The organism is Coxiella-like endosymbiont (assembly GCF_030643785.1).
Taxonomy (GTDB): Bacteria; Pseudomonadota; Gammaproteobacteria; order Coxiellales; family Coxiellaceae; genus Coxiella.
This window is the reverse complement of the sequence record NZ_CP094378.1, coordinates 1,326,442-1,384,112: the sequence shown is the minus strand read 5'-3', so window position 1 is coordinate 1,384,112 and position 57,671 is coordinate 1,326,442. Positions and strand designations below refer to the sequence as shown.

Here is a 57,671-nt window from a genome sequence, read left to right as displayed (position 1 = left end):
GTTCTCCAATACACCATCGGAAAAATAACGAAGAGCGCTTCCATTCTCATGCCAGGCCCTTAGTACAACGCGTTTAGCGGGCTTTTTATTTATTAAAAAATCGTGGATAGCTGGGCGATGAGTGTGTCCGTGAATTAGTAATTCCACGTTCTTTTGATGCATAACACGCAGGACTTCCTCTAATGTCACGTCGGTAATTTCATTAGATAAATAGCGATTACGATTGCGACTTTTTTTACGTAATTTTTCGGCTAGTTTACGACGAAATGTTAGAGGAAGTGATAGCATTAATTTTTGTATCCATCGATTAGTGATTTTTCGTCGGTAAGCTTGGTGTTTGTGATCTAAAGTGCAAAGACTATCACCGTGCATTAGTAAAACGGATTTACCGTATAAGGAAATAACCGCAGGGTCCTCTAGGAGAATCACTCCTGCATTTTTCGCGAATTTTTCTCCTATCAAAAAATCGCGATTTCCCCGCATAAAATAAATTGGCGTTCCATTTTTAACAAGAGAACGAAGTGTCAAAATAATTTTCTGGTTAAAATCGGTTTCGTCATCATCTCCTATCCAAGCTTCAAAGAAATCACCGAGAATGTAAAGTGCATCAGCCTTTGGTGCTTGTTTTTCGATGAATTGAAGAAAAAGTGCCGCGATGTCGGAAGCTGCTTCTTTTAAATGAAGATCAGAAATAAATAAAGTGTGTGATTTCATGGCCGTATTCTTCAGTGATTACTATTCCGCCCTAGGCCTTGCAGCTTGTTCTTATAGTCGCAGCCTATCATAGGATCTACTCATTAAAAATCTTATTCGGATTGGGTAGAAAATCGACATTATCAACGAAATTTTCGTGTAAGCCTGTTTGTCTCGCACCAACATTGGAAAGCCAACTAAAAATTGTCATAATAGTGTGTTTTTGAGGAAGAGTCTTAATGATTAAAAGCCGTTTTTGCCCTAGCCCTACCGGCCTTATGCACCTTGGGAATGCTCGTACGGCGCTCTTCAATTTTTTATTTGCAGAAAATAGAAAAGGAGTGTTTTTGCTCCGGATTGAAGATACCGATGTTGAGCGCTCAAAGAAGCTTTTTGAACAAAGTCTTCAAGAAGACTTGTTGTGGATGGGGTTGGAATGGCAAGAAGGCCCGGCCAAAGATAAAGGGAAGGGTCCGTACCATCAGTCTAAACGGCAAGCTATTTATGACGATTATTATCAACGTCTAGAAGAAGCAGGGTATGTTTATTCCTGTTTTTGTAGTGAAGAACAATTGAAGCTCTCCCGTAAAATCCAAAAATCGGCCGGAAAACCACCTCGTTATGCTGGAATATGCCGTTCTCTGTCTTCAGAAGAAATAGAAAAGAAATTGACTGAAGGATTGCAGCCTACCTTGCGCTTCCGGGTACCCGATGATAAAGTTGTTACTTTTACTGACCTCGTACGAGGCGAACAGCACTTTCAAACTAGCGACATCAGAGATTTCATTATTCGCCGAGCCAATGGCACCTCGCCTTTCATGTTTTGCAACGCCATTGATGATGCCTTAATGGAAGTCACTCATGTCTTGCGCGGCGAAGATCATTTAACAAATACACCCAGACAACTGTTAATTTTGCAGGCTTTAGGATTGGCTATTCCCACTTACGGCCATATTGCTTTAATAACAGGGCCTGACGGCAGCCCTTTATCTAAACGCCACGGCAGTCGCGGTATTAAAGAATTGCGTGAAATGGGTTATCTAGCAGAAGCAATAACAAATTATTTAGCACGTTTGTGCCATTATTATCAAAGCGATGAACTCTTATCTTTAATCGATTTAGCTAAAGGATTTAATATTAAATCGCTTAGTAAATCGCCTGCTAAGTTTAATGCTCAACAATTAGATTATTGGCAAAAAAAAGCCATAGAAGATTTGGCAGGGGATCGCTTTTCGCAATGGATAGGCGAAGAATTAAAATCAAAAATTCCCCATGATAAACTCAATTTATTCTTAGCAACGGTAAAGCCTAATGTAATGTTTCCTCGGGATATCCATTATTGGGTGGACGTTTGTTTTGAAGATAATTTCTCCCTATCATTTACTTCGAAAGAATTACGACAGCAAATAGAAGGTAATTATTTCGAGGTAGCTTTAGAAGGATTTAAAAAATTTGATAATGATTTGAAATCTATTATGAATTATATAAAAGAACGTTTAACTCTCGAAGGAAAAGCGTTATACCGTCCTTTGCGTATGGCTTTAACAGGGGTAGAACACGGTCCTGAGCTTGCTAATTTAATTTTATTGATGGATAAAAAAATTATATATAAGCGATTACAGGAGGCTGATAGTGAAAATTTTTAATAGTCTGACCAAAAAAAAGAACCACTTAAGCTGATTGAAGCAGGGAAAGTAAAGCTTTATGTATGCGGAATTACCGTTTACGACTATAGCCATATAGGTCATGCTCGCTCATTAATTACTTTCGACATGGTCGTTCGCTATTTACGCATGCGTGGTTACGAAGTTACTTTCGTTCGCAATATCACTGATGTCGATGACAAAATAATTAAACGAGCCCAAGAAAATAAAGAAAATCCAGAAGCTTTAGCAGAACGGTTTATCCAAATTTTGCATGAAGATAAAAAGGCCTTGGACGTTTTGCAGCCTGATATTGAACCCCGAGCGACACTATATATTCGAGAAATTATCAAACTTATAGAAAAATTAATTGATAAACAACATGCCTATATTGGAGAAAATGGAGATGTTTACTTTGATGTTCGCAGCTTTAACGAATACGGTAAATTATCGCACCGTAATCTTGATGAACTCCACGCTGGAACGCGAGTAGAAATCAGTGAGAGTAAGCGCAATCCATTGGATTTTGTTCTGTGGAAACGGGCTAAGCCTAGAGAGACCCAATGGAAATCGCCCTGGGGAGAAGGTCGACCTGGCTGGCACATCGAATGTTCTGCAATGTCGAGTAGTCTTTTAGGGCAACCTTTTGATATTCACGGGGGAGGATTAGATCTTAAATTTCCTCATCATGAAAATGAAATCGCGCAGTCGGAAGCGGCTGAAGAGAAGAAGTTTGTAAATTTGTGGATGCACGTGGGACTTTTGGAAATTAACAAAGAAAAAATGTCAAAATCGCTAGGAAATATTATTTCAATTCGAGAAGCGCTAGAAACAAACGACCCAGAAGTATTGCGGTACTTCCTATTGTCAGGCCATTACAGAAGTCCCTTAAGTTATTCTAAAGAAAATGTAGACAATAGTCATACGGCTTTAGAGCGATTTTATTTGGCAATGCGAGGCTTGCCCATTACAGAGGATACAGAAACTTCTGAATATGCCGAACGGTTTTGCGAAGCTATGGATGATGATTTTAATACACCAATTGCTTTTGCCATTTTATTTGAAATGATTCGAGAAATTAATCGGCTTCGGGATGCTGACCAAATAGAAAAAGCTAGAAAATTGGCAACCGAATTAAAATATTTAGGCAACATCTTTGGTTTGTTGAATCATTCTCCTGAGCAATTTTTACAAGGCACTAAGACGACCCCATCTGAAGTTGAAAAAATTGAGGCACTTATCGCGATCCGCAACGAGGCGCGTCGAAATAAGGATTGGAAAGCTGCTGATGATATTCGTGACCAATTGGATAATCTTGGTATTACGATTGAAGATTCGCTTGAAGGTACTTTATGGCGCAAAGAGAACTAGCAGAAATTCCTACAAATAACAGTCTTTCTTGACAAGAGAAGCTTTTAGGTACTAATTACGTACTAATAAAGTCATGAGCCCCCTTCCCCCAGCCGATTCAACTAGTCCTTCCGGGAGGGGAGATCTTATTAGGCGGTGGTTTATAGTTCCCACACCACATATCCAATAGAAATCAAACTATTTGAGAAATATTTCGAATTTCTATGCCAAAAAACTCAGCTCCGAGAGAACTCATCTCGGCTCATATTTCTTAAAAATGAACGTATTGATTCCATCGAAATTTATTTAACCCAATTAACTTCTACTTATATTAACCGATATCTTCGAAAAAGAGAAAAAGAGTTAAAAGGAGAGTAGAAAAATTGTCTTGAGAAGCAGCAAGTTTTCAATCCTATCATAGAAATTTTTTGGTTTATTTTCAAAATAGCTGTTGTTTTTACTCAAAAATTTCTAAAAGATACCGTTCTAACTAATTCTACTTTTGCCCGTCTCGTTAATGTTAAAACTTTTCATTTAAATAAATTGGAAAAAAATTTCTTAAACGTCTTTAATTTTAATTTTTGGATTAACTCCGTAGGAGTATCAAGATATTGCCTATAAATTGAAATCTTATTCTTCTTATTTGCCAGGGAAGTGTGTCCGTCTTACAAACGAACAAGTAGACGGTTTTGCTGACTTTCTTGTTTTCCATCGTGAGAAAGATAGCCTTCCCTAGCCTTATTTAAGGGGGGTGGTAGGTGTCCCGTCATTCATTGGTTACTTTGCTGCCTGTAATGAACGAGGACTTATGTCCTTGCGTGAGTGAGTATCTAAACCAACTTGCCCGATGGCTTGAGCTTACGGATCCCCAAATTGATTCCCAAATTATTTATTCTTTAAATTTATATTCGTTAGTTAATTAAAATACGCCTCAAAAAGATTCTATTTATATTCATTCTTTAATCATCCATCGATTATTTATTACTGCTCCATTTCTGGTCGATCGATTTTTTGAAAAGCAACCGAGAGATAGAGAATTTTTTGCACGGGCCGCAGAGACTTTCCCTTCCAGTTGATGAATTAGAGTTCCTGACGGGTAAGTTTTTTTAAATATAAGAACCCCCATTTAAATGAGCTTTTTCTCATCTCACTTAAGAATATGAAAAGATTCAGGAAGAAATCTATTTATATCAACAAATATATCATCAGTTTAATAGATCAACATTGCTCTAATCTTCTTCTTGTCAGTCGGATTTTTTGGAATCCTCTTAAATCTAGAAAAACTACGACCTAATCTCCACCTAGTGGAGGAAAACGCAAGACTTCCGTTCCTTCAGGTTGAAGATTAATCCTAATATTGTTTTGTACAATACGTTTCTTTAATTACAAAACCACCAATTATAAAAGCTAACAAAAATAAAATGGGAATCATTGTTAGAGCAATTTGATAAGCCTGGATACTATAGACAGGCGCCGCATTTATCATCTGCCCATCCCACAATTTATCCAATAATAATCCTACAAAGGGCTGTAACACCACGCCAGCAAAAATGATTCCCATATTGGTTAAACCTGAAGCTGTTCCTACAGCTTGTGATCGATTATTATCAATTACTAACCCGAATGCGATCGCCTGGCTGGAAGAAGCCGCACCAAATAACAAAAAACAAATACTCAGTGCTAGTTCGGGCAATGTGGGGACGTATAAAATTAAACAAGCGCTAATAAAACCGAGAAATGCGGCCGTAATGATCGGCAGACGGCGGCGCTTGATAAAATTGGTCCACCAACCAAAAATAGGACCGCCGATAGCAATGCCAATCCAAATCAGAGAGAGCAGGCCGGTAGCACGGACATTAGAAAAATGATGCGATCTGGTGAGAAATAAAGCACCCCATGACGTAGCAAACAGCGCTACCGGACCCCAGATAGCAAAACCGAATAAAGCAATCCACCAGGATTGAGAGCGCTTGAAGACATCGCGTAGATAGAATTTATTTTCTTTAGGGATAAATTTCGCATCTTGAATCAATTCAAGCTCTTTAGATTTATCGCGGATAACAAACCAATTTAGAATTGTCAGGAGGAAACCCAGTGAAGCGATCAAATAAGAAGTGTTTTGCCATCCATAAGTTGCAGTTAAATGAGCGACAGGAGACGACCCAATAATAGCTCCCGCACACCCCAAAACTTGAACGAGACTTGCGTAGAGAGTAAAACGTTGAGAACTTAACCAATAAGCGCCTACCCACAGTGCGCCTAGATAAGCTACAGAAGCAGTGAGACCCATAATGATTCTTGCAACGACTGCAATAGGAAAATACGTTGTGAATCCAAAGACGGCGGTTGCCACGGCACAGATAAGAAGACCAAAAGAAAGTAAGCTTCGGGCGCCGAATTTGTCGCACATCATGCCCACAGGAATTTGCATCACAGCATAACCATAAAAAAAACCACTGAATAAAATACTCAGTTTACTCGCTTGAATTTTAAATGATCTTAGTAAATCGTGCGCCATCGCCATTGGCATTACGCGAACTAAGAAGTCATAAGCGTAAAAGGAAGAAGCTACAATTCCGATGATAAAGGGAATCAACCAAAGATAGAGTTTGGAATGCTTTGCGTTTATTGCCATAATTACTCTCTGTCTAGTATTTATACATTTGTATTTATTCACGATGCTCCTCCCCACTCCAAAATTACTACGTCCAGCGTATTAGCAAACGCTACAGGGCCAGTTTTATTTTTGTGCTTCTTATCGGGCAATAATGCCATATATCAGATATGATGAATAGAGAGAAGATTCATAGTGCACCGTTATAAATGATGGTTCATTCGTTGGTTTTCGATATTAATACTGATTTTTGGATTTAGTAGAAATATTATTGTGCAAAACGAGCCAACTAAGCTAGCAATTTTAATTGAAATCAAAGGAGTCATCGGGGAACCCACCCACCCCTCTACACACCCAAGATTTTTTTCGCACGTGGTTTAAAAAAAATCACAACAAAAATAAGCACAAGTTGTTATTCTCCAATCGGATACTGCGGGAGGATTAGAATTAGCAACAGTCATGCGCGGGTATCATCAAAGATATTCTTGCATATCTTCCCCATACTGATTATTGGATATGTACCGCTTAGTGGCTCATACTGTTGTCTAGGTACGTACTACCCATTTTATATGCTACGGCGCCCCCGGAACTAATTTAGGCGCGGAAACACCCGTGGCTGTGGGCACCCATTGGCGGCGTTAAACCTCCAAAAGAAGAGCAAAAAGATAAAAAAACCGAATCAAAGAAATCGCCCTCTGAATTAAAAGCCGTTAGTGATGTCAGAGTTTATATTCGCAGCCTTAGCGCAATTCCGCGATCGCAACGTGGAATGGACAAAAAAAGCAGTGATCGAGGCCGAAAGTCTTTCTGCTGAAGAAGCACTCAAAATTGTAGAAAAAATAGAGGTTAACTAGCGCGCTCGGTTTTGGCAGTCATTACGGATCCGAGTGTGGCCTATATTTTGCTCATAATTGGTTTTTACTCATGATTGGTTTTTATGGAATATTTTTTGAATTTGCTAATCTAGGATTTGTAGTTAGTGGCGTTGTGTAAGAGATTTCATTATTGCTGGCTCTTTATACTTTTTAATTACTGCAGATTAATTACGCCGGTTTGGCGTTGATGTTATTAGGTTTGGCCTTCATCGTTGGAGAAGCATTTATCCCTAGTTTTGGAATGTTAGGAATAGGTGGGGGAGTTGTATTTGTTATTGGTTCTATTATGCTACTAAAAACAAATGGCATAGGGTTTGGGATTCCTGTGTACTTAATTATCACAATAGCCATTATCACACTTGGATTTTTCCTTTTGGTTTTAAATCTCGCGTTTCGTTTCCGACGAAGGCTAATCATTACTGGCCTCGGAGGCGTTAATAGGGAAACACAGCGTGGTAAATAAGAATGATAACTGTATGTGGGTACGCATATGGTCACATAGATGGGGAACGATGGCAATGTAAAAGTAATATCCTTTTTCAAAGAGGGCGACGAAGTCATCGTGGAGCGTTTGGAAGGATTAATTTGTGTGGTCATCAAGCCTCTGGAGAAAAATCAATAATAATAGTTTCAATTGTAATCACGACTTTAGTCTTGTTGTTGTTGTTGTTGTTATTTTCAGCCATCAATATTCTTAAAAGAATATGAATGGGGAGTCATTTTTACCTTAGGAGGTTTTTGGAAAGTTAAAGGCCTTGGTTTAATTATCGTAGTGCCTATTGTTCAGCAAATTGTGCGTACCCATTTGCGAACAGTGGTAATGGATGTGCCGAGTCAAGATGTGATTTCTCATGACAATGTGTCCCGTCCGAGTTAACGCGGTTGTGTTTATTTTCGAGTGATTGATCCTGAGCGAGCAATCATTCAGGTCGAAAATTATTATGAAGCCACCAGTCAATTAGCACAAACCACGTTACGTTCGATATTGGGACAACACAAATTGGAGATGAAATGTTGGCGAAACGAGAAAAATTAAACAAAGATATTCAGGAAATTCTGGACGCAAAAACCGATGTATGGGGGATTAAGGTTTCGAATTAGAAGAAAGTATGGTGCGCGCCATTGCGTGACAAGCTGAGGTTGAGCGAGAAAGGCGAGCAAAAGTAATTAGCGCCAAAGGAGAATTCCAAACTGCACAACGTTTAAAAGAAGCAGCTGAGATTTTAGCCTAACAATCTCAATCTTTACAATTTCGTTACATGCAAACCCTGATGAATTTGGATAGCGATAGGGCTTCGATTATTGTATTTTCAATGCCGATTGATTTTTTGAAAACAACTCAGAAATAATAGGCAAATTAAATAGGCAAATTAAACCTCAGCACATGACAATTTTTTGTGATCAGAAATAGTAATTTTTTAATACTTAATATCTCTATAAGTAGTCTTTTTCCCTCTTTCTTCGGAAAGACGCCCTTAATTAAATTAATCATAAAAAATAATCATAAAAAAATAAAATGTTCAAAAAACAGAATTTTAATTCAATTCTTTTTAAATCATTCGTTTATTAAAAAACGTCGTGTGTTAAGATGTTAAATCTCAATTGATAGCGATTTAACCAATTTATAACGATAACCAAACGATAACCATGTTATACTTCCCGATTGTACGGTATTTACTGTCCTAAGTATATACTATCCTATCCATATATTTCTAATCTTTTTCCATAATTAAAACATTTGGTTTCACGCTCCTGAAAGTGCTGATTGCGTGAGTTATTTTAAGTAGCATTATATTTGGATTTTTATTTTTTAAAATCAAGAAAGCTCAATATCTTTGCCATACTTACTACTACACTAGAGCTAGTCTTCAATTGAAATCGATTTTATAGCACTTACGTTCCAATTATTCATTGGAACTTTGGAATAGCGAAAATCATCAGATTCTGCTGAAAGGTAATGGAAATTATTATTGATAGCATCGTCTGTGCAAGATCCAAATATATTGGCGAGAAAATAAAATTTAATTTTTATCATTGATGGTAGATTTATAAAAAGAATAAAAAATTTTAGCTTAATGGAGTTATTAATTACGAGTTTTATAGGTGAATTGCTTCTATTTTGTTTAGTTAAATTATATTCCAGATTCTGTAGTTGTATGCGTTGTAAGCAGATTTAGTAGAATTACAAGAAGAAGGTCAATGTGCTAGTTATTTATTAACTCAGCGTATTCAGAAGCAAGGAATATTGGTGTGAGCAGGAAGGATTTTCTCCGAAGAAAGATGCAATTCGAGGTTATGATGCCCAACATTTACCTGCCGAAAAGATAAAGGAAAATCTGTTTATGCATTATACCGAAAATTCTTATCGTGTAAGTAGCAGGAGTTAATTAGTAATATTGACCAATTAAAAATTGAGTATGGTATTTTTTGTTAGAAATTCTAACACTACCTTCATAATCTTTAGAGCAATCCATTTTCCTGGACAACGATGATTACGGTAATGATCACCATGCCATTTCGGAATAAAATTAAACGGACTTTTATTCCATTGATGAAATCGTTCAGGTCAAAAAATATCGGAATCCTTCCATATGTGAGGATCGTGATTGGTATCATATAAATTTAAAATCACTCTAGTACTTTTAAGGATAGTACTTTTAAGGAAATAATAAGCTTTTCATTCGAAATCTTCTTAAACACAAGCGATGATTTTAAGAAAAAAGAATATAATCTTCTCACTTCCTAAATAAAAAGATCAGAATAATTTTCGTTATCACTGTTTAATCTTGGTAAACTATTAGGATATTGTTGAAGAGCGTAGGCTACAAAAAAATATACATAGAAATAGCGATGGTAGGCTTTAGCAAGTTAATTAATTCGACAACAGTAATTCTTGGATTGAGTAGATTATTATTGAGATCGCAGTGATGCGCAATAATATGAGCAGGGTTTTCAGATAGAAAATGTAAAAGACCGATTCGTATTTTTTTAATGACTTTCTTAATTTTTTTATCGATTTTTTTAGTTCGAATCTCGAATACCAATGTTTAGAACCTATAGATCCTTTGTAATCGAAAAGCATCATTAACTCTCGCATTCGTTTAGATACTTCTCCTTTCGATAAAGGTAAGCCGACTAATAAATAGAAAACTTTAGTTAACAGATTTTTTATTTCTTTATATAATACGATTTTATTTTTTGACTTCCATTTTGATATCTGATTTTTCCATTCAGAAATAAAAATAATCTCTAGTTCTTTGATTTTCTCATCAGTCATAATCGATATGAACATCTGTTTTCGATGCACATGCGCTTTCCCATCAAGGGCGTTATACACCTCATTCTCCAAATAAGGATTTTTCAATCCAGCGTGGGGCGCTATTTGGAAAAAATTTTTTCTTCTTGAGTCGTATGATGTTCTACTGCTTTATTAAGCTTTAAAAATTTATCTTGCCGTTCTTTAAAATTTTCAGTCTTCTTCAGATTTTTAATTATCTTTTCTGCCTCTTTTTCTTCTGAAATAAGTTGTTTAAAAATTTAATTAATCTTTTTATTCTTTTAAGTTATGGATAAAATACCTTTTGTTCTATGATTTAATGAAAAATAAGAAATTGAGAGAGATCTTGAAACATCTTTCTCTTGATTTCTTCTCGATGGGACTCATATTTAATATTTTCGAAAAAATTGCTAAATTTTTAATTTTCTTTGGTAAGAAATCCAATAATATTCGTGATATAACCTTTCCTGAGCAGTTTTAAAACACTTTATACATTAATATAATTATAAGTATTATAATCATAGATTATAATTGAAATATTATTTTAAATATAAACCTTGGTATGCTTTTAAAGCTTAAGATTTTGCTTGGCTATGGCAAATTATTAGGAGTGGGGATAGTCAACTCCAAAATGAATTTTGAATGATTGAATAATATTGAGGTACATATTAGCAGGATAATGGATGTATTTAGTTAGCACATTAACGAGCTCTGGAAGCCATTTTTTGATATAAATCCCTTTCGGATCAAATTTCTTGCTTTGTAAGATCCGATTAAAAATTTAAAAATAAGGTGTAGCATCGGGGATTGAGCCATCTATCCATTGTCATCCGAGAGCATTGTTAGCAACATCTGCGTCCAATAATGTATTCCAAAATCGTTTCTCTCCCTCTCGTTATTAATTAATAAATCTTTTACTAGAAAAGACGCTACGATTATTCTCACACGATTGTGCATGTGACCTGTGTGCCACAATTCGCGCATTCCAGTATCGACTATGGGATAAAACGGTCAAAACTTTTGATAACCTATAGCAGCTTTTATTTTTTTTCTATTTAAAATTTTCAAATTCGGTTTTAAAATTTTTTTATTGATTTTAGGAAGATTCCATAATAAATGGTAAGAAAATTTACGCTATATTAATTGATACAGAAAAACGTTGGCAGACTACCTCAAAGTTTTGTCATTTATCACATCCTTATTTATCACAGCCAAAATTTGAGAGACGCTGATTTTTCAAAAATGGAGATAGGGAGAAAGCTGTGAAATAGAGCGAATGTAAGGACGATTGCGTTGATTGGGGTAATTTTTGAGATTTTTTTAATAAATCTTTTAAGAAAAATTTGGGTGTTCTTTTCTCCAGGTTTCCACTAGGATCTGTTTGGTTTTTTTGGTAAAAGTTGCCAGTCTTCTAGTTTGTCAGTTTCGAAAGGTCCCTTTTTAGATAAATTTGGAGGAACTTTTAATGGTTATCTTGGAATTATTAAAGCGCTAATTAGATTATAACAAGGAGTAAATACTTTATAGTAATTCAATGATGTATTTTTAATTTTTTGTCGTTCTATAAGAAGATTAGGATCAAAATTTTAAACTTCCATGGAAATAGTACTGAATAAATTTTTTAAATGACTATCTAATTTTCTATAATAAGATTTATAACAAGAATTCCATTAAATTTTATTTATTTTATATTTTTTCATAAGTTTTATTAGTATTTTTTTTACTATTATCTCTTTTTAATATTAATGTTATTTATTTATTGACGAAATATTATATGATGTAACCACTAATGTTGCACTTTGCATATGGATTTAAGTTCATCGTCAAAAATTTATATTGGAATTAAATTACGACTCGATTTCATTGCTTCTTTTAGAGTTACACTGTCTGACAGACGCAGATCTTATCTAAACCAAAAAATTGTTGTCACTGCTACTTCCTTTCAGGGAATTTAATAGTATGAAATAATTAAGCTATTTAAAAATTATTGATTTATAAAATAAATTTTAATTTCCTAGAATATTTAATTAAAAATTAAAATGAATTAATTTGTTCTTAAATTTCAAATAAAGTAGATTCCATATATATTGATCCAAAAAATTTAATAGAAGATTCCAATGTTAGTGAGAGAACAAAAATTGGGATAGTAAATATTATTCAACTGGATATAGAAGGTTCTAAATTTAGTCGGAAAGAACTTAATCGAGGTTTGAGATATTTACTCATGAAAGAGGCTCAATAAAAGAGGCTCAATAATATATGGATAGTAGTTTTCCTAATGATCCAGGGGAGACACAGCAACGGGCTGTTGAATATCCATTTTGAGTTCCTTATACGATGACTTTTTGATTAAATTAGGTCTTAATAGATCTTAAACGGATCTTCTAATTCAGATTGTTTCGCATTCTTTTGAATGCAATGCAAAAATACCCAGGGAGAACTTGTATTATGTCTTATTGTAGCATTTATTGCTGCACTTTGCTCTTGGTTCGGCTATCTTTATTGTGTTGGTACACAAATAGTTGTGAACGTAACCAAAAGCCTGAAGTAACACTCATAAAAATATTTAAATCTTTAGACCTACTTTTAAAGTTTTGTAATTCCTACAACCGGAATGATGGCTTATCTCATGCGCGAAGAGGTGAGAGAAAAATTAGTCCATGAACAAGAATAGGATCCAAGTGTTTATCAAATGGTATGTATCTATTTGTCTTTCCATTCTATTGAGGACGGTAATAGAGCTGCCTTGGTGTCTTGATTAAATAAGGAAATAATTTTCTCTCCCAAACCGAAAGCTCTAAGCTCTGAAGTATTGGTAGAGTTGGAAGTGATTAAAGGCTTATTAAAAGCTATTAGACTGGACAAGATGATCCAATACGTGTCAAAAAGTTTGTTAAATGTTGGTCTGTGCTCATTTGGAAGTTAAAATGAAACCTGGAAATGAAGTGCGAATTTTGATAAATTTAAATTCAGATGAAATTCACTCATCTTGCCTATTACAACTCAATCTGCTTCTAATGATCAAATTTTCGGTCAAGCTCCACTTTTTGCCCATAATCGACCTATTCTTTCGGTACAAGAAAGAGAAGAAGTGGAAAGGATGAAAGAAAGTGACACAATCTCTAAGAAAACTTTTGATTAAAATCAGGGGAAGATCCCTAGAGTGGGAAATCATTAAGCTGAACGTTAATTAGGAGTTGTGGAATAATTCTCCCCTCTCCTTAGGGGGCAGAATAAATAAATTAATCAGACGTTTCAATGAAAGAGACTTGAACCAAACTTATTAACGACTTGCTTTCTGACCCCGGATTTCACTAATGTATTTACGTGGGCATCGATACATAAATCGATACATAATTCGCAGATATTAATAGCAAATAATGGAAAAAACAGCGAAAAAATAGAGTTCACAGTCTTTTTTGTCTACCCCGGGATTGGCGATAATATTTATTCGTAAATTATCCGGCATTCGTTGATATTCTTCGTCTTTGACTAAATGAATAAAGCCGTAATAAATATTATTCATTACCATAATAATCAATGAGCCTTTCATCGCATTGATCATTGATTTAGTTAATTCTGCTTCTGCCTGATTAAATGTGTTTTGATTAAGGATCTATTTTTGTTAGCAAAATAAAATTCCAGAGCAATTCTTAAGATTTGTTGGCGGATTAATTCGTTGTTAGTTGTTAGAGGATTCATTGAGAACTGCGATAAATTTAATTTTAAATCTCTCGGATATTTAGGTAATTTATCTTTATATTCTTGCAATATCGTTATTCTACTAATTAGAAATATTTATGATGTTTTCGCATTTTTGCCAATTGCAGGGGCATAATTCCTTAGATTGTAAAGCATCAAGTACCCGCAGAACTTCACGTGGATTACGTCCTACATTTAAATCATTGACCATAATAAACCAAATGGTTTGTTCAGAATCAACAATAAATGTGATCCGCTCTGTAGCACCTTTATTTTTATTATGAATTCCCAATTATTGCGACTTTTTCACGACGTTACGCCAAATGTACATATTCGGAATCCGTACTAATACCTAGAGCTTGTGCATCGCGATTAGTAAATTCGCTATGTGATCATCCAAATTCGGCGATTTCAGTCGAGCAAACAAAAGTGAAATCTTTAGGCCAGAAAAATATTACGAGTGATTTGTTCGGATAACTTTTTTCGTTGACTTTAATGAAGATCTTCCTCCTTATTGATGTCATTACTAATAACACTGGTTAACGAAAAGTTAGGAAATTTTTTACTAATCTTAATTATGTTTTTTCTCCTCAACGTTCGTTGTTTAAGTTTATTTAACTAGTTGGAGTTAGGGAGCGAATAAATAAAATCGATTGTTTTTATAAAGTCGATAAGTAAAAATTATGAGCGAGGAGTGGACGGTATTCACAATTTCTTTTTTAAAAACTCGGTTACTTTCTGGGGGTTAGCTTTGCCCTTGGTAGTTTTCATAATTTGGCCGACAAAAAAGTCGAATAATTTAATTTTCCCCGAGCGGTATTCTTCTACTTGCTGAGCATTACTCGTTATAATTTCATCAATGATTTTCTCAAGCTCCCTAGTGTCTGTGATTTGTTTTAGGCCTTGACTCTCAATAATAGCATCAGCCTTGCCTTTGGTGTTCCACATTGCTTCAAATACTTGTTTTGCCATACTGCCGGATAATGTATTATCCGCGATACGCCGTAGAAGCCCTCCTAATTGCTCCGCATTAATGGGACTTTCACTAATTTCAAGGTTATTTTTATTTAACGCAGCTACAAGATCGCCAGTGATCCAATTGGCAGCGAGCTTGGGAGAAATAGAGTTATCTATTTTTAATAAAGCCTCAAAATAATTAGCAATTTCCATATGCTGAGTAAGCAATTGGATGTCATAGCTGCCTAACTGATAAATTTTTTGAAAGCGGCGGCGTTTTTCTTCGGGTAACTCAGGAAGTTCTCTTTTAATCGAATCAATAAATTCTGCGGTAATTTCAAGAGAAAGTAGATCGGGGTCCGGAAAATATCGATAGTCGTGGGCTTCTTCTTTAGTGCGCATGGTCCGAGTTTCATCTTGAACTGCATCATAGAGCCGAGTTTCTTGGATGATTTTTTTCCAACTTCTAAAAGTTCTTTTTGTCGAGCAACTTCAAACAAAACAGCACGCTCAACGAACCGAAAAGAATTCACATTTTTAATTTCTGTGCGTGTTCCAAGTTGTTTTTTCCCTTGGGGCGTAGAGAGATATTAACATCGCAGCGGAAGGCACCTTCCTGCATGTTAGCATCACTCACACCGATGTAACGGACTAACATATGTAAAGTTTTTAAATAAGCTACGGCTTCTTTAGACGAGTAAATATCCGGCTCAGAAACAATTTCTAATAAGGGAGCGCCTGCACGATTAAAATCGATACCGGAGTAACCTTGTACTCCTTCATGAATAGATTTTCCTGCATCTTCCTCTAAATGCGCACGGGTAATTCCAATGCGTTTAGAACTGCCCTCATCGGTTTCAATATTCAAATGACCGGCTTTAATAATAGGTAAATCATATTGACTTATTTGATAACCTTTCGGTAAATCGGGATAAAAATAATTTTTTCGGGCGAAAACAGCATGGTTTACAATGGTGGCTTGAATAGCAAGCCCAAAATGAATTGCCAATTTTATGACTTCTTTATTTAAGATAGGTAAAACGCCGGGCAACCCTAAGTCTATTGCACAGGCTTGAGTGTTAGGTTCAGCACCATAAGCTGTAGAGGCACCAGAAAAAATTTTTGATTTTGTGCGTAATTGTACGTGAACTTCTAAACCAATAACGGGTTCCCATTCCATCTTAAATTTACTTCAACTCAGGCGGCAATTTTTTATGCCAATCGGTTTCTTGTTGATAACGGTGTACCATATTCAATAACTGCGATTCTTCAAAATAATTTCCAATTAATTGGGCACCAATAGGGAGTTGGTTGATAAATCCTGCTGGAAATGCAATAGCGGGTAATCCCGCGAGGTTGACGGCGATGGTATAAATATCCGACAAATACATTGCGACAAGGTCTTTTGTTTTTTCACCTAATTTGAAGGCCGGAGTGGGTGTTGCAGGAGTTAAAATAACGTGTACCTGCTTAAAAGCTTCCACAAAATCATTTTTGATTAAATGGCGCACTTTTTGTGCTTTTAGGTAGTAAGCATCATAATATCCCGCTGAAAGCACATAAGTGCCTACCATGATTCGGCGCTTAACTTCTGGGCCAAAACCTTCTGTACGTGAGCGTTTATAAAGATCATCGAGGTCGATAGGATTAGCACAACGATATCCATAACGCACTCCATCGTAGCGCGCTAGGTTAGAAGAACACTCAGCAGGGGCTAACACATAGTAAACTGGTGCGGCATACTCGGTGTGAGGTAAATTAATGTCTATTAAGACGGCACCCATTTTTTCAAATTCTTTTTTAACAGTATCAATAGCTTCTGCTACAGCTGAATTTAGGCCGCCACTAAAATATTCTTTGGGGAGACCGATTTTTAAACCTTTTAAAGATTGGTTCAATGTAGACGAATAATCGGGAGTGTCTTTTTTTATGCTAGTTGAATCCCTTTTGTCGTGAGCAGCCATAATATTGAGAAGCAAGGCGGCATCTTCAGCAGTTTGAGTTAATGGTCCGCCTTGATCTAAGCTTGAAGCAAAAGCAATCATGCCGTGACGAGAAACTCGTCCGTAGGTAGGTTTTAATCCGGTGACACCGCACAAGGCGGCGGGTTGGCGGATAGAGCCTCCCGTATCAGTTCCTGTTGCTCCGGGAGTCATTCGAGCTGCTACAGCAGCCGCAGAGCCTCCTGAAGAGCCGCCGGGAATACGGCTGATATCCCACGGATTTCGGACAAGTCCGTAATAACTATTTTCATTAGAAGAACCCATCGCAAATTCATCCATATTAGTTTTGCCAATTAAAACAGTTCCTGTTGCCTTCAAACGTTCTACGACTGTAGCATCGTAAGGGGCAATAAAATTGTCTAGCATTTTGGATGCGCAGCTAGTTTTAATTCCTTGAGTGCAGAAAATATCTTTATGGGCAATTGGGATGCCGGTCAGAGGCCTTGCTTCGCCTTTAGTTAAAAGTGCATCGGCTGCTTTAGCTTCTACTAACGCTTGCTCTTCACTAATAGTGATGAAACAGTTGAATATGGGATTAAAATTTTTAATCCGATCCAAAAAATGTTGCGTAAGTTCCATGCTTGATATTTTCTTAGCCTGTAAATCTTTGCTTAATTCAACTATGGTTTTTCGATGCATGTGTCTATCCGTTATTCTTCGTTTTCAATAACCACAGGGACCATATAAAGTCCGGCCTCTACTTGAGGCGCATTTTTTTGAAATAAAGTGCGTTGATTCGATTCTGTGACAATATCTTCCCTCAAAGGTTGCGTTTCACTAGAGGAATGTGCAAGAGGTTCGATATGCGATGTATCTATCTGATTCATTTTGTCCACAAGTTTAAGAATTTCATTTAAATTTTGCCCCAACAATTGATTTTCTCTTTCAGAGATATTGAGTTTGGCTAGGTTCGCAATTTTATCAATATCGTTTTTGTTTAAAGTGGACATTATGCAACCCCTTATTATAGGGGTGCATTATACAGAAGACGCGCAGTGGAAGACAGTCTGAAGATCTATTAGTCGTGTCTGACGTCCCTAAGCCTTTCCTCTAGTTGAGTTTTCGGTTAAAGTAAGTTTGCATTTTTTGCAACATCTCAGAGCCAATAGGAAGAATTTCCATGTTAAAAAAATTGCGTGGTCTAGTTTCGAATGATATTTCAATCGATTTAGGTACCGCTAATACCTTAATTTATGTGGTTGAACAAGGCGGTATTGTTCTAAATGAACCTTCAGTAGTGGCTATTCGAAAAGATGCGCGTGGAGGTCAGGAAAGTGTCGCAGCCGTCGGAGCAGAAGCTAAGCGTATGTTAGGCCGTACTCCTGGCAATATCCTTGCGACTCGTCCTTTGAAGGATGGTGTTATTGCTGATTTCCATGTCACTGAAAAAATGTTGCAGTATTTTATTCATAAAGTTCATAAAACTCGCTTTTTACGTCCTAGCCCTCGTGTTTTGATTTGTGTACCCTGTGGTTCCACCCAGGTCGAGCGTCGCGCGATTAAAGAATCTGCTTTGGGAGCTGGAGCTCGTGAGGTGTATTTGATTGAGGAACCCATGGCGGCAGCAATGGGTGCCGGCTTACCCGTGGAAGAAGCTAGTGGTTCTATGGTAGTGGATATCGGGGGAGGGACTACTGAGGTAGCGATTATTTCTTTGAGTGGGATTGTCTACGCGGAATCCGTACGCATTGGTGGTGATCGTTTTGATGAGGCTATTATCAGTTATGTTCGCCGTAATTATGGAGCGTTGATTGGTGAAACTACGGCAGAACGAATTAAACACGAAATTGGTGCCGCATTTCCCAGCAATGAAATTAAAGAAATTGAAGTACGTGGTCGAAATTTAGCAGAAGGTGTGCCTCGAAGCTTTACGCTTACTAATAATGAGATTCTTGAAGCCTTGCAGGAAGCGCTTTCGGGAATAGTCGGTGCGGTCCGTGGGGCTTTGGAACAAGCGCCGCCCGAGTTGGCTGCGGATATTGCGGAACGGGGGATGGTGCTCACAGGTGGCGGAGCTTTGTTAAAGGATATCGATCAACTCTTAATGGAAGAAACAGGTCTATCTGTGGTAATAGCGGAAGATCCACTTACCTGTGTAGCTCGTGGCGGTGGTCGAGCTTTGGAATTGATGCGATCAATGGGTGGAGAATTTCTTTCACGAGATTAATACTTAAAGGGAATTTTGATAGGGCAAACAAGAGGAAAGCGTCATTAAATTAATTTTTAAACGTTCTTCAATGCCAGGATTGCGTACCCTTATTTTTATGGGTTTATCAATTATATTGATTCTTTTGGACCAAAAAGCAGGCTTTTTTCAGAAGGTTCGCGCTGATTTGTCCTTAGTTGTGCTTCCTATCCAATATTTAGTGAATGCTCCTATTAAAACAATCCACTGGATTGGTATGAATATTACCACTCAACAGCAATTAATGGCGGATAATGCCCGCCTGCGGGCTCATGAGTGGTTACTGGAATCGAAATTGCAGAAACTTCTTGCTCTTGAGCGAGAAAATGCCCAATTACGAGAATTATTAAAATCGACTTCCCGAATGGGTGCCTTGCATCTGCTTGTTGCCCAATTGTTAGCTGTGGATTTAGATCCTAATCTCCAACAAGTTATGGTTGATAAGGGAACGCAATCACACATTTATTTGGGGCAACCTGTTTTAGATGCTTATGGCATTATTGGGCAAGTAGTTGCTGTGAGCCCCTTGACGAGTAATATTATGTTGATTTCCGATCCTAAGAGCGCTGTTCCTGTCCAAGATTACCGGAATGGTATTCGTGCTATTGCAGTCGGGTTGGGAAGCTCTGAAAAGCTCATGCTGATTAATGTCCCAGATACCAGCGATATCCAAAAAGGTGACCTTTTTATGTCTTCTGGGCTTGGGTTGCGCTATCCAGTAGGTTATCCTGTGGGGGTGGTTTCCGAGTTAATGCATAATCCTGCTAAGCGTTTTGCTACAATTATTCTTCAGCCATCAGCCCATTTAGATCAGTCACAACAAGTGTTAATGGTTTGGCCAGATAGAGCTTCGTTACAAAATGTGGTACGAGAAGAGTTAGCATCTTCTTCAGTGAAGCCTAAAGAAAATGGAAAATGATATCTTTAAACAAAGAATTTTAATCGGACTCACTTTTTTAGTAGGAATGATGCTAGCTATCCTGCCTCTTCCCGAATGGGCCGTATGGTACCAACCTGCCTGGGTTTTGATGATTCTTTTATTTTGGATGATTTCTATTCCCTATCGAGTGGGCATTGGTGCCGCTTTCGTAATAGGCCTTTTGCTAGATTTACTTATGGGAACCATTTTAGGGCAACATACACTATTATTTACCTGCCTTGCTTATTTTTTCATTCGTTTTCAAATACCCATCCACAGCTTGCCCGCCTGGCAACAAACGATATTAGTTTTAATCACTATGGCGGTATACCTCGCGTTACAATATTGGATTATGGCAATGGCAGACTCTTCTCCATTGACTAGAAAATACTGGTTGTCTCTTGTAAGTACTACGCTTTTATGGCCGTGGTTGCGATTTTTATTAAACGATTACCAACATCGATTTAAATTGGGCTGATGAATGTTAAAATTTTAGTACGCCGTTGTGGAAAATGGTTGTTAATGACGGTGGCGATCCTTGTAATTCTCTTTGCTGTATTGATTAATATTACTCGTTTGACAATTCCGGTACTTAACCATAAGCGTGATTTTTTTGAGCGATGGGCGAGTAGTATCTTACATCAACCTGTACATATTAGCGGCATTAAAGCAATTTGGTATGGACTTGATCCAGCCCTCAGCTTTCAAGATGTGTTTATTACTGACCCTGCTCGTCAGAAATCACTTTTACGGATCAAACAACTTTCTATCAGTATTGATCTCTTTCATAGCTTATTTCATTGGCGATTATTGCCGAGTTATTTAGTGCTTTCTGGTGCCTAGTTTGCTGTTTCTGAAACAGCAGTTGGAGAATTGCGCGTGCAGGGGATGGCTAATTTCGGCCATAAACATGTGATGGCTAATTTAGGAGATGTGAAAAATATTCTTTTATGGATATTGAATCAATCCAACGTCACGCTAAAAGCGATTAGCATCAATTATCATACATTCCAGGGTAACCTAATTCCTATTAACAACTTGCGTGTTAATGTAATTAATGGAATTTTACATCATCAAATAACCGGAGTGGGAAGTTTATTCCAAGAAGTCCCGACGCAATTCCGATTTTTGATTACGACTTCGTCTGACAATATGAGTCTTTATGTCGGAACTTAAAAATGTAATTTTTAAACAATGGCTAGATAGTTATTTTTTACAGAAATATTTTAAAAATTTGTCGATGGAGTCAGGAGAAAGAGATATACAATTATGGGCAAGGTTTCATAAACGAATTCTTAATTCATTGCAAAGCTTAATAGCAGGTAATCATATACGATTAATCTTTAATCAGGGCCATATATTATTGCTCGATCATATCTCCGCCAATTTATATTGGAAGCCCTATGTGAATGGCTGGAGATTAGTAGGAAATGACATTTTTCTGCGAACGGGAGAAAAAAATGGCCGGAGCATAATTTCGGTGTCCTTGTAATTTATGAGAATTCAATTCCTGTAATTTTATTCAGAACCAATTACCTTCGATTAAGAGACATTCCTCTCTTCGCTCAAAAAATAGGATATTGGCTGGAAAAATTTCAGAAATTTTATCGAAAGATTCAACCATCGGGGGAGGTTCATCGCTTTTGTTTGTTTTATTTTCCCGGAAAACAAAAACTTTATTATCATCTAAGAACCGATTTTTATGCCTTAAGTTTTCAACCTTGGAATAATTTTCCCGGAGGTTCGCAATTATCGGGTTCGATAGATATGAATCCTTCAAGAGCAAAGCTCAAATTACAATCAGGTAGTAGCACAATTAAAGTTCCAGGAATCTTTAAGGCGCCCCTTAGTATTAAAGCAATTAAATTTAATTACTCAATGGTATCACTCCTCACTGGATTGGGATATTGATGTATCGCAAGCCTATTTAGGCAACAATGATTGGCAATGGCAAGGATGGGAGAGCTTATCCTTACCTGCAAATAAATCGCCTTATATTTCATTACAGGCAAAATTCAAAGTAGAAAATTTAAATAACATCAAATCTTATTTACCATATCATTATATGGGTTCTGATTTATCAATCTGGTTGAATAAAGCATTTGTAGCTGGAAAAATAACTGCGGGCATTATAGATTTGGAAGGCCCTCTAAAGAAATTTCCTTTCATCCATAAAGAAGGGCATTTTAACATCATTGCTGATGTGAACAGCGTGACATTACATTACCACCCTAAATGGCCAAATATAAAAATATTCATGGGACAGTTGCTTTTAATAACGATAGTTTGAATATTGTCGCGGATCGCGCGGAAATAATGGGAAATCCTTTAAATCATTTAAAAGCCGCAATAGTTCATTGGGCTAAGCCCATTTTAATGGTAAGTGGTGGATCGGTTTCTAACCTAACAGATGGCTTTCGATTTCTGCAAGCAACTCCTCTTTTAGTCTCTAAACAAATTAAAGCCATTATTCCAAATAGGCCATTCAGAGCGAATTTAAATCTCAAAATTCCCCTAACTCAGCACGCGGCCAATACAAATGTAGATGGGCATTTGTGTGTTAATAATGCACAACTATTTTTAAAAAATTGGGGAATAAAACTTAATCAAATCACTGGAAATTTTCATTTTATTAATCAAAATTTTTTGGCCAATCATATTAGAGCTCAATTTTTAGGTTTACCAATCGATTTTTCTATTGCTACTATCAATCCTGGGACGCTCTCGCCAATGTTGCAGATTGAAATGAGTGGCCAAATCCAGATCGAGGCCTTGCAAAAGCAATTTAATTTTCCCATCTTAGACTATTTATGTGGATCAACTCCCTATCGTGCATTGTTAAAATTACGCAGTGATAATGACTTCGTAACCAACAGTTTTTTTCTAATGACTGATTTAATTGGAGTTAAATATACGCTCCCTGCTCCTTATGATAAACTGGCGCAAAATTCTGTTTTTCTAAATGCAGCCTTATTTTTTCACGATAATAAAACCTCAGCGATTACAGTCCATTATAGTAATCCTTTAAAAGCAAAAGCAGATACCAGTCTCAGTTTATTCCCTCAATACCAAGGCTGGTTAGTAAATATAAAAGTCCTTTAATTCTGGGCGATCTTTCAATTTTCTCCAATCATCGCGCATGGCAAGGATATTTTTTGCGATTTTATTTGCCCCAAAAAACGAAAGATAAGCAAATGAAGTGGGATCCTAAAAGCTTACCATCTATGGATTTAACTATTAATGATTTCCGCTATGGTAAAAATGTGTTAGGTAAATTAATACTGCAAACGTCGCAAATAAAAAACGGCTTGAACATCAATAATTTTACGGCAATAGGCCTCTTGTTTTATATTAAAGCTGCAGGAAAATGGCAGCACAAAAAAACCAAACAGAAACGCGGTTAGCGGGACAGTTTGTGAGTTCTAATTTTGGAACCCTCCTTAAGGGATGGGGAATTACTCACGCTCTGGAAGGAGGAAGAGGGCTAGCTAATTTTTCGTTGCAATGGCCAGGGTCACCCGATCAATTCATGGCTACCCCTTTAAACGGCGATATTAAAATTAATTTTTATAAGGGACGCGTGACAGAATTAACTGAGGGAGTTGAATCCGAATTAGGTTTTGGTCGCCTACTTAATTTATTTAGTTTACAGTCATTACCCAAATTACCCATTAATCTTGCTAATTTTTCTAAAAAAGGATTCGCATTTAATTTGTTTAAGGGAAATTTTTCTTTATCGAAAGGAGTTGCTAGAACCGAAGATGCCTCTTTAGTAGGAGATATTGCTTGGGTTCAGATTAAAGGGCTTATTGGTTTTGTAAATAAAAATTATGATTTTCATTTAGAAATTGTGCCAAATATAACTTCGACCCTGCCGTTAATCGTGGGTCTTGCCGATGGACCTTGAGCGGGAGTTATTACCTGGATTGCTAATCAAGTTTTAGCGCCGCATGTTGGCAAAGCAGCTGAGGTGAATTATCATATTGTGGGTTCTTGGAATAAGCTGGTAGTCACCTTACCTGCTCCTGCTAAAAAAACTAATTTTTAAATGCACTGATAAATAAAGATGAGTGACTTAATTCAAATTGCTAACGATTTTCTTTTAAAACCCTTTAACCTTACTCCCAGCAACTTAGAAAAAATCATGGGCCTGGCTATGGGCCCCTCCATTGATAATGCCGACATATTTTTACAAAGCATCCAGGAAGAAAATTGGACATTAGAAGAAGGTATTGTAAAAGGAGGTGATTTTTCCGTTGATCAAGGATTCGGATTACGAGTTATTAGTGGCGAAAAAATAGGCTTTGCTTATGCGGATGATATCAATGCGAAAGCTCTGCTAAGAGCGGCACATTCTGCAAAGAGTATTGCTTATTCCTGTGGCTCTGCACTTATAATAGATGTCTTACATAAAAAATCAATTAAACCGCTTTATTCTTCACTCAATCCTATTAATTCAATGACTACGATAGAGAAGATCGAATTACTAAAGCGTATTGATCAATATACTCGAGCTACAGATCCTCGCGTGAAGCATGTGGTTGTCAGCTTAACAGGACATCATGAGGTCGTGTTAGTCCTAAATAATGAAGGATTAATGGCAGCTGATTTGCGACCGTTAGTGAATTTACGAGTTCGCGTAATCGTGGAACAAAATGGCCGCCGGGAACAGGGCTCTGGGGGCGGTGGTGCTCGCTGCGGTTATGAAATGTTTTTGTCAACGGCATATTCTTACGCAGATAAAGCCGTTCGTCAGGCATGCCAAAATTTAGAGGCTGAGGATGCGCCGGCGGGTACTTTTCCTGTGGTGCTCGGAGCCGGGTGGCCGGCAGTTCTTCTTCACGAAGCTATTGGGCATGGTTTAGAAGGTGATTTTAATCGCAAGGGAACTTCTGCTTTTAGTGGACGAGTAGGGGAACGGGTGGCTTCTCCTTTATGCACAGTGGTAGATGATGGAACCGTTCCGGGTAGAAGAGGCTCTTTAAGTGTAGACGACGAAGGGACAGTAACGCAGAAAACAATCTTGATTGAAAATGGCATTTTAAAAAATTATATGCAAGATCGTCATAATGCTCATTTGATGAAAATGGCGCCGACCGGTAACGGTCGTCGTGAATCCTATGCGCATTTGCCTCTTCCTCGTATGACGAATACGTACCTATTGCCGGGTAAAAGCGATCCCCAAGAAATAATTGCTTCGGTGGAAAAGGGATTGTATGCCGTGGATTTTTCTGGTGGCCAAGTTGATATTACTTCCGGAAAATTTGTTTTTTCTGCTAGTGAAGCCTATTTAATTGATAAAGGAAAAGTCACACGGCCTGTTAAAGGCGCCACTTTAACTGGTAACGGTCCTGATATCTTAACTAAAGTATCGATGGTGGGAAGTGATTTAGTACTTGATTCGGGGATGGGTATTTGTGGAAAAGCGGGGCAATCAGTTCCGGTCGGGGTGGGGCAACCTACCCTTAAAGTCGATGCATTGACGATAGGTGGAACTGAATAACTTTCCTGTCCCGACGCTCTGTATAATCGAGAGGCGAAATGAAGCTCAGAAATTTTAAATGCCTTGCCTTTCATCAGTCTTAGAGTAAGAAATCGACCTTGGACGGAAAAAATTACTAAGGCTTCTCCCCGGCCGGGCGGCGCGTTAAGTTAGAGGTCGCTAATTACGCTCCTTAAATCCAATTACGTCCCTAAAATAAGAAACAAAAGTTCTTATGAAGCTTTTCTTGCTTGACAGTCGGAGAAAGCAGTTGATATAACCTGAACAATCAAGGAAGGGGGGCAAAAAGCCCGACCATTAATCGATGGAACTACCGAGAGGAATTTATGAATAAAAATGATCTCATTGAAGTCATGGCAGAATCAGCCGGCATTTCGAAAAATGCAGCGAACCGAGCTTTGGATGCATTTATCGATTTTGTGACGGAATCGTTACAAAGCCGTAAGGATGTGGTCTTAGTGGGCTTTGGTAGCTTTAAAGCGAGCCCACGCGCAGCTCGAACGGGACGTAACCCAAAAACAGGGGAACCTATACAAATTCCTGCCAGCTTGGTGGTGAGCTTTTCAGCAGGTAAAAAGCTAAAAGAGGCTTTGAATAGAGGTAAAAAATAAAACCGAAGGGAAGTTTAAATAAACAAGAATAAATTAGGGTTGATTAACCCAGACATATCCGCTATCTTCATTGCCCCAAAGTTTCAGTAATTCTGAGGCAATTTTTGGTGCATTCCCCGAAATAGGTAGCGCGAACAGCGAAGTTCGGGTGTTAATGGAAAATAATATGGGTGCTTAGCTCAGTTGGTAGAGCGTCGCCCTTACAAGGCGAATGTCGGGGGTTCAAATCCCTCAGCACCCATTCAGGATGACAGAGGATTGAAAATAGAAGACAGATATTGCTTGTTGTTTCGCGACAATTCGCGACAATTAACTTATTACCTACTGTAGGTACGCTAACTCTGTCGTTAGTCTTCTGTAGAGGAGTGGTAGTTCAGTTGGTTAGAATACCGGCCTGTCACGCCGGGGGTCGCGGGTTCGAGTCCCGTCCACTCCGCCATTTTTATGAGTTAACGGCATGTTACAAAACCTTCATGAACATGTATCTTCATGAACATGTATAAAGATTAGATTGCTGGCATAATCCTTTCTTTTATTTTCTGGAGCATTCAATATTATTTACAGTCTAACGCGTTAAGGTAAGACACTTGCAAAAGTGAATGGTGAAAAAATTACTGAGAACGAGTTGAACCAAACATTTCAACGCCTATAGCAAGCTTATTCGCAAAAGATTGGACACTCTCTCACCGCAATTCAGAACGATGAGCTCAAAGCTTTACAAAATTTGATTTTGAATCATATTCAAGTGTATTCTGCAAAAAAATTGGGCTTTGATGTAAGTCCTGAACAAGTGGATCAAGTAATCATGGCCCTACCGACTTTTTAAGAAAACGGAGACAATTTTCTCCTTTGCAGTTGTTTCAACAATTTCTCTCTGAAAATTCTTTAACTAATAGACAATTTATGATGCAAATGAAAAATGTGTTAATAGTACAGCAAGTGCAAAGCGGAATAATGAATAGTGTTTTTATCTTACCAAATCAAGTAAAGAGCAATTACGAATTAATTAATCAAAGAAGTGATTTTCGTTACCTTATTATCCCTAGTGCTCGTTTTTATGGAAAGATCAAAGTTACAACCAAAAAATGGTGGCAGATTATTGTTACAGACATTGCCAAACTTCTGAAGCGCCGGAAAAGATAAGTATTTCTTATCTCCTGCTTTCTCCTGAGATACTTCGTCATCAAGTAGTAGTAAGCGATGTAGTAGTAGCGGAGAAAAGCGTTCTTTGGAAAATGTCAAAGAACAAATTAAACAGGCATTAATACAACAAAAAATAAATATCCTGTTAACTAAAAAGAGTGATCAATTATCCAATGTTGCTTTTACACAAATCCGACAACTTTAAATTCAGCTGCGCGCGAATTAAATTTAAAAATTCAAACAACTCCTCTATTTACTCACAATGGAACGAAATAGGAAATTACTGCTAATCCCAATATTGTGGCAGCGGAATTCAGCAAAGATGTGTTGGAAGAGGGCAATAATACCGATGTAATTGAGTTAAAGAATGGAAGCTTGGTGGTTCTAAGAATAAAAGAGCATGTAACTAGCCATGTTCTTCTTTTAAAAATTGCTTCTGCGCAGATCCCAATCTCTGCTTGAAAAGCAATTGGCAGAAACCAAAGTGTCTTTTTTGGCTGGAAAAATCCAAAAGCTTTTTTTCTAAAAGGGAAAATGGACAGCCGATCTTACAAAGATGTATCATTTGCCATGGCATGTTAAAACTAATATCACTCAAAATGATAGCTCGATTCCAAAATCCGTTCTTGCAAGTACGTTTGCTAGTAGTTTGAAGTCTCCAATAACCACCAGCGTTCTTAGAAACCGGAGATACGGCTGTGCTTCAATTGACAGTATATTAAATCAGCTAATTTTAAGGGGACTACTGACAACGAAAATGAAATTTTGAAAAAACTTTATCGAATTATTTGGGGAGTCTAAATTACCAATTTTATTTAAAAAATGCACAAAATCAGGCAAAAAAATCAGGCAAAAATTAAATTCGGTTAAATCGAATAGAAATTTTTTTGAAAAAAAAGCTACTTACCTTCTTCCTTTCTTGAGAAGATATGATAATACTCTACGACATTCCTCTAGATTAGTCCTCAAGATTGTTTTAATGCTTGTAAGAAATTGCTTGGAAACTATGTGAGCAATTTCTGATTTTGTATGCAGAAATTTTATACTTCTTCGTATGCTTCTTCAAGCGACTTTTCATTAACCATTTGATTAAATTAAATTTTTATTTTTTCTAGTATTTAGGATTTCTTGTTGTAGAGTGTGTTTCGTTCCATCTTTGGTTAAGAAAACCAGGGTGATATATTCAAAGTCTCTTGATGGGAAATGTAAGTATTTAGGGAAAATGTCCTCGGTAAACTCTAAAAACACGATGAGGTAGTCTAAGGTCTGTGTTAAGTCACGGATGAATTTCTGCGCAAGGAAAGCCCACTCCAGACTCCCCAGATTAAAGGCTTAGTGGACCTGGAAAGCGGTCTTTTTCTTTACAACCCACACTTCGATACCCTTCTCTACAGAAGGTGGAATTTTAGTGAAGGAGGGGAGCTTAAATAACTTCAAGTTTTTCTTTCTTCTTCTTCTTAGGGCTTTGTATTATCTTTTTGATTCCGCTAGAATTGTGTGGAGATTTAGCAGAGGGGAAATTATATGGGCCGTCGTCCATTGGTGGCAGGGAATTGGAAAATGCATGGAACCCTTCAGACCATTGCTGGATTGTTAGAAGGGTTAAAATACGGGTGCGAGCGAATAGAAACGGCGGAGTTAGTCGTTATCCCTCCTTATATTTTCATCCCGCAATGTAAAGAAGCGTTTCTGCGAACTCAAATCTCCTGGGGAGCTCAAGACGTCTCCGAGCATCAGGTCGGAGCTTACACTGGTGAAATATCAGCCACGATGTTACGGGATTTTTGTGCCATTACGTTATCATCGGTCATTCCGAAAGGCGGAAACTGCACGGTGAGACAAATGAATCCGTGGCACGAAAAGTAAAAAGAGCTTTGGAAAATGGGATTCGACCCATAATTTGTGTTGGGGAAACCGAAGCGCAGCGCGAAGCGGGTGAAACCTTTGAAATTGTTCAAGAGCAGCTTGCAGTTGTATTGCGGATGCATGATAATCGGGCCTCATTAAGCGATATTGTAATTGCTTATGAACCCGTATGGGCTATCGGAACGGGTAAAAATGCCTCTCTCGTTCAAGCAGAAGAAGTTCATGCCGCTATTCGGGAGCAATTGCGACACTATGACGCCGCGATGGCGGAGAATATCCGGATTTTATATGGAGGCAGTGTAAAACCAGAGAACGCAAGAGCTTTATTTACAATGGAAAATATTGATGGTGTCTTAGTGGGAGGTGCTTCTTTGCAAGCTGAACATTTTTTGAAAATAGGGGAACAATGCAATCAATTATAATTATTCATGTAATGATTGCAGTCTGCTTGATTGGGTTAGTGTTATTGCAACATGGTAAAGGGGCTGACGCAGGGACGGCTTTTGGTAGTGGTGCCTCTAATACGATGTTTGGAAGCACGGGCGCGACACCTTTTCTCATGAAAGTGACGATTATTTTGGCAGCTGGTTTTTTTGCTACAAGTATTGGGCTTAGTTATCTAGCCTCACGTAATCCAGGTGAGGGGATAAAAGTGCCACCCTTACAGACAGCGCCGCTTAAAAATTTTCAACCTGGGGCAGGCAAGCACTCAAGCGCTCATTGATATGCCGAAGTGGTGGAACTGGTAGACACGCTGTCTTGAGGGGGCAGTGGGGAAACCCGTGTCGGTTCGATTCCGGCCTTCGGCACCAATTGTTGTTAAGAAAGCTTTGTTATATTCTGCATCGATGCAGTAAAATCGTGCCCCAGTGGGTAAATTATACTCAACTTTGTTATCTCTTTTGGGTAGAGATGACCTTAATTTTAAGGGCAATTGCACGTGTTAGTACATTATTTTCCAATCTTGGTGTTTATTGGTATAAGTATCTTTATTGGGATGCTAGCGTTGGCAATGGGTTGGTTTTTAGGACCTCGTCGACCTTATAAAAACAAATTATCTCCTTATGAATGTGGTTTTGAAGTTTTTCAAGACGCCCGTTTGCCTTTCGATGTTCGTTTTTATCTAGTCGCTATTCTCTTTATTATTTTTGATTTAGAGACTGCCTTTTTATTTCCGTGGGCTGTGGTTTTACGACATATTGGTTGGTTAGGATTTTGGGCAATGATTATTTTTCTGGGAATTTTGGCGGTTGGATTTATTTACGAATGGAAACGTGGTGCTTTGGAGTGGGAATAAATGAATCAATTGTTAAGCAGAGAAGGTTTTCTCCTTACGTCGTTCGATGATTTAGTCCGATGGGCGCGGAGCAGCTCTTTATGGCCCATGACATTTGGGCTTGCGTGTTGTGCGATTGAGATGATGCAATGCGCTTCTTCTCGTTACGATTTGGATCGTTTCGGGGCAGGCTTATTTCGTCCGAGCCCCCGTCAATCTGATGTGATGATCGTGGCCGGCACATTATGTAATAAGATGGCCCCCGCTTTACGCAAGGTTTATGATCAAATGACCGAGCCCCGTTGGGTGATATCTATGGGTTCCTGCGCAAACGCTGGAGGATATTACCATTATGCCTATTCGGTAGTGCGAGGTTGTGACCGAATTGTGCCGGTCGATGTGTATGTGCCAGGCTGTCCGCCGACAGCGGAAGCTTTATTTTATGGGGTTATTCAGCTACGAAATAAAGTTAGGTATCGAAATATATTTGATCGAAAAGATTTAAGGAAACAGAATGTCTGATAAAAAAATTTTAGCCGACGCCCTCAAAGATCGTTTTTCGACTCTCATAGAAAACCTAGATGGTGAGCTCGATATAGTCACAATAGAATTACTTCCCACTTCTCTCTTAGAAGTTTGTGCAGCTTTGCGAGATGAGACTCCTTTTCATTTTGAATTGTTGTTAGATATTTGTGGTGTGGATTATTTAAAATACGGCACCAGTGAATGGCGTACCGAAGAAACAACAAACACAGGTTTTAGTCGCGGTTTTCAAAAAAACATACAAGAAAAAATGATTCCCTGGAATAAGCCGCGCTTTGCTGTTGTATATCATTTGTTGTCATTACGTCATAACCAGCGTGTGCGGTTAAAAGTTTATGTGGATAATGATCCGCCTATGGTGCCTTCCCTTGTCAAATTATGGAATTCAGCGGATTGGTATGAACGAGAAGCTTTCGATCTATTTGGAATTGTTTTTGATGGTCATCCTGACTTGCGACGATTGTTAACGGATTATGGTTTTGTGGGTCATCCTTTTCGCAAAGATTTTCCATTGATTGGGGAGGTCGAGCTTCGTTATGATGCAGCGCAACAACGTTGTATTTATGAACCTGTGAGTATTCAACCTCGAGTATTAGTACCAAAAGTAATTCGTTCCGATAACCGCTATAAAAAAGGCGAATAAATGGCTGAAGTTCGTAATTTCACTTTTAATTTTGGACCACAACATCCTGCGGCTCATGGTGTATTACGACTTATTATTGAAGCGGATGGTGAAGTAATTCAACGAGTGGATCCTCACATTGGTTTATTGCATCGTGCTACAGAAAAATTAGCGGAAAGCAAACCCTATAATCAAACAATTGGTTATATGGATCGTTTGGATTACGTGTCGATGATGGTTAATGAACACGGTTATGTGTTAGCAATCGAAAAATTATTAGGAGTCGAGCCCCCCATTCGTGCAAAATATATCCGTACCCTGTTTGATGAGATCACACGCATATTAAATCATTTACTATGGTTAGGCGCTCATGCATTGGATGTTGGAGCAATGACTGTTTTTCTTTATTGTTTTCGTGAACGAGAAGATTTAATGGATTGTTACGAGGCTGTGTCCGGCGCGCGAATGCATGCCACCTATTATCGCCCTGGAGGTGTTTACCGTGATTTACCTGATAGTATGCCAAAATATAAGGCCTCACGCTGGCATAGTGAAAAAGAAGTTAAGAAATTAAATAAAGTCCGAGAAGGGTCCTTGTTAGATTTTATCTGGGATTTTACCGAGCGATTTCCCAAATTAGTGGATGAGTATGAAGCGCTATTAACAGATAATCGGATTTGGAAACAGCGAACAGTAGGTATTGGAGTTGTTTTGCCGGAAAGAGCTTTACAATTAGGTTTTACCGGACCAATGTTACGCGCATCGGGGGTCGAATGGGACCTCCGAAAAAAACAACCTTATGCGGCTTATGATCAAGTGGATTTTGATATTCCTATTGGCAGTGAAGGCGATTGTTACGACCGTTATTTAGTTCGTATTGAAGAAATGCGGCAGTCGAATCGAATTATTCGTCAATGTGTAGAATGGCTGCGAAAAAATCCCGGAGCGGTGATGATCGATGACTATAAAATCGTTCCGCCGAAACGTGAAGTTATGAAAAGGGATATGGAAGCACTCATTCATCATTTTAAATTGTTCACTGAAGGTTATATCGTTCCTGAGGGTGAGGCTTACGCAGCTGTAGAGCAGCCTAAAGGTGAATTTGGAGTTTATATCGTTTCTGATGGAGCGAATAAACCCTATCGTGTCAAAGTACGAGCGGCAAGCTATCCTCATTTGGCCGCAATAAATGAAATGTGTCGTGGGCATATGATTGCTGATTTAGTCACTATTATTTCTAGTATTGATATTGTATTCGGCGAGATAGATCGTTAATGAAGAAAGAAATTAACTCCTCCATTGTTATTAGTGACGAGGTGGCAAAAGAAATTGATCGTTGGTTAGTGAAATATCCGAGCGATCAAAAGCGATCGGCCATAATACCTGCACTATTATTTGTGCAGAAACAAAATGGTGGATGGTTGAGCGAAGCAGCAATAAATGCTGTAGCAGATTATTTAAAATTACCGCGCGTATGGGCCTATGAAGTAGCCACCTTCTATGACATGTATAACTTGAAATCGATTGGTAAGCATAAAATTGGAATTTGTCAGAACGTATCGTGTTTTTTACGCGGAAGTGATGAAATCGTTGCAGGTGTTAAAAAACGCCTGGGGATCGATTTTAATGAAACCACGCCTGATGGCTTATTTACGCTAAAAAGCGTGGAATGCATGGCAGCTTGTGGGGGAGCTCCTATGTGTCAAATCGATGATCATGAATCTTACGAAAATTTAACGCCAGAAAAAATGTTAACCATAATTAATAAATTAGAGCAGGAGTCGAAAACGAATGCTTCGTAATGCGGTTTGTTATCGGACTCTGCATTTAGATGAGCCTTGGACACTAAAATCCTATGAAAGTGTCGGAGGCTACAAAGTATTACGAAAAATCCTTAAAGAAAAAACACCGCCTGAAAAAATTATTAATGAAATCAAAGAATCTTCCTTGCGGGGTCGAGGAGGAGCTGGTTTTCCTACTGGATTGAAATGGAATTTTGTTCCGCGTGATAAGCAAGGACAAAAATACGTTATTTGTAATTCTGATGAAAGTGAGCCTGGCACGTTTAAAGATCGCGATATTTTGCGATTTAATCCTCATCAAGTATTGGAAGGAATTGCTATTGCCTGCTATACGCTCAGGGCGACGGTTGGTTATAATTTCTTGCGTGGCGAATTTTTAGAGCCTTTCAATCGATGCGAACAAGCATTAGCAGAAGTGCGAGAAGCAGGATTAATTGGTAAGAATGTTTTAAATTCAGGCATTGATATTGAAATTTATAATCATTTCAGCGCTGCTGCCTATATTTGCGGGGAAGAAACGGCGCTCATGAATTCTTTAGAGGGAAAACGAGGATGGCCTCGTTTCAAACCACCCTTTCCAGCTAATTTTGGCTTATATGGCCGTCCCAGCGTTATTAACAACACAGAAACTTTTGCTTCCATACCGGTGATTTTAGAAAAAGGGGGAAAATGGTTTGCGGATTTAGGACCTCCAAAAAACGGTGGGACTAAAATTTTTTCCGTAAGCGGTCATGTCGCTAAACCCGGAAATTATGAAGTTCCCTTAGGAATTCCCTTTGTCGATTTATTGGAATTAGCAGGGGGGATGCGTGATGAGGGTAGCGAATTAAAAGCAGTTATTCCTGGTGGCAGTTCAATGCCTGTATTGCCTGCCCGTATTATAATGAAAGCCATTATGAGTTTTGATGGAATAATGGAGGCAGGGTCTATGCTGGGCTCGGGCGGCGTTATGGTGATGGATCAATCCACCTGCATGGTGAAAGTATTAGAACGGATTTCTAAATTTTATATGCATGAATCCTGCGGTCAATGCACGCCCTGTCGAGAAGGAACTGGGTGGATTTATCGGTTAGTTCATCAAATTGAGAGCGGCGAAGGAACGAAACGAGATTTAGAGCAGCTCAGTCACGTGGCTAAGGGCATTGAAGGCCGTACTATTTGCGCCTTTGGAGAGGCCACCGCATGGCCCGTTAGTGGGATGTTGAACCATTTTTATGATGAATTTGCCTACCATGTGGAACATGGGAAGTGTATGGTGGAATAAGAAGGAATGACAAAGCGGTAAAGAATATGGTTGATCTCGAAATAGACGGTAAAAAAACTACGGTGGAAGAAGGGGCTTCTATTATCGAAGCTGCGGATGAAATGGGTATTTATATTCCGCGTTTCTGTTACCACAAAAAATTATCTATCGCAGCCAATTGTCGAATGTGTTTGGTTGAAGTTGAAAAATCAGGAAAACCGCTTCCTGCCTGTGCAACACCAGTGACTCCCGGAATGAAAGTGTTCACCAAATCTAAAAAAACCATCGAAGCTCAACGCTACGTAATGGAATTTTTGTTAATAAATCATCCGTTGGATTGCCCTATCTGCGACCAAGGGGGTGAATGTGAATTACAAGACTTAGCAATGGGGTTTGGTCGGTCGCACTCTGATTACGAAGAAACAAAACGGGCTGTGTTTAGCGACAATATTGGTCCTTTGATTGAAACTGAAATGACTCGTTGTATTCAATGCACCCGCTGTGTGCGATTTGGAGAAGAAATTGCTGGCTTTCCTGAGCTTGGGGTAATTAACCGTGGCGAGAAAGAGGTGATATCGACTTACGTTAAGCATTTTATGCAATCAGAATTGTCGGGGAATATTATCGATATTTGTCCTGTAGGTGCGTTGACGGATAAACCCGCACGGTATCGGGAGCGAGGTTGGGAACTTCGCGAGGTTCCTGTTATAGCACCGCACGATTGTGTAGGAGGAAATATTTTCTTGCACAGTCGATGGCAAGAGTTTGCCCCTCAACGTAAAATTATGCGCGCTGTTCCCCGTGAAAATGAAGTGGTAAATGAGACCTGGATGAGTGATCGTGATCGTTTTGGTCATTTTGGGCTCTATCATCCATCCCGCATTTATCAGCCCCAAATAAAAAAGAGGGGGGTATGGGTAGAAGTTGCCTGGGAAGAAGCTTTTGAAATTATTAAAAATCGCACCAAAGCTCTCATTAAAAAGTATAGTGTGAATCAATTAGGCGCACTAATATCACCGAATGCTTCGGTAGAAGAAGTTTATTTATTCCAAAAATGGTTCCGGGGATTAGGTGGTTCCAATATCGATCACCGAATCCGTTGGCAAGATTTTCGCGATCAACACAAATTTGCGTCGTTCCCTAATTTGGGGCTGCCTATTGTTGATATCGAAAAATTAAATGCCATTTTGTTAATTGGATCGAATATTCGTTTTGAACAACCTCTGATTAGTTATCGAATTAATAAAGCCTGCTCTGAAGAGGCCAAGATATTAGCGATTAATCCCATGGACTTTCCTTTTGTTTTTGACCTTGAGGAAAGACTGATTGTTTCGCCTCAAGAATTACCAGACGCCTTAGCTCAGGTCGCCAAAATATTAGCGGGTGATGATGACGTCCCTGAAATTTTGGCAGAGGTTCGTTCTGAAGAAAAAGCGAAAACGATTGCGGAGGTTTTAAGAACCGCTGAAAAATCTGCTATTTTCTTAGGAGAACATGCTTTACACCACGAAAATGCTGCTACTATTCGAGCTCTTGTGCAATTTATTGGGCAAAAAAGTGGGGCAAGTGTGGGAATTCTTACGGAAGGGTCAAACAGCGCAGGGGCTTGGCTGGCCGGTGCGATCCCTCATCGAGGGCCTGCGGGCAAACAATTAAACGAAGTAGGATTTGATGCAAAAACGATGCTCATAAGGCATCCCTTGAAAGCCTATTTTATATTAAATTTGGAGCTTGAATTGGATTGTGCTTATCCTGCAGAAGCCCTTAGTTCCCTAAGGAAGGCTAAATTTGTTGTTTGTTTAACAACATTTACTAATTCTGAAATGGAAACTTATGCGGATGTTATGCTGCCTATAGCACCTTTTTCCGAATCCGGTGGAACATTCGTGAATGTTGAAGGGCGCTCTCAATCATTTTTAGCCGCGAGCGTACCAGAAAAAAACTCACAAGCTGGTTGGAAAGTATTGAGACTACTCGGCAATTATTTTGAGTTGCCGGGATTTGATTATAAAAGGATTCAAGATGTCCGCCATGAAGTTGATCGAGCCATTCCAGAACTTGAGTGGGACATAGAGCAGAAAATCCACACAGAAAGGAAACGTTCGTCTTTTTCATTAGATTCTGAATTTATCCTCGAATTTCGAGGCGGGAATTCGAAATTAGCACGCCTGGCGCCTTGGCCAATGGTGCGAGTAGATAATTTAGTTCGTCGCTCCAAACCGTTACAACAAACTTTGAGCGATCAAATGATTACAATAGGGCTCAACCGCAAAACAGCCTCTCAATTGGGACTTAAAGCAGGAGAGCGGGCTACAGCAATTCAGGGTGAAAGCCGAATTACTTTACCGTTAATGATAGAAAATCGATTAGCGAATAATACGGTATTTTTGGCATCAGGATTAGCGGAAACAGCCGGTTTTGGTCAAGCAGAAACAGCAATTATATTGGAAAGGGGCGAATAGTGGCGGGCCAATTGATTATCTTAGTTTTAATTATTATTAAAATTATCATTATCTTAATTCCATTAATGCTTGTGGTTGCTTTTTTGACGTTCGCCGAACGAAAAGTTATTGGTTATATTCAATCGCGGGTGGGGCCAAATCGCGTAGGGTTTCGAGGATTCGCTCAGCCTATTGCGGATGCACTTAAATTGCTCTTCAAAGAAATCATTATTCCAACGGCTTCGAACCGATACCTTTATATTATTGCGCCCGTGTTGTCGTTAATGCCTGCCTTGGCAGCTTGGGCCGTAATTCCTTTTTCTAAAGGATGGGTGTTAGCCAATATAAATGCAGGACTATTATTTCTATTTGCTATGACCTCTTTAGGAGTTTATGGAATTTTAGTTGCTGGTTGGGCATCAAATTCCAAATATGCTTTTTTTGGAGCACTTCGTTCGGCGGCTCAAGTAGTTTCTTACGAAATTCCCATGGGTTTTGCTCTCGTTGGTGTTCTTATTGCAGCGGGAACCATGAATTTGCAAGGAATTATTCTTCGTCAAGCCGGAGGAATATGGCATTGGTTTTGGCTTCCGTTACTGCCGTTATTTTTAGTCTATTGGATAACAGCGGTAGCGGAAACGAATCGTGCTCCCTTTGATGTGGCGGAAGGCGAATCGGAAATTGTCGCAGGATTTCACGTTGAATATTCCGGAATCACGTTTGCGCTTTTCTTTTTGGCGGAATACGCCAATATGGTTTTAGTAGCGGGGATTGCAACAGTTATTTTTTTAGGTGGATGGCTATCACCTTTTCAAGGAATACCCTTTTTAGGCGCACTTTTTGCCTGGGTGCCTGGGGTAATTTGGTTTGCACTTAAATTGTCACTTTTTATTTTTACTTATTTTTGGATGCGGGCAACGTTTCCTCGGTATCGTTACGATCAAATTATGCATTTATGTTGGAAAATTTTAATACCGGTAACCCTAGTATGGATAGTTGTATTAGGGCTTGCAATAGAATTTCATTTGGCACCATGGTTTTAATTAATGAAACGTTTAAAACAAATTATTAAAAGCTTCACCTTGTGGGAGCTCCTGAAGGGGCTCTCCTTAACTTTACGTTATTTTTATAAAAAGAAGATTACGATTCATTATCCTGATGAAGAGGTCCCTAGCTCATTTCGTTTTCGAGGTATGCTCGCTTTGCGACGTTATCCCAATGGAGAGGAACGCTGCATTGCTTGTAAATTATGTGAAGCTGTTTGTCCTTCTTTGGCCATTACCATCGAGGCAGCCCCACGTGCGCAAGATGGATCGCGTCGTACGACGGTTTATGATATCGATGCATTTAAATGTATTAATTGCGGCTTTTGTGAAGAGGCATGTCCTGTGGATGCCATCGTATTGACCCCTGAAATGCATTACAGCATTAAAAATCGCGGTGAAAATATTCTGACAAAGGAAAAATTATTGATGATTGGGGATATGTACGGTGAGCAAATTGCAAAGGATCGGGCGAAGGATAAAAAATATAGATAAAAAATATTAAGGCAAATAAATGTTTCCAATATACGAGGTCATATTTTTTATTTTTGCAGCTCTTTTAATTGCAGCTACGGTGATGGTAATTATATCGCGCAATCCGGTACATGCTGTCCTTTTCCTCGTGCTCGCATTTTTTGCTAGCGCTATTTTGTGGATGATGATGCAAACCGAGTTTTTAGCTCTAGTATTAATCTTCGTCTACGTTGGTGCGGTCACGACTTTATTTTTATTTGTTGTAATGATGCTGAATATTGATCTTTCTAAAACACAAGAAAAATTTGTAAGATTTTTACCTTTTGGTTTAATTGCAATGTTTTTATTAATAGCCACGATGATTGTAGTAGTAAGTCCACGTCGCTTTGGAATTGCTGCTGTTTCATTCCCTTGTATGTCTGCTAATTTTAGTAACGTTAAGGCCATGGGAAGTATTCTTTACACTGATTATCTCTATCCTTTCCAAATTGCAGCTGTCATCTTGCTTGTCGCTATTATTGCAGCAATTACATTAGCGTTTCATGGCCGCAAACCTGATGCCAAGGTGCAACGAATTTCTGAGCAATTGGAGGTTAAAAAATCAGATCGATTGCGATTAGTGAAGATGGAGATAGAAAAAACATGATCCCTCTAGGTTATTTTTTAATAATTGGCGCTATTTTGTTCGGCTTAGGTTTCGCCGGAATTATTATCAATCGAAAAAATTTAATCGTATTGTTAATGTGTATTGAACTTATGCTGTTAGCAGTTAATACCAATTTTATTGCCTTTGCTCAATATTTAGGAGTCAGGTCAGGGGAATTGTTTGTATTTTTTATTTTAACTGTAGCAGCGGCCGAGTCAGCTATTGGATTAGCAATCTTGGTTTTATTTTATCGCCGTCGTGGCAGTATTAATGTCGATGATATGAATATTTTAAAGGGTTAACCAAAGCATGATTAAGACTCTGACCTTAGTTACTGTTCTAGCACCTTTATTAGGCTGTTTGATCGCGGGATTGGGTGGAAAACCAATTGGGCGCCGAGGAGCACAATGGGTCACCATTAGTTTAATTACTATTTCCTTTCTAAGCGCCTTTTGGGTTTTTATGTTAGTGGTTGTAGATAGTGGTTATTATTATGGAACGATCTACACTTGGGGGATCAGCGGTGAATTTCATTTTACTGTGGGTTTTATGGTGGACTCCTTAACCTCTGTTATGATGTTGATCATTACCTTTATTTCCTTGGTAGTTCATATATACAGTATTGGTTACATGGCTGGGGATCTGGGTTATCAGCGATTTTTTTCTTACATGTCCATGTTTACTTTTGCCATGTTGATCTTGGTGACCGCCAATAATTTCTTTCAATTATTTTTTGGTTGGGAAGGAGTGGGGTTAGTTTCTTATTTATTGATTGGGTTCTGGTTTGAAAAAGAATCGGCGGCGATGGGTAGTTTAAAAGCTTTTTTGGTTAATCGAGCAGGAGATTTCGGATTTATTCTCGGAATCGCCGCTATTTTAGATTATTTTGGAAGTCTCGATTATCATACAGTATTTTCTGTAGCTTCAGGAATTTCACAAACGACAATCAGTATTTTTCCGGGCTTCCATTGGTCCATTCTTACAGTAATTTGCATTTTATTTTTTATTGGCGCCATGGGGAAATCTACTCAAATGCCTTTACATGTGTGGTTACCGGAATCGATGGAAGGCCCAACACCTATCTCAGCATTAATTCATGCAGCAACAATGGTAACAGCTGGGGTATTTTTAGTGGTCCGGATGTCGCCTCTTTTTGAATTATCTCAAGTAGCTTTGAGTACAGTTTTGGTTATTGGCGCCACAACCGCGCTTTTGACAGGTTTATTGGCTTTCGTTGAATTTGATATTAAACGGGTTATTGCGTTCTCCACGATGTCTCAATTGGGTTATATGATAGCGGCTAATGGCGCTTCTGCCTATTCAGCAGGAATATTTCATTTATTAACGCATGCTTGTTTTAAAGCTTTATTATTCCTGTCGGCTGGATCGGTCATTATTGCGCTACATCATGAGCAAGATATGCGTAAAATGGGCAATCTGCGCAAATATTTACCCGTAACCTATATATCTTTTCTAATTGGAGCCTTATCTTTATCAGCTATTCCTCCGTTTTCGGGCTTTTATTCTAAGGACGCTATTATTGAAGCGGTTTTCCATTCGACTATTCCCGGAGCTCAGTATGCTTATATTTGTTTACTTTTAGGAGCTTTCGTCACGGGTTATTATATTTTTCGTGCATTTTTCCTAACCTTCCATACTTCAGAACGAATGGCACCTGAATTAAAACCTATCAAAGAAACGCCTTGGAACATGCGAGGCCCTCAATGGATTTTAAGTATCCCTTCAGTAATGTTAGGAGCAATTCTTATTTACTGGATGCTCTATTGTGAGCCTAATTTATTAGGATCCAGTATTAAAGTTTTGCCTCGCTACAATGTTTTACAAGCGATGCGAGCGGAATTTCACAATGTTTTTTATACGGCTTATCATTCTGTTGTTACATCGCGATTTTGGGCTTCCGCTTTGGGCATTTTTTCTGCTTGGTTGATGACGATTGTTCGACCACATATTCCTAGGTTGCTGGAACAACGATTGTCTTGGTTACATCAAATTTTGGTAGCCAAATATGGTTTTGATACATTTAATTGGTTTGTCTTTGTCCGAGGTGGAAGAGCGTTAGCTAATTTCTTTTTTCGAGTGGGTGATCTAAAAATACTGGATCATTTTATCGTAGATGGTTCAGGACGAAACGCGATACGGGTGGCGCGATTAATGCATCGATTGCAATCGGGTTACCTTTATCATTACGTTTTTATAATGATTTTAGGTTTATTAGCTTTTTTAATTTGGTTGGTATTGGCTTAAATCAATAATGTTTGAACATATACCTTTACTGAGTACACTTATTTGGTTACCTATTTTGGGAGCTATTCCTGTTGCGATGCTCAATAATCCAGAGCAAGTAACTCAAGCGTGTGTATTAGCATTGGTTATTGCTTTAATTTCTTTGATACTTTGCATCCCACTTTACTTTAGTTTTGATACCACTGCTGTGGCAATGCAATTTACTCAGCATTTAAGGTGGATTCCGGCACTCAAAATAAATTACGACCTCGGCGTCGATGGAATTTCGATGCCGCTAGTGGTGCTCACCTGTTTTACTACTTTATTGGTTGTATTGGCTTCTTGGACGATGGTTAAGAAAAAAATAGGCCAATATTTAGCTGCCTTTTTGATAATGCAAGGCGCTGTGGTGGGGGTTCTTTCTTCGCTGGATGCGATGCTTTTTTACTTCTTTTGGGAAGCTATGTTGATTCCTATGTACCTCAGTATAGGTATTTGGGGAATGGAAAAACGTTCCTATGCCGCTATTAAATTTTTCTTATATACCTTTTTAGGATCAGCTTTATTATTAGTGACTTTGTTATATTTGCGTATGCATTCGGGCAGTTTTTATATTCTCGATTATTATCGACTGCATATGGGAATGACCATTCAAATTTTAGTTTTCTTAGGCTTTTTGGTTGCTTTTGCTATTAAAGTGCCGATGTGGCCTCTTCATACGTGGTTACTTGATGTGCATACCGAGGCCCCGGTGGGAGGTTCGGTAGTCCTAGCTGCATTGATGCTGAAATTAGGAGGTTATGGATTTTTGCGGTTTAGTTTGCCCATTGTCCCCGACGCCAGTCGTCATTTAGATTGGTTGATGATTGCACTTTCTTTAATGGCCATTGTGTATATTGGTTTTATTGCGATTGCCCAAACAGATATGAAGAAATTAATAGCCTACTCCTCTGTCGCTCATATGGGATTCGTTACCCTAGGTGCATTTATGTTATTTATGATCGTGGCACATACCGGCAATCGTCAAGACGCCTATTTAAGTCTGGAAGGAGCAATGGTCCAGATGATTTCGCATGCTTTTGGTGCCGGAGCGATGTTTTTGGCGTTTGGGATGCTCTATGAGCAACTTCATTCCCACTATATTGGCGATTTTGGGGGTATTGCTAAAACTATGCCTTATTTTGCTGCCTTTTTTATGGTTTTCGCAATGTCAAATGTGGGTTTGCCGGGGACGTCAGGCTTTGTAGGTGAGTTTATGATTTTACTCAGTACATTTAAGACCAGCTTTGGGGTAACCTTTTTAGCTGCTTCTACATTAGTTATTGGGGCAGCATATACTTTATACATGTATAAGCGCGTATTTTACGGCTCAATCACTAACGCTTCAGTTGCTGGGTTAACTGATATTGGCTTAATTGACAAAATTATTTTTATATTAATAATGGCAGCCGTTGTTTGGATTGGCATTTATCCCAATTCTTTATTAAATGTATTTCACACATCCATTGGTCAATTATTGCAAGAAGCCTTGCAATCGAAATTGTAGAAGGTTAACGATATGTCATCCACGTTACCAAACTTAATTCCTGCCTTACCGGAAATATTTGTATTATTTATGGCATTGGTAATTTTGATGATGGGTATTTTTTTTGTTAGATATTCGCAGATTCCTTATTATCTCGCCCAAATTACTTTAGTAGTAGTTTTTTGGTTAACATGGTATGTTTTTCCAGTAATCGAATTTTCAGCAAAGATATTTACATTTCATTGCCTGTTTGTTTTGGATCATTTGTCGGTTTATCTTAAGCTCTTCATTTATTTGGCGGTCTTTTTCACTTTTCTCTATGCACGGGAATATAATCAAGAACGTAAAATTCCCGCTACGGAATTTTATGTGTTAGGTCTTTTGTCCTTGTTAGGAATGATGGTTTTGGTTTCTTCGCATAATTTGATTATGGTTTTCTTGGGCCTCGAATTATTTTCTCTTCCTACTTACGCTATGGTTGCTATGAAACGTCAAAAAACTCGTTGTGTTGAAGCTGGAATGAAGTATTTTATTATTGGTTCCATCGCCTCAGGAATATTGATTTATGGTATGTCCATGGTTTTCGGCGCTACTCGCAGCTTAGATTTAACCGAAATTGCCGCAGCAGTAAGTCAAACTCCTGTCCATCAAAATTTGATTTTAGTCTTTGGTTTAGTATTTATGATGGTGGGTATTGCTTTTAAAGTAGGAGCAGCGCCTTTCCATATGTGGATTCCCGATGTTTATGAGGGAGCTCCAAGTTCGGTAACTTTATTTATTTCCACGGCACCAAAAATAGCGGCCTTTGCTATGGTTATTCGTTTATTGGTGAATGCTATGCCGGCTTTGCAGGGACAATGGTATAAAGTACTCGTAGTAGTTGCAATTTTATCTATGGGTATCGGAAATTTTGCAGCTATTGCGCAATCAAATATTAAACGAATGTTGGCTTATTCGTCGATCGCTCATATGGGTTATATGTTGCTTGGCGTTTTATGTGGGACAAAAGAAGGTTATGTAGCAGCTATGTTTTATATTATTACCTATAGTTTTATGACCTTAGGTAGTTTTGGGATGGTCATTTTAATGAGCCGAGGTGACTTTGAAGCTGAAAATATTAAAGATTTCGCTGGATTAAACAATCGCAATCCGTGGTTAGCTTTCATGATGATGTTGACTTTATTTTCTTTGACAGGCCTCCCACCATTGGTGGGATTCATCGCCAAGGTGGGTGTTCTTGATGCTTTAATAAAAGTGCATTTGGTATGGCTTGCGGTTCTTGCCGTTTTATTCGCCATTGTGGGCGCCTATTATTACATTCGAGTAGTGAAGGTGATGTATTTTGAAAACTCTGCTCTTCCTCTTGAACCTATTCAATATTCCTTCGAAATGAAAATCGCTATTTCCATTAATGGTCTAGCCCTGCTCTTTATAGGCATTTTCCCGGGTTGGTTATATGCTCTTTCGAATCTGGCTTTCTAATTTTTTGGACTTTTTGGACCTAGCAATCACTTAGGTGATGATTTTCGAAGCAACTATCCCATAAGTATCAAGTCATCGGTGGGCCAGTGATAGTTCAGAAGACTATGCAAGTATTTATTGCTTATGGGAACATTAATTTAAAAAAGGTAGCATCCTTTAAGAAATCATTAATTCCGATAAGATAGACTTTCAGTCATTGGTAGGAACAGAGGTCAACATGTCACGGGAAGTATTTTAAGTCGTTTTGGCTCAATGCTAAAACGCCATGGAACCGTTATTATCAATGGGGCAGCTACTTGCTAGTAAGCGTTTATTCCTTTTGGCAATTTTAGCTATCCCAGTGGTAGCTGGTGATGATGATCCATCTTATTCTCATGCAGATGTATCACATAATAATGACAAAATATTTCTACATTCGTTCCGGCTTAATGATAGGAACGGTTACAGGATGCGTAACTTCAATTAGAAAACAAAAAAGTATGTAAATGCCCACTACGAACTCCTCCAGCTGATGGGAAAAAACCCATGATTGTAGCTCCATTGCGCCTCCATTTATTACTATGATCGAACTACTATTTTTGTTGCCTGAAATTAATTTATGGCAATCCTTCTGTTGGGATTCAGTCCTTTATTTGGTGTCGCTAATATCCGTACCGCTCACCTTCTTTTACGAGGAAGGCAAGGAATGGAAATACAGCTCTTTTACCAGAAATCTGGAGGTGATTCCACAGTCACGGGGGCGCTCATCATCCCGGTGTCAATACGGTAGTAATTGATCGCTGATCCCAAGAGGGTCCGAGAACAGGCGAAATCCAGGAAGCGAGGGATGTCGAACTTGTAACTCGAAGGCTTACCCCTAATTTGATCCGCATTGTTATAAAATTTACGAAGCTTGTCATTTGATTGATTTATCTGTAATATAATACCTAAGTAATATTTAGTTAGTGTGACGTCGATGCGGGGTGGAGCAGTTTGGCAGCTCGTCGGGCTCATAACCCGAAGGTCGTAGGTTCAAATCCTACCCCCGCTACCAGAGATTTAGAGATAGATAAAATTCCATCTAAGGGTATGTTTTTAGATGAGGGGCTGTATGCCCTTTTTTATTTTTGAGGGAAAGGGGATGAGTTGAGCGTGAACACTACAGCGCATAATCACGCTTGCGGTGGAAGCACTCGGATTTGAGTTAGTAGTGGGGACGGCTATGAGCTCTCTCGACAAGAAGGACAAATAACAATGAGGACAAAATGTGTTGCGAGTGACCGTAGGTAGTCCTGCGAGAGTAAGTCTCAACGATTGCGCCAAAATCAGTCGTCAAGTGAACGCCGTGTTAGATGTCGAGGATCCCATCAGTGGCCGTTATAATTTGGAAATCTCCTCACTGGGTTTGGGAAAAAACAGCCTTTAAATACGCTTGATAATTACCGTCGATTTATGGGGCATAAAATGAAAATACGCTTGGTATAAGCCACGAGAAGGGCAACGCCAGATTTGCTGTGCGGCCATTATTAAGATGGTGGATGACGAAGCAAAGGTAACTAACTGTAGAAACCGACGATATGATAGTGAAAATAGGCTGGGATGAAATAGGTGGATTTTGAGGGCTGAAAAATGAATAAAGACATTCTATTAATAGTTGACTCAATGTCTAACGAACGTGGAGTTTCGAAAGAGGTCATCTTCGAAGCTATAGAAGCAGCCTTGGCTACTGTGACGGCAAAACGTTATGATGAGGATGACGTTAAAATTTGCGTATCTATTGATCAAAAAAGCGGGCATTATGAAACTTTTCGCTATTGGACAGTAGTGGAGGATGAGGAATCCTTAGAGTCGTCCGGTCAACAAATTCCCTTAAGCCGAGCGAGGGAGATTGATTCTGATTTGGAAGTGGGCGATGTTGTTGAAGAGTCTATCGAGTCGGTAAAATTCGGTCGTATTGCGGCCCAACAAGCTAAGCAAGTCATTGTTCAAAAAGTCCGCGAAGCTGAACGAGCAAAAATTATTCAACACTATGGGAAACGGGTGGGAGAACTCGTTATTGGAGTAGTTAAGCGAGTTACTCGTGATAGTATCGTCTTGGATATGGGCGAGAATGCGGAAGCGTTGTTGCCGCGAGAAGAGATGATTCCGCGCGAGGCTTTCCGGGTTAATGATCGTTTACGTGTTTATTTGTCCGCTGTTCGGCAGGATAAACGAGGACCTCAATTATTAGTAAGCCGTACGCGACCTGAATTTTTAATTGAATTATTCAAAATTGAAGTACCAGAAATTGGTGAAGAAGTAATTGAGATTAAAGGTGCTGCACGAGATCCTGGTTCACGGGCGAAAATTGCTGTTAAAACGAATGATGGTCGAATTGATCCCATCGGCGCTTGTGTAGGAATGCGGGGATCGCGCGTTCAAGCGGTTTCTAATGAATTGGGAGGCGAGCGCATCGATATTATTTTATGGGATGATAATCCCGCACAATTAGTGATTAATGCCATGGCTCCAGCAGAAGTTACGTCCATCGTAGTCCATGAAGATTCTCATACCATGGACCTTGCGGTTCCTGAAGAACAATTGTCTCAAGCGATTGGGCGCAGTGGGCAAAATGTTCGTTTGGCCAGCGAATTGACCAATTGGACGCTTAATGTCATGAGCGAAACCGAGATGGCACAAAGACATGAAAAAGAAGCCAGCAATATTAAATCTATTTTCATAGAAAAATTAGATGTCGATGAAGAGGTCGCGGATACCTTAGTCCAAGAAGGTTTTACTAGCTTAGAAGAAGTAGCTTATGTTCCAAAAGAGGAACTTCAAAATGTTGAAGGGTTTGATGATGAAATCGCAAGCGAATTGCAACGCCGTGCGAGCGACGTTCTACTTACGCAAGAAATTGCCAATCAAGAAGGATTAGGAGAAAAAGATTCCCTAGAAGATTTATTGACAGTCGAAGGTATGACGAAAGATTTGGCCTGTCAGCTCTTGTCTCATGAAGTAACGACTCGAGAAGATTTGGCGGAAAAATCAGTGGACGATTTAAAAGAGATCATTGATATTGATGAGGACTTTGCTGCTAAATTAATTATGGCCGCGAGGGCTCACTGGTTTTTAGAAGAATAAATAAGAGTTAATAAATTTAAATTATGGCTGACATGAGTGTCAAACAATTGGCCGACTTAGTACGGACAACACCGGAACGTCTTTTGGAGCAACTAAAAGAGGCGGGTGTTGCGATCTCTCACATCGACCAAACTGTTACTGATGACCAAAAACGCAAATTGCTTATGCATTTAAAAACCGCTGGTGGCTCCGCATCGGATAAAAAACGTTCAAAAATTGTTTTAAAGCGCAAGAAACTGAGCGTTGTCAAATCAGGAAAGAAGAGCGTTAATGTAGAAATACGCTCTAAGCGTGCATATGTAAAACCTGTAGAAATATCCGAAAAAGAAGTATTCCAGGAGCCTCCTGCTACTATCTTTGAAGCAGTCTTATCAAAAACAAAAAAAGCTGAGGAACGAGAAGTAGCAACTGCTGTGGAACCACAAGTAGCTCCTGAATCTACAGCCAAGCCAGAAGTTAAAAAGAAACCCGCTGAAAGCAAAGAAGCCTCTAAAAAAGGAGTGCGTAAAGAATCACGAGGCGGACGTAAAAACGAAGAAGAGGACGAATGGGAGCGTGAAGAGCTCCATATGTCAAAACTTGCTGAGGAACGTCGTCGACGTAAGCCAAGTTCTTTGGAGACAGATAAGGCTAGCTCAAGGCTTGAGCATAGCTTTGCAAAGCCAACTGCTCCCGTTATCCGTGAGGTAACCCTTCCGGAATCCATCACCGTAGCGGATCTGGCCCAAAAGATGTCTATAAAAGCGGCGGAAGTTATCAAAACCATGATGAAAATGGGGGCAATGGTCACTATTAACCAACGGATCGACCAAGAAACGGCGGCAATTGTCATTGAAGAAATGGGTCATAAAGCTAAGCTTATTAAAGATGATACCGTGGAAGAAAATTTGGAGGCTACTTTAGGAGAAGTAGCGCGGGGAACCCGACCGCGCGCCCCAGTAGTGACGATCATGGGCCACGTAGATCACGGAAAAACATCGCTTTTAGACTACATTCGCCGAACTAAGGTCACGACTACTGAAGCCGGTGGCATTACTCAACATATCGGTGCTTATCATGTAGAAACCGAATTAGGAATGATCACATTCTTAGATACACCCGGACATGAGGCATTCACCGCTATGCGAGCTCGCGGAGCGAAATGTACAGATATTGTAGTCTTGGTGGTAGCCGCCGATGATGGGGTAATGCCCCAGACTATTGAAGCAATCCAACATGCTCAAGCGGCGAAGGTCCCCTTAGTAGTAGCCATTAATAAAATGGATAAATTAGAAGCCGACCCGGATCGAATTAAAACTGAATTATCGAAACAAGAGGTTATTCCGGAAGAATGGGGTGGAGAAACCATGTTCCAGCCAATTTCGGCAAAGACGGGTGAGGGCATCGATTCCTTATTGGAGCGTATTTTACTTCAGGCTGAGGTGCTGGAATTGAAAGCTGTAGACAAGGGGCCTGCGCGAGGGATGGTAATTGAATCTCGTTTAGATAAGGGTCGGGGCCCTATAGCTACTATCTTAGTGATGAGTGGGGAGTTGCACCCAGGCGATATGTTATTAGTAGGTCGCGAATATGGTCGAATCCGAGCCATGATTAGTGATGACGGCCAACCGTGCTACCAAGCGGGTCCTTCAATGCCTGTGGAGGTATTAGGGCTTTCGGGTACCGCCACGGCGGGGGAAGAAGTGCTAGTAGTTCAGGATGAACGCAAAGCCCGTGAAATTGCGCGCTTTCGTCAAGGGAAATACCGCGAAATTCGCTTAGCGAAAAAACAAACAGCCCATTTGGAACGTGTCTTCGATCGTATGAATGAAGGAGAACAAAGTGTTTTAAATATTTTATTAAAAACAGATGTACAAGGTTCATTGGAAGCTTTGACAGAAGCTCTCAATAAATTATCAACTGATGAGGTTAAGGTAAATATTATTGCCAGTGGGGTAGGTGGAATTACGGAATCAGATGTGCATTTAGCTATTGCATCCGATGCAGTTGTTATTGGCTTTAATGTTCGGACTGATCTACCTACGCGAGCTTTGGTGGAACGAGAAGCTGTTGATTTACGTTATTACAGCGTAATTTACAACTTAATTGATGAAGTGAAAAAAGCTCTAAGTGGATTACTGGCTCCCGAATTTGAGGAAAAAATTATGGGCCTTGTCCAAGTGCGCGAAGTTTTTCGTTCTTCCAAACTCGGTGCCATTGCTGGCTGCATGGTTTTGGAAGGGGTGGTCCGCCGTCATTTACCTATTCGTGTGTTACGTGACAACGTGGTTATTTACGAAGGACAATTGGAATCTTTGCGCCGTTATAAAGAAGACGTAGCGGAAGTTCGTCAAGGTATAGAATGTGGTATCGGTGTAAAAAATTACAATGACGTGAAAGTAGATGATCAAATTGAAGTTTACGAAAAAATTCAAGTTGAGCGGAAGATTACTTAGTAATGCCAAGTCAACGACAACAGCGAGTGGCTGACCTTATTCATCGGCAGCTAGCCGAACTTCTCAAAAAGAAGTCCACGATCCCCGATTGGCCCTAATTTCTTTAACAGCTGTTTCTGTGTCTCCTGATTTAAAGCAGGCTAAAGTTTTTTATACATTACTCGAAGAGCAAAATCCCCAAGAAGTTCAGAAGGCTTTCCATAAAGCCACGGGTTACCTGCGACATTTGCTCGCAGAAGCGACTATATTGTGTTATGTCCCTAAATTACAGTTTGCTTACGATGAGACCATTGAAAGAGCCGATAAAATTTCATTGCTTATCAAACGAGCCATTCAAGATGATAGTGAGGAGTAAGGGACAAAACATTATAAGGCGGACCATTGATGGTGTCTTGTTATTAGATAAACCTCGAGGAATTACTTCTAACAATGCGGTGCAACGAATTAAAGATTTGTTTCATGCAAAAAAAGCAGGGCACACCGGAAGTTTAGACCCTCTTGCCGATGGAATGTTACCGATATGCTTAGGTGAAGCCACCAAATTTTCTCAATATTTGTTAGACGCTGATAAAACATATCTCGTAAAAATTCGATTAGGAATCCGCACAGCGAGCGGTGATAGTGAAGCCGAAATTATTTCTCAACGTCCTGTGCCTGAATTATCAAAACATGAGTTTAAAAAAACAATGACATCATTTCATGGGATAATTGAACAGACTCCTTCGATGTATTCCGCACTAAAATATAGAGGACAACCTTTATATAAATTAGCCCACCAAGGTATTGAAGTCGAACGTAAATCCCGGCGCGTTACTATTTATCAATTAAATTTGCTCGATTTTAAGGGGGAAATAGCTGAGCTTTATGTGCATTGCAGTAAGGGCACTTATGTAAGAACTTTAGTGGACGATTTAGGTGAAGCCTTGGGATGTGGTGCTCATGTAATAGCTTTACGTCGATTAACCGTAGTTCATTGTCTCGAAGATCAAATGGTTTCTCTAGCACGCTTAGAGCGAGAATATGAAAACCAGAATAAAGATCCTTTGGATAGTTATTTATTACCGATTGAAAGTATGGTTGCCCATTTTCCCGTCCTTAAGTTAAGTAACGCGACTGTTTTTTATTTGCAGCAAGGACAACCTGTAATGGTACCGCATGCTCATACCCAGGGCTTTGTACGGTTACGAACTCAAGCCAATCAATTTATCGGTATTGGAGAAGTGCTCACTGACGCTCGAATTGCTCCTCGGCGTCTGATAAAAAAACCCACTAATTTTAAACCGAGGACGATAGTGGCGGCGGAGTCCTGATTGTCGTCTTTTTAGTGGGCGGGGGTTTGTGTGGGTTCTTCTAAATCGAAATATTTTCCTAAACCAAGTGCCAGAATTAACTCAACTACTAGTTTATTCAAAACTGTAACCAATAAGACGAAGCAGAACTCCACCAATAAATAAAATCAAAAAGAGAATGAAGCTGAAGGAAGGTCGTAGGTGCGCAGGAAAAGCAATCCTGGTACAAAGCAAAGGTGATGAGAAGCACTATAATGACCGTCATATCACCACAGAGCCAATTTTACGTTGAGGAAATAATAATAAACTACAAGAGCGGATTACTGCGATCCATGTGAAACTGATGTGCCAGCGAATTGCAACTGAAATACTGATCCAACTTAAAGCAACAAGAAAGTCCAATATAACTGCAGGAATACGAATGTAGTGGGCAATTTTGTTAGCTTTTTCATTATGATATAATCGATATTCTGGTAGTTTTTGTTTGGCGAGCGACTCCATGTAAATACCCCTTTTATTTATCTTGATTATAAAACAGGAAACCGCTTCCCTTCGAAGAGCCATTGTACATTTACTGCCTCCTGTCAGCTTCCTATCCCGAGGGAAATAACTGAGGGATATCTGGTTGATTGACCTTGGAAAAGAGGGTATACTTTTAGTATCCGTCCCTTGATACCCTAAAGCATCGAAGATCATCTTGGAAGATGATTTACAGAGCGAGATAAGGCCATGAAAAAATTGCGACAATTGGTTCTACCTTTGTTTTAGTCGTCAGCTTGGCTGGGTGTATCCCACCAGGTCCACAATATTTCCGGCCCCATTATCGAAGTTACTGCGGCAATGCTGAGTTATTGGGAGCGGTGTTCCTTCACGTAGAAGGAACTTGGATTGATATTTTAGGCAGTGCATTGGTAGCAAGTGGCGTTATTGGTAATTTTGTTGGGAAACGAATGGACAAACAAGATCCAATTAGTATGACGAATGCGATGACTCGTACGCCGAATAGGTCGTGAAGCTAGTTGGACGAATAGCTACGACGTAACGTGCGTTTGTTCGGTCTGTACATGAAATACCATCGTGGCTCACGCTATTGCTTTGAATATCAAAGCACCGTAAAAGTAGGTGGCTAAGTTCATAATGCTTTCGGAACATCTTGCCGGATACCGGGTGGTCAATGGAAATTGATGAGTTAATTTTCATTATTGATTAGTTAATTTTCATTTGAAATACTTCCTCTTCCCTCTGAAAAGAGGGGAGAAATTATTTATGCTGGAGATTCTTGAAACCTTTCCCACAATCCGACTACGGAGATTATGTCAACACCCTAGTTTGCGAAAATTAATTGCTGAACATCAAGTCTCGATCAACGATTTAGTTTTACCTTTATTTATCTGTAGTGGTAACGATATAAAAAATCCAATTGTTTCTATGCCAGGACATTACCAATGGAGTATGGATCGATTGGATGAAGAAATTGAAGCAGTTACCGCATTAAAAATTTCTGTTGTTATTTTATTTGGAATTCCTGACCGAAAGGATGCGCTCAGTTCAACCGCTTTCCAAACGGAAGGCGTCATTGAACGCGCTATTCAACGCATCAAGGTGCAAGCTCCTCAGCTCTTACTTATTGTTGATGTATGTTTTTGTGAATATACCAATCATGGTCATTGTGGTGTTGTCGTTATCAAAATAGTCGAGGTCATCATGATGTCAATGATGACCAAACCAATAATGAATTATTAATTAAACAGGAAATTAAAACAGGCAATTAGCTTAGTTTAAGCTGGTGCTGATGTATGTGGTTGCTCCCAGCGGTATGATGGATGGCATGGTTAAGGCAATTCGAGACACGGTTTAGATAAAGTGGGATTTACGGGATATTCCTATTTTCTATTTTTAAATTACGTGATTAAATACGCATCCAGTTTGTATGGACCTTTTCATGAAGCAGCTGAAGGAGCTCCACCAATTTAGGGATCGTAAAACTTATCAAATGGAACCCCGTTAATTTGAGTTCCGCACTGCGTGAGGCAGAACTTGATAGTGTGCGGAAAGGGTAGATTTTATGAATGGTAAAACCTGCTTAAATGTATTTGAATATTATTTATCGAATTAAATAGCGTTTTCCTCAGATCCTGTTGGGCGCGTGTCAAGTTAGCTGAAAATTTGGAATGATTAAAGCGGCTGAGATTCAAGGATGGCTGGATGAAACTGCGGCTATGGTAGAAAATTTAGTGGCAATTAAACGGGCCGGAAGATTTTATTATTACTTATTTCGCAAAAGAGCTTGCTAAAGTTTTAAACCAGGATTAGCCTAAAATCTTAGTGTGAAGTTTTTTCTGCTTTAGGTTTTTTCCTTTAGTTAATTCAAGAGGAACAATGGCAAAAAACAAAATAATTTTTTCTTGCCAAAGCTGTGGCGCGCAATATGCGCAATGGCAAGGTCAATGCCGAGACTGTGGAGAGTGGAATACTATTCTTAATAGAGTGGCTGTAAAAAAGTCCTCCCCTTCTCAGACGTTAGGGTTTTCTTGGATTTCTTCAATTCCTACTCTGCTGAGCAATGTGAATATGCAATCCCAACCACGTTTATCGACGGGCCTTGCGGAATTTGATCACGTATTGGGAGGCGGGTTAGTTTCCGATTCAGTTGTCTTAATCGGCGGCGACCCTGGAATAGGCAAATCTACTTTGTTGCTGCAAATTTTATGTCAAATTGGGAATAACTATTCAACTTTATACATTACGGGCGAGGAGTCGCTGCAACAAATTGCTGTGCGTGCACAGCGGCTACAATTACCTCAAGATAAATTAACTTTATTAGCGGAAACGCACGTCGAACAAATTTTATCTTTAACCGAAAAATTACATCCCCAAGTGATGGTTGTTGATTCCATTCAAACGGTTTATACCAACAGTGTACCTTCTGCTCCCGGAGGAGTTAGCCAAGTACGAGAAAGTGCAGCACGTCTTGTGCAATTCACAAAACAAAAGGGAATTGCTTTATTCATTGTGGGTCATGTCACTAAGGAAGGGGCTATCGCCGGACCACGAGTTCTAGAACACATGGTAGATGCGGTTCTTTATTTTGAAGAAAAAAATGATAGTCGTTTTCGGATTATTCGTGCTGTAAAAAATCGGTTTGGGGCGGTGAATGAAATTGGTGTGTTTGCTATGACTCATTCGGGGTTAAAACAGGTAAACAATCCTTCCGCTATTTTTCTCTCAAGATATGAAATGCCAGTTTCTGGAAGTGTAATTACAGTCACGTGGGAAGGAAGTCGCCCCTTGTTGGTAGAAGTACAAGCCTTAGTGGATGAAAGTCATTTAGCAAATCCTCGCCGGGTAAGCGTGGGTTTAGAACAGAATCGTTTATCCATGCTGTTAGCCACCTTGCATCGTCACGGTGGAGTCGCTACTTATAATCAAGATATTTTCGTTAATGCTGTGGGTGGCTTGCGGATTACTGAAACCGGCGCGGATTTGGCCATTTTATTGGCTGTACTTTCGAGTTTACGTAATAAACCCATGGCTTCCGATTTAATTGCGTTTGGAGAAGTGGGGTTAGCAGGAGAAATTCGTCCCGTTCAAAGCGGGCAAGACCGCATTAAGGAAGCTGCAAAACATGGTTTCAAACGCGCGATTGTTCCTAAAGCAAATGCTCCCAAGTTTCCTTCAGAAGAAATGGAAATTATCGCAACGGATAAATTACAGACTGTTTTGGAAAAAATTTAGAATCCAAAAAATGTGGTAATTACGTGCTTTTCCTTTTCCCAGTAATTTTCTTTATTGATGTGAATTAGTTCTGCTAGACATAATCCACTGCCCCTTCAGCAACTATCGCTATTTAATTCTTTTTTAAGATTGTAGCCGTTTTTTTTGATTAATTTTTAAAAAAACATCTATTTTTTAGAAAAATAGACCTTTCTTTAATTTAAGAACGGATATTAAGATTTTTTCAATTTATTTTAATAGGTATAATTTTTTTAGGATTAATAATAGGATTAAATCGTAGCAAGAAATGACAGCACTTGTGGGAACTTCTCGATACCGCGCATAAGGGAATGAATGTAAGATGGTGAAGCCGATCAATTTTTTCCTGTTATTTTCCTTTAGTAATTGTATTCGTATTTATTGGGAGAAAATCTTAAATCGGAAAAATTGGTGTTATTACTTAAAAATTGTCATCAAAAAACCATAAAGTGACCAATTACAACTTTTATGGGCTGGTTACTATGAGTCGTCAACCCTTCCGACTAGGAAAGTCGAGAATGACTTCGTAAAATATTTCGATTGGATTTTAATGATTCCTTATCTGAAGAAGATCGCCGACGTAATGAAGATTTAACAGTTAAGTTAATTCACTCTTATATACACCGTTAGTAAGCGATATGATTGTGCAAGGCAAAGATGAAGAATGGGTCCAATTATTTTTAACACACGTTTTAACACATTTAACACACCAAGGAACCCTCCGAATCTATTCAGGTTTGGGTGCTAGCAAGACTATGAAACTCATTACAACAGCTTAAAAGAAATAACTTATAAGAAGTTTGGGCTTTGGCGCTTTTAAAAATTAAAAATATGACACTATTTTATTCAGTTGCTTCAAATGCTTCAAAAAAACAGATCAAGAGGGGGTCATTTTATTTCTCCCGGAGATTACACGATTAAAGAGAAATCGGATATCCCTTGTCGCTATAGTGGAGAAATCTACACGATTAGGGAAGGGAGAGCGCGCGTATCGATATATCGATGCTGAAACATATAAGCTTTTGTTAGAAATGATTAAACCTCTGGATATCCCACAGCTCACCCAGAGCTAGAGCTACGGAATTTACGATTAAGTGCTAAAGAGCACCGCCATCAATTAGAATTAATTATTTCCGATGTGATGAATTTATATTATTGCCCGGTTACGGACCCGCTCGATTTCTTCATGAAGAATTAGATGCTGTAATTCACTCATTGCATCGGCAATCAAAGGATTGATGAAGAGGATTTGATTGAAATCAAGTGCCGAATGGAATCGGGGTGGGCCGGATTATTGTAAGTAGAGAGTTTCTTTTAGCGATCTAAAACGAACGGCTGAGAAAATGGCCAACTACTATGAACAAGACTCGGCCATTCGGAACACGTCCGAGGGATTTTAGGGCAATTGCCGAGGGAAAATTAGCCTTCCCCTCACAGAGGTTTCTTAAACGACCGTTTCGAGTGAGGTAAGAGGCAAAAAAACCCACTGTGATTCAACCGCTCAATCACTACCTTCCAGAGCAGGCTTAGGGGTGATTCCGGGACTGCCGGTTTACGTGAGCCAAGAGAGAAGAAGAAATGCCATTGAATTTCTGTCACTCATTGCTCTCTTGGGTTGGGAGTGGAGGGTTTTATTCTTTCCTTAACTGGAATAATTTGCCTCCTTGGGTGTCGTGCTGTGTTTGTCGGGCTGGAATGTCATTATAAAAATCACGAATCAGGTTTGCGATAGGCTTGCGAAAGTGGCACTGAGCACTTCGTAGATTCAAGTCCCTCCTCTCCCCCCGAGAGGGATCTCGTCTCCTTTCTCATACGGACCCTTAGTCCAATTGCTATTCTATTATCTCTGGGGGTCAGGTAGAATGTGCTATTAGTCTAACTTTAGTCTAACTAAGGAGCCTGTAAATGTACGATCCCAGTCTCACGGTAGAAGCCTTCGATCCTGAACTTGCTCAAGCAGTTCGGGGCGAAGAGGAACGGCAGGAAGAACATATCGAGTTAATTGCTTCAGAAAATTACGTGAGTCCTCGGGTGTTAGAGCTTCAGGGATCTGTACTAACGAATAAATATGCGGAAGGCTATCCTCATAAACGTTATTATGGGGGCTGTGAATTCGTTGATATTGCTGAGCAATTGGCTATTGATCGGGCAAAAACCCTATTCAAGGCCGATTACGCCAATGTTCAACCTCATTCCGGTTCGCAAGCTAACGCAGAAGCGTACATGGCGCTCATGAATCCCGGGGATAACTTGTTGGCTATGGATCTATCACATGGAGGACATTTAACACATGGTACACCAGTGAGTTTCTCGGGCAGATTTTATAAAGCGGTTCACTATGGACTAAATTTAGAAGGCGATATTGATTACGATAAAGTAGCACAGTTAGCTGAGATGCACCGGCCAAAAG

48 protein-coding genes, 4 tRNA genes and 7 pseudogenes (2 of these 59 only partly in view) are annotated in these 57,671 nt (G+C 39.1%); 49 read left to right on the top strand and 10 right to left on the bottom strand.

The features are described from left to right. Positions 1-714: the 5' portion of a UDP-2,3-diacylglucosamine diphosphatase gene (locus tag MRH55_RS07035; RefSeq protein ID WP_304985462.1), read on the bottom strand. The gene continues 18 nt to the left of window position 1, outside the view; the window shows 714 of its 732 coding nt (coding positions 1-714); the start codon lies at positions 712-714; its stop codon lies off the left edge, out of view. Positions 715-932: 218 nt separating this feature from the next. On the opposite strand from MRH55_RS07035, the gene gltX reads away from it, so the two are divergent. Next, on the top strand, positions 933-2,339 hold the full coding sequence (gene gltX, locus MRH55_RS07030) for a glutamate--tRNA ligase (RefSeq protein ID WP_304985461.1): 1,407 nt from the start codon (positions 933-935) through the stop codon (positions 2,337-2,339). Next, a pseudogene (cysS, locus tag MRH55_RS07025) lies at positions 2,320-3,707 on the top strand (cysteine--tRNA ligase). Before gltX ends, cysS begins: the two are co-directional and overlap by 20 nt. Positions 3,708-5,037: 1,330 nt before the next feature. Here the strand turns inward: cysS and MRH55_RS07020 are convergent. Next, entirely contained in the window at positions 5,038-6,321 is a 1,284-nt protein-coding gene (locus tag MRH55_RS07020; RefSeq protein ID WP_304985460.1) for an MFS transporter, read from the bottom strand. 695 nt (positions 6,322-7,016) lie between these two features. On the opposite strand from MRH55_RS07020, the gene MRH55_RS07015 reads away from it, so the two are divergent. The 3 genes and pseudogenes from MRH55_RS07015 to MRH55_RS07005 all read left to right on the top strand — a co-directional run bounded on the left by MRH55_RS07015 (position 7,017) and on the right by MRH55_RS07005 (position 8,524). Next, positions 7,017-7,154 (top strand): hypothetical protein, encoded by a 138-nt coding sequence (locus MRH55_RS07015; RefSeq protein WP_304985459.1) that lies wholly within the window; start codon positions 7,017-7,019, stop codon positions 7,152-7,154. A gap of 208 nt (positions 7,155-7,362) precedes the next feature. Beyond that, positions 7,363-7,638, top strand: coding sequence for a hypothetical protein (locus MRH55_RS07010; RefSeq protein WP_304985458.1), 276 nt, complete (start codon positions 7,363-7,365; stop codon positions 7,636-7,638). A gap of 176 nt (positions 7,639-7,814) precedes the next feature. Further along, positions 7,815-8,524, top strand: a pseudogene (locus MRH55_RS07005) (slipin family protein). 2,532 nt (positions 8,525-11,056) lie between these two features. Here MRH55_RS07005 and MRH55_RS07000 read toward each other — a convergent pair. Continuing rightward, positions 11,057-11,182: an FAD-binding domain-containing protein gene (locus MRH55_RS07000; RefSeq protein ID WP_304986168.1), complete on the bottom strand. Its 126-nt coding sequence runs from the start codon at positions 11,180-11,182 to the stop codon at positions 11,057-11,059. A gap of 86 nt (positions 11,183-11,268) precedes the next feature. Then, positions 11,269-11,409: an FAD-binding domain-containing protein gene (locus MRH55_RS06995; RefSeq protein WP_304986167.1), complete on the bottom strand. Its 141-nt coding sequence runs from the start codon at positions 11,407-11,409 to the stop codon at positions 11,269-11,271. Between the two features lie 2,032 nt (positions 11,410-13,441). Between MRH55_RS06995 and MRH55_RS06990 the strand changes: the two genes are divergently transcribed. Further along, on the top strand, positions 13,442-13,594 hold the full coding sequence (locus MRH55_RS06990; RefSeq protein WP_304985457.1) for a hypothetical protein: 153 nt from the start codon (positions 13,442-13,444) through the stop codon (positions 13,592-13,594). A gap of 225 nt (positions 13,595-13,819) precedes the next feature. Here MRH55_RS06990 and MRH55_RS06985 read toward each other — a convergent pair whose 3' ends face one another. From MRH55_RS06985 to gatC, 5 genes and pseudogenes are all read right to left on the bottom strand, one after another. Then, on the bottom strand, positions 13,820-14,017 hold the full coding sequence (locus tag MRH55_RS06985) for a hypothetical protein (protein ID WP_304985456.1): 198 nt from the start codon (positions 14,015-14,017) through the stop codon (positions 13,820-13,822). A 219-nt stretch (positions 14,018-14,236) separates the two neighbouring features. Continuing rightward, positions 14,237-14,733 (bottom strand): annotated as a pseudogene (locus tag MRH55_RS08130) (redoxin domain-containing protein). A 126-nt stretch (positions 14,734-14,859) separates the two neighbouring features. Beyond that, positions 14,860-16,291, bottom strand: a pseudogene (gatB, locus tag MRH55_RS06970) (Asp-tRNA(Asn)/Glu-tRNA(Gln) amidotransferase subunit GatB). 7 nt (positions 16,292-16,298) lie between these two features. Further along, entirely contained in the window at positions 16,299-17,753 is a 1,455-nt protein-coding gene (gatA, locus tag MRH55_RS06965) for an Asp-tRNA(Asn)/Glu-tRNA(Gln) amidotransferase subunit GatA (protein WP_304985453.1), read from the bottom strand. An 11-nt stretch (positions 17,754-17,764) separates the two neighbouring features. Continuing rightward, positions 17,765-18,064 (bottom strand): Asp-tRNA(Asn)/Glu-tRNA(Gln) amidotransferase subunit GatC, encoded by a 300-nt coding sequence (gene gatC, locus MRH55_RS06960; protein WP_304985452.1) that lies wholly within the window; start codon positions 18,062-18,064, stop codon positions 17,765-17,767. Positions 18,065-18,234: 170 nt separating this feature from the next. Here gatC and MRH55_RS06955 point away from each other — a divergent pair, with 170 nt between their 5' ends. From MRH55_RS06955 to truB, 36 genes and pseudogenes are all read left to right on the top strand, one after another. Next, entirely contained in the window at positions 18,235-19,281 is a 1,047-nt protein-coding gene (locus tag MRH55_RS06955) for a rod shape-determining protein (protein WP_304985451.1), read from the top strand. A 70-nt stretch (positions 19,282-19,351) separates the two neighbouring features. Further along, positions 19,352-20,218: a rod shape-determining protein MreC gene (gene mreC, locus MRH55_RS06950; protein ID WP_304985450.1), complete on the top strand. Its 867-nt coding sequence runs from the start codon at positions 19,352-19,354 to the stop codon at positions 20,216-20,218. Beyond that, positions 20,208-20,696, top strand: coding sequence for a rod shape-determining protein MreD (gene mreD, locus MRH55_RS06945; protein ID WP_304985449.1), 489 nt, complete (start codon positions 20,208-20,210; stop codon positions 20,694-20,696). Before mreC ends, mreD begins: the two co-directional genes overlap by 11 nt. Further along, positions 20,696-21,061, top strand: coding sequence for a YhdP family protein (locus MRH55_RS06940; RefSeq protein WP_304985448.1), 366 nt, complete (start codon positions 20,696-20,698; stop codon positions 21,059-21,061). Before mreD ends, MRH55_RS06940 begins: the two co-directional genes overlap by 1 nt. A gap of 30 nt (positions 21,062-21,091) precedes the next feature. Beyond that, positions 21,092-21,394: a hypothetical protein gene (locus tag MRH55_RS06935; RefSeq protein WP_304985447.1), complete on the top strand. Its 303-nt coding sequence runs from the start codon at positions 21,092-21,094 to the stop codon at positions 21,392-21,394. A gap of 315 nt (positions 21,395-21,709) precedes the next feature. Further along, a complete protein-coding gene (locus MRH55_RS08125; RefSeq protein ID WP_439647899.1) occupies positions 21,710-22,129 on the top strand; it encodes a YhdP family protein in 420 nt (139 codons plus the stop codon). Beyond that, positions 22,089-23,320, top strand: a pseudogene (locus MRH55_RS06930) (YhdP family protein). The gene MRH55_RS08125 and the pseudogene MRH55_RS06930 overlap by 41 nt, the downstream one beginning before the upstream one ends. A 53-nt stretch (positions 23,321-23,373) precedes the next feature. Then, the gene (locus MRH55_RS06925; RefSeq protein ID WP_304985445.1) at positions 23,374-23,622 is read left to right on the top strand and encodes a hypothetical protein; all 249 of its coding nucleotides are present in this window, start codon (positions 23,374-23,376) and stop codon (positions 23,620-23,622) included. Further along, the gene (locus MRH55_RS06920; RefSeq protein ID WP_304985444.1) at positions 23,586-24,125 is read left to right on the top strand and encodes a YhdP family protein; all 540 of its coding nucleotides are present in this window, start codon (positions 23,586-23,588) and stop codon (positions 24,123-24,125) included. Before MRH55_RS06925 ends, MRH55_RS06920 begins: the two co-directional genes overlap by 37 nt. Positions 24,126-24,284: 159 nt before the next feature. Then, positions 24,285-25,721, top strand: a complete 1,437-nt coding sequence (gene tldD / locus MRH55_RS06915) for a metalloprotease TldD (protein WP_304985443.1) — start codon at positions 24,285-24,287, stop codon at positions 25,719-25,721. 326 nt (positions 25,722-26,047) lie between these two features. Further along, complete coding sequence (locus MRH55_RS06910; protein ID WP_304985442.1) at positions 26,048-26,332, top strand: HU family DNA-binding protein; 285 nt, start codon at positions 26,048-26,050, stop codon at positions 26,330-26,332. A 168-nt stretch (positions 26,333-26,500) separates the two neighbouring features. Further along, a tRNA-Val gene (locus MRH55_RS06905) sits at positions 26,501-26,573 on the top strand. Positions 26,574-26,694: 121 nt separating this feature from the next. Further along, positions 26,695-26,771: transfer RNA gene (locus tag MRH55_RS06900), tRNA-Asp, on the top strand. A gap of 2,228 nt (positions 26,772-28,999) precedes the next feature. After that, positions 29,000-29,763 (top strand): annotated as a pseudogene (gene tpiA / locus MRH55_RS06895) (triose-phosphate isomerase). Further along, positions 29,748-30,065 (top strand): preprotein translocase subunit SecG, encoded by a 318-nt coding sequence (gene secG / locus MRH55_RS06890; protein ID WP_304985441.1) that lies wholly within the window; start codon positions 29,748-29,750, stop codon positions 30,063-30,065. Before tpiA ends, secG begins: the two are co-directional and overlap by 16 nt. Before the next feature lie 3 nt (positions 30,066-30,068). Then, positions 30,069-30,153 (top strand) — tRNA-Leu (locus MRH55_RS06885). A 122-nt stretch (positions 30,154-30,275) separates the two neighbouring features. Continuing rightward, positions 30,276-30,638 (top strand): NADH-quinone oxidoreductase subunit A, encoded by a 363-nt coding sequence (locus MRH55_RS06880; protein ID WP_304985440.1) that lies wholly within the window; start codon positions 30,276-30,278, stop codon positions 30,636-30,638. Continuing rightward, complete coding sequence (locus MRH55_RS06875) at positions 30,639-31,139, top strand: NuoB/complex I 20 kDa subunit family protein (RefSeq protein ID WP_304985439.1); 501 nt, start codon at positions 30,639-30,641, stop codon at positions 31,137-31,139. Continuing rightward, positions 31,132-31,803 carry an NADH-quinone oxidoreductase subunit C gene (locus tag MRH55_RS06870; RefSeq protein ID WP_304985437.1) on the top strand — a complete coding sequence of 224 codons (672 nt, stop codon included), beginning with the start codon at positions 31,132-31,134 and terminating at the stop codon, positions 31,801-31,803. Before MRH55_RS06875 ends, MRH55_RS06870 begins: the two co-directional genes overlap by 8 nt. Then, positions 31,804-33,057 carry an NADH-quinone oxidoreductase subunit D gene (locus tag MRH55_RS06865; protein ID WP_304985436.1) on the top strand — a complete coding sequence of 418 codons (1,254 nt, stop codon included), beginning with the start codon at positions 31,804-31,806 and terminating at the stop codon, positions 33,055-33,057. Continuing rightward, positions 33,057-33,584, top strand: coding sequence for an NADH-quinone oxidoreductase subunit NuoE (gene nuoE, locus MRH55_RS06860; protein ID WP_304985435.1), 528 nt, complete (start codon positions 33,057-33,059; stop codon positions 33,582-33,584). Before MRH55_RS06865 ends, nuoE begins: the two co-directional genes overlap by 1 nt. Beyond that, the gene (nuoF, locus tag MRH55_RS06855) at positions 33,574-34,848 is read left to right on the top strand and encodes an NADH-quinone oxidoreductase subunit NuoF (protein ID WP_304985434.1); all 1,275 of its coding nucleotides are present in this window, start codon (positions 33,574-33,576) and stop codon (positions 34,846-34,848) included. The genes nuoE and nuoF overlap by 11 nt, the downstream gene beginning before the upstream one ends. 26 nt (positions 34,849-34,874) lie before the next feature. Next, complete coding sequence (nuoG, locus tag MRH55_RS06850; RefSeq protein WP_304985433.1) at positions 34,875-37,289, top strand: NADH-quinone oxidoreductase subunit NuoG; 2,415 nt, start codon at positions 34,875-34,877, stop codon at positions 37,287-37,289. Beyond that, a complete protein-coding gene (gene nuoH, locus MRH55_RS06845) occupies positions 37,289-38,311 on the top strand; it encodes an NADH-quinone oxidoreductase subunit NuoH (protein ID WP_304985432.1) in 1,023 nt (340 codons plus the stop codon). Before nuoG ends, nuoH begins: the two co-directional genes overlap by 1 nt. A 3-nt stretch (positions 38,312-38,314) precedes the next feature. Continuing rightward, entirely contained in the window at positions 38,315-38,806 is a 492-nt protein-coding gene (nuoI, locus tag MRH55_RS06840) for an NADH-quinone oxidoreductase subunit NuoI (RefSeq protein WP_304985431.1), read from the top strand. Between the two features lie 19 nt (positions 38,807-38,825). Next, positions 38,826-39,431 carry an NADH-quinone oxidoreductase subunit J gene (locus MRH55_RS06835; protein WP_304985430.1) on the top strand — a complete coding sequence of 202 codons (606 nt, stop codon included), beginning with the start codon at positions 38,826-38,828 and terminating at the stop codon, positions 39,429-39,431. Then, positions 39,428-39,733 (top strand): NADH-quinone oxidoreductase subunit NuoK, encoded by a 306-nt coding sequence (nuoK, locus tag MRH55_RS06830; RefSeq protein ID WP_304985429.1) that lies wholly within the window; start codon positions 39,428-39,430, stop codon positions 39,731-39,733. The genes MRH55_RS06835 and nuoK overlap by 4 nt, the downstream gene beginning before the upstream one ends. 7 nt (positions 39,734-39,740) lie before the next feature. Then, positions 39,741-41,696 carry an NADH-quinone oxidoreductase subunit L gene (gene nuoL / locus MRH55_RS06825; protein ID WP_304985428.1) on the top strand — a complete coding sequence of 652 codons (1,956 nt, stop codon included), beginning with the start codon at positions 39,741-39,743 and terminating at the stop codon, positions 41,694-41,696. Positions 41,697-41,700: 4 nt separating this feature from the next. After that, positions 41,701-43,221 carry a complex I subunit 4 family protein gene (locus MRH55_RS06820; protein ID WP_304986166.1) on the top strand — a complete coding sequence of 507 codons (1,521 nt, stop codon included), beginning with the start codon at positions 41,701-41,703 and terminating at the stop codon, positions 43,219-43,221. A gap of 12 nt (positions 43,222-43,233) precedes the next feature. Then, positions 43,234-44,682 carry an NADH-quinone oxidoreductase subunit NuoN gene (nuoN, locus tag MRH55_RS06815; protein ID WP_304985427.1) on the top strand — a complete coding sequence of 483 codons (1,449 nt, stop codon included), beginning with the start codon at positions 43,234-43,236 and terminating at the stop codon, positions 44,680-44,682. 956 nt (positions 44,683-45,638) lie between these two features. Then, positions 45,639-45,715 (top strand) — tRNA-Met (locus MRH55_RS06810). Between the two features lie 213 nt (positions 45,716-45,928). Next, positions 45,929-46,087, top strand: coding sequence for an LSm family protein (locus MRH55_RS06805; protein ID WP_304985426.1), 159 nt, complete (start codon positions 45,929-45,931; stop codon positions 46,085-46,087). Positions 46,088-46,290: 203 nt separating this feature from the next. Then, on the top strand, positions 46,291-47,784 hold the full coding sequence (gene nusA, locus MRH55_RS06800) for a transcription termination factor NusA (RefSeq protein ID WP_304985425.1): 1,494 nt from the start codon (positions 46,291-46,293) through the stop codon (positions 47,782-47,784). A gap of 23 nt (positions 47,785-47,807) precedes the next feature. Beyond that, the gene (infB, locus tag MRH55_RS06795; RefSeq protein ID WP_304985424.1) at positions 47,808-50,219 is read left to right on the top strand and encodes a translation initiation factor IF-2; all 2,412 of its coding nucleotides are present in this window, start codon (positions 47,808-47,810) and stop codon (positions 50,217-50,219) included. 2 nt (positions 50,220-50,221) lie between these two features. Then, positions 50,222-50,574 (top strand): annotated as a pseudogene (rbfA, locus tag MRH55_RS06790) (30S ribosome-binding factor RbfA). Then, positions 50,558-51,529: a tRNA pseudouridine(55) synthase TruB gene (truB, locus tag MRH55_RS06785; protein ID WP_304985423.1), complete on the top strand. Its 972-nt coding sequence runs from the start codon at positions 50,558-50,560 to the stop codon at positions 51,527-51,529. The pseudogene rbfA and the gene truB overlap by 17 nt, the downstream one beginning before the upstream one ends. A 240-nt stretch (positions 51,530-51,769) precedes the next feature. On the opposite strand, the gene MRH55_RS06780 is transcribed toward truB, so the two are convergent. Next, positions 51,770-52,009: an Mpo1-like protein gene (locus MRH55_RS06780; protein WP_304985422.1), complete on the bottom strand. Its 240-nt coding sequence runs from the start codon at positions 52,007-52,009 to the stop codon at positions 51,770-51,772. Positions 52,010-52,284: 275 nt separating this feature from the next. On the opposite strand from MRH55_RS06780, the gene MRH55_RS06775 reads away from it, so the two are divergent. The 7 genes from MRH55_RS06775 to glyA all read left to right on the top strand — a co-directional run. Further along, entirely contained in the window at positions 52,285-52,521 is a 237-nt protein-coding gene (locus MRH55_RS06775) for a hypothetical protein (RefSeq protein WP_304985421.1), read from the top strand. A gap of 253 nt (positions 52,522-52,774) precedes the next feature. Then, on the top strand, positions 52,775-53,251 hold the full coding sequence (locus MRH55_RS06770; protein WP_304985420.1) for a porphobilinogen synthase: 477 nt from the start codon (positions 52,775-52,777) through the stop codon (positions 53,249-53,251). Positions 53,252-53,371: 120 nt separating this feature from the next. Further along, positions 53,372-53,482: a porphobilinogen synthase gene (locus tag MRH55_RS06765; RefSeq protein WP_304985419.1), complete on the top strand. Its 111-nt coding sequence runs from the start codon at positions 53,372-53,374 to the stop codon at positions 53,480-53,482. 197 nt (positions 53,483-53,679) lie between these two features. After that, complete coding sequence (locus MRH55_RS06760) at positions 53,680-53,802, top strand: porphobilinogen synthase (RefSeq protein WP_304985418.1); 123 nt, start codon at positions 53,680-53,682, stop codon at positions 53,800-53,802. A gap of 85 nt (positions 53,803-53,887) precedes the next feature. Next, entirely contained in the window at positions 53,888-55,243 is a 1,356-nt protein-coding gene (gene radA / locus MRH55_RS06755) for a DNA repair protein RadA (RefSeq protein WP_304985417.1), read from the top strand. A 968-nt stretch (positions 55,244-56,211) separates the two neighbouring features. Next, entirely contained in the window at positions 56,212-56,334 is a 123-nt protein-coding gene (locus MRH55_RS06750) for a hypothetical protein (RefSeq protein WP_304985074.1), read from the top strand. Between the two features lie 832 nt (positions 56,335-57,166). Further along, on the top strand, positions 57,167-57,671 hold the 5' end (the start) of the coding sequence (gene glyA, locus MRH55_RS06745; RefSeq protein WP_304985416.1) for a serine hydroxymethyltransferase. 764 nt of this gene lie beyond the right edge of the window; 505 of the gene's 1,269 nt are visible here — the first part of the coding sequence; its start codon is at positions 57,167-57,169; its stop codon lies off the right edge, out of view.

What these genes read in the sequence shown, in the direction of transcription:
- gltX (WP_304985461.1), top strand. Translation starts at nt 933, where the DNA reads ATGATTAAAAGCCGTTTTTGCCCTAGCCCTACCGGCCTTATGCACCTT.
- MRH55_RS07020 (WP_304985460.1), bottom strand. Translation starts at nt 6,321, where the DNA reads ATGGCAATAAACGCAAAGCATTCCAAACTCTATCTTTGGTTGATTCCC.
- MRH55_RS07015 (WP_304985459.1), top strand. Translation starts at nt 7,017, where the DNA reads ATGTCAGAGTTTATATTCGCAGCCTTAGCGCAATTCCGCGATCGCAAC.
- MRH55_RS07010 (WP_304985458.1), top strand. Translation starts at nt 7,363, where the DNA reads ATGTTATTAGGTTTGGCCTTCATCGTTGGAGAAGCATTTATCCCTAGT.
- MRH55_RS06995 (WP_304986167.1), bottom strand. Translation starts at nt 11,409, where the DNA reads ATGCACAATCGTGTGAGAATAATCGTAGCGTCTTTTCTAGTAAAAGAT.
- MRH55_RS06985 (WP_304985456.1), bottom strand. Translation starts at nt 14,017, where the DNA reads ATGATCAATGCGATGAAAGGCTCATTGATTATTATGGTAATGAATAAT.
- gatA (WP_304985453.1), bottom strand. Translation starts at nt 17,753, where the DNA reads ATGCATCGAAAAACCATAGTTGAATTAAGCAAAGATTTACAGGCTAAG.
- gatC (WP_304985452.1), bottom strand. Translation starts at nt 18,064, where the DNA reads ATGTCCACTTTAAACAAAAACGATATTGATAAAATTGCGAACCTAGCC.
- MRH55_RS06955 (WP_304985451.1), top strand. Translation starts at nt 18,235, where the DNA reads ATGTTAAAAAAATTGCGTGGTCTAGTTTCGAATGATATTTCAATCGAT.
- mreC (WP_304985450.1), top strand. Translation starts at nt 19,352, where the DNA reads ATGCCAGGATTGCGTACCCTTATTTTTATGGGTTTATCAATTATATTG.
- mreD (WP_304985449.1), top strand. Translation starts at nt 20,208, where the DNA reads ATGGAAAATGATATCTTTAAACAAAGAATTTTAATCGGACTCACTTTT.
- MRH55_RS06940 (WP_304985448.1), top strand. Translation starts at nt 20,696, where the DNA reads ATGAATGTTAAAATTTTAGTACGCCGTTGTGGAAAATGGTTGTTAATG.
- MRH55_RS06920 (WP_304985444.1), top strand. Translation starts at nt 23,586, where the DNA reads ATGGCAGCACAAAAAAACCAAACAGAAACGCGGTTAGCGGGACAGTTT.
- tldD (WP_304985443.1), top strand. Translation starts at nt 24,285, where the DNA reads ATGAGTGACTTAATTCAAATTGCTAACGATTTTCTTTTAAAACCCTTT.
- MRH55_RS06910 (WP_304985442.1), top strand. Translation starts at nt 26,048, where the DNA reads ATGAATAAAAATGATCTCATTGAAGTCATGGCAGAATCAGCCGGCATT.
- secG (WP_304985441.1), top strand. Translation starts at nt 29,748, where the DNA reads ATGCAATCAATTATAATTATTCATGTAATGATTGCAGTCTGCTTGATT.
- MRH55_RS06875 (WP_304985439.1), top strand. Translation starts at nt 30,639, where the DNA reads ATGAATCAATTGTTAAGCAGAGAAGGTTTTCTCCTTACGTCGTTCGAT.
- MRH55_RS06870 (WP_304985437.1), top strand. Translation starts at nt 31,132, where the DNA reads ATGTCTGATAAAAAAATTTTAGCCGACGCCCTCAAAGATCGTTTTTCG.
- MRH55_RS06865 (WP_304985436.1), top strand. Translation starts at nt 31,804, where the DNA reads ATGGCTGAAGTTCGTAATTTCACTTTTAATTTTGGACCACAACATCCT.
- nuoE (WP_304985435.1), top strand. Translation starts at nt 33,057, where the DNA reads ATGAAGAAAGAAATTAACTCCTCCATTGTTATTAGTGACGAGGTGGCA.
- nuoF (WP_304985434.1), top strand. Translation starts at nt 33,574, where the DNA reads ATGCTTCGTAATGCGGTTTGTTATCGGACTCTGCATTTAGATGAGCCT.
- nuoG (WP_304985433.1), top strand. Translation starts at nt 34,875, where the DNA reads ATGGTTGATCTCGAAATAGACGGTAAAAAAACTACGGTGGAAGAAGGG.
- nuoI (WP_304985431.1), top strand. Translation starts at nt 38,315, where the DNA reads ATGAAACGTTTAAAACAAATTATTAAAAGCTTCACCTTGTGGGAGCTC.
- MRH55_RS06835 (WP_304985430.1), top strand. Translation starts at nt 38,826, where the DNA reads ATGTTTCCAATATACGAGGTCATATTTTTTATTTTTGCAGCTCTTTTA.
- nuoK (WP_304985429.1), top strand. Translation starts at nt 39,428, where the DNA reads ATGATCCCTCTAGGTTATTTTTTAATAATTGGCGCTATTTTGTTCGGC.
- nuoL (WP_304985428.1), top strand. Translation starts at nt 39,741, where the DNA reads ATGATTAAGACTCTGACCTTAGTTACTGTTCTAGCACCTTTATTAGGC.
- nuoN (WP_304985427.1), top strand. Translation starts at nt 43,234, where the DNA reads ATGTCATCCACGTTACCAAACTTAATTCCTGCCTTACCGGAAATATTT.
- nusA (WP_304985425.1), top strand. Translation starts at nt 46,291, where the DNA reads ATGAATAAAGACATTCTATTAATAGTTGACTCAATGTCTAACGAACGT.
- infB (WP_304985424.1), top strand. Translation starts at nt 47,808, where the DNA reads ATGGCTGACATGAGTGTCAAACAATTGGCCGACTTAGTACGGACAACA.
- truB (WP_304985423.1), top strand. Translation starts at nt 50,558, where the DNA reads ATGATAGTGAGGAGTAAGGGACAAAACATTATAAGGCGGACCATTGAT.
- MRH55_RS06780 (WP_304985422.1), bottom strand. Translation starts at nt 52,009, where the DNA reads ATGGAGTCGCTCGCCAAACAAAAACTACCAGAATATCGATTATATCAT.
- MRH55_RS06770 (WP_304985420.1), top strand. Translation starts at nt 52,775, where the DNA reads ATGCTGGAGATTCTTGAAACCTTTCCCACAATCCGACTACGGAGATTA.
- MRH55_RS06760 (WP_304985418.1), top strand. Translation starts at nt 53,680, where the DNA reads ATGATTAAAGCGGCTGAGATTCAAGGATGGCTGGATGAAACTGCGGCT.
- radA (WP_304985417.1), top strand. Translation starts at nt 53,888, where the DNA reads ATGGCAAAAAACAAAATAATTTTTTCTTGCCAAAGCTGTGGCGCGCAA.